This is a genomic window from Streptacidiphilus neutrinimicus (assembly GCF_000787815.1).
GTDB lineage: Bacteria > Actinomycetota > Actinomycetes > Streptomycetales > Streptomycetaceae > Streptacidiphilus > Streptacidiphilus neutrinimicus.
In genome coordinates this window covers 49050-104141 of record NZ_BBPO01000011.1, presented here as the reverse complement: position 1 = coordinate 104141, position 55092 = coordinate 49050, and the positions used below count along the sequence as shown (strand labels likewise).

The window sequence follows — 55092 nt, the reverse complement described above, 5'->3', positions numbered from 1 at the left end:
CCCCGCGAACCCGCACCGGCGCTCACCCCCCGCTCGCTGCACCGTCTGCGCCGCCCGCACGAGGCGGCGCCCGTGCCGGCCAGGGACCTGGTCGCGGCGGACAGCGCCGCATAGCGGTAGTCCCGCCGCGCACCGCCCCCTCACCGACTCGCCGGCGTGCAGCCGGCGCAGGGCTGCAAGGTCGCGGATCTGGGCGGCGGGCAGCCTCGGGGAGGCGGCGAAGTCGAACTCCTTCAAGGTGACAAGCTGCTCGGACTTCGCGCAATCAAGCGTCGCGGCCGCGACCGGGACATCCGCCGGCGACGCGGAACAGCTCCAGGCGCTTCCCATGCGGTGCGCCTGGCATGCCCCTCTCGCTGAAGCCGGGCTTCACGATTCGAAGCACTGCGCGCACTGCAGTGGAGCCACGAGGGCGGGGGTCCTCTGGCCGTCGCGGCGCTCGGGAGCCCCCACCCTCGGGCGAGCGTGGTGGGGTGTTGGTCAGGAGGCGGTCAGTGCGGTGTCGTCGAGGACGAAGCTGGTCTGCAGGCTTGAGTCCTCGCTGCCGGTGAACTTGAGGGCGACGGTCTGCCCGGCGTAGCTGGACAGGTCGAACGAGTGCTGGGTGTAGCCGCTGGCCGCGTTGAGGTTGGAGTAGGTCGCCAGCGTGCCCAGCACGGTGCCGCTGCTGCTCAGGACCTGGACCTTCAGGGTGTCGTAGGCCGTGGTCTTGGTGGTTTCGGCGGTGTCGATGTGCAGCCAGAAGGAGAGGCTCGCACTGCACCCGGCGGGGACGGCCACCGTCTGGGACAGGGTGTCGGTGTGGGTGGTGCCGTAGCCGTCCAGCCAGGCGTCCCAGGTGCCCGAGTGGGTGGGCTCACCGGACGAGCCGTACTGGCCGATGACCCCCGACGAGGCCGTCCACACCGTGTTGCCGGACTCGAAACCGGGGTTGCCCAGCTTCTGTCCGGGGCTGGTGCAGCCGCCACCACCGGAGTTGACGGTCCAGCTGAACGAGGCCGACCCGGATGCCGTGCCGGAACTCGCGGTGACCGTCACGCTGGAGGTGCCCGCCGCCGTCGGAGTGCCGGAGACCAGACCGGAGGAGGAGATCGACAGCCCCGCCGGAAGGCCGGTCGCCGAGTAGGTCAGCGACTTGCCCGCGGAGTCGGTACCGCTGATCTGCAGCGAGACCGCGGTGCCCGCCGTGCTGGTCTGGTTGCCCGGGTTGGCGACCGTGACGGTCTCCGTGCTCTGCGCGTTGACCGTCCAGGTGAACGACGCCGAGCCGGAGGCGCCGGTGCTGTCGGTCGCGGTGACGGTGACGTTCGACGTGCCCGCCGTGGTCGGGGTGCCGGAGATCAGGCCCGAGGAGGAGATGCTCAGGCCCGCCGGAAGGCCCGTCGCCGAGTAGGTCAGCGCCGCGCCGCCCGAGTCGGTGGCGCTCACCTGCAGCGAGGCGGCCGTGCCGACGGTACTCGTCTGGTTGCCGGGGTTGGTGACGGTGACGGTGTTGCCGCCCGTGGAGGTGCCGACGGGCAGGCCGCCGGTCGGGGCGTACATCGCCATGTCGAACGTGCTGCCGCTGGGAGCCTGGGCGACGGGGATGACGGTGACGGCGTTGCCGCCCGCCAGAACGGAGGTGGAGATGTAGTCGCCGAACATCCGGCCCTGGCTGGTGTTGGGCAGCCAGGCCAGCGTCATCGGACCGGCCAGCTGGACGGGCGACGTCCAGGTGGTGCCGCCGTCGGTGGAGGAGACGTAGCCCGCGTCCAACTGGCAAGTCGTGTCCGTGCAGTTGGCGGTCGGGTAGTAGTAGTACGTCAGGCCGATGCGCGCCGAACCGCCCGAGCTGCTCGGGTCCACGCCGATGCCCGGCGTGAAGTGGTCCGCGCTGCTGGTGGCCGCGTCGATCGGCACCCGCACCGGCGTGCTCCACGTGGTGCCGTTGGTGGATGTCGACATGATGATGTCGTTGCTCGGGCAGCCGCTGCGGAAGCGGCAGTCGGACCAGACCGTGTAGACCTTGCCCGAGGCGTCGATCTCCGCGGACGGCAGCGGGCTCTCACGCAGGGTGTCGCGCGGGCTCGCCTGCCTGGCGATGTCGGAGGCGGCGGCGTTGTCGTCCAGCCCGGCCACCGTGTGGTGGGAGACGGTGGCGATCTGCACGCTGGCGCCCCAACTGGTGCCGCCGTTGGTCGACACGAAGGAGCGCTCGGCGTTCGAGCTGGCCGAGGAGAACGGCACGACGACGGTGCCGTTCGGCTGCACCACCGGCTGGCCGCCGAGGCCGCTCGGGCTGTCGGAGGGACCCAGCTGAGCGCCCCACGTCTGCCCGCCGTCGGTCGAGGTGCGCATGTGCTCGATGTCGCCCGCGCCCGCGTCGTCGTACTCGGTGTAGCAGTGGCCGTAGTACGGGCTGGCTGAGTGGTCGTCGCAGACGGTCCAGTTCTTGTCGTACGAGGCTCCCGTGGCTACCGCGACAGGATTGCCCCAGGTGTGGCCGCCGTCGGTGGAGCGGCTCAGCTCCACGTCCACGTCGTTGCCGGAGGTGATGCCCAGCCAGGACACCATCCAGACGCCGTTCTTGGCGTCGTATGCCACCGAGGCGTCGCTCACCTGGCCGAAGGGGCCGCCGGTGTTGGCCGTGGTGGCGGGCATGTACCCGTGCGTCCAGGTCTGCCCGTTGTCGGTCGAGGTGGCCCAGCCGACGTTGGACGCGCCGCCGCCGGTGACCCGGCCGACCTGGAAGGCGGAGACGATGGTGCTGCCGTAGCTGAAGGTGTCGGGCTCGACCTCGGTGGCGTGCTGCGCCTGTGCGTCGGAGTAGGGGTCGCTGCTCACCTGGGTGAGCGCCGGGGCGGTGGCCGGGGTCGGGCCGTGGCCGTGGGAGGCCGCCGGGGTGGCGGCGAGTGCGGGTGTGGCCAGCGCCATCGCGGCGACCACGACGCCGGCGAGGGATAACGGTCCTTTTCGAGCCAGTCCGGACATGTCTTCTCCTGACATGCGAGGCGGAACCAATGGGTGTCGGCTGCCGCCGACACGGGACAGCCGGAATCGTGGTGCCACCCCGACCAGTGGGGTAAGAGGGGAGCTGTGGCGGGAACATGACATTGCATGGCGCGTCTCCGTCAGGGATCCCTGGCCGACAAGTCCTCAGCGAGCGGCGGAACCACCCGCCGGCTTGATTTGGATCGAGATACGGGGGGAGGAGCCCCAGGACCGTGAGGCCCGCGCGGACGGTGTGGCACCGTCCGCCGCATGCTTGGGAAGGAAGGACGTATGACCGAGGTGCCGGCCACGACCACCGATTCGGGCGCACCCGTCGAGAGCGATGAGCACTCGCTGACAGCAGGCCCGGGCGGCCCGATCCTGCTGCAGGACGCGTACCTGATCGAGCAGATGGCCCAGTTCAACCGGGAGCGAGTCCCGGAACGTCAGCCCCATGCCAAGGGCAGCGGCGCGTTCGGGCACTTCGAGGTGACCGGCGACGTGTCCGCGTACACCAAGGCCGCGGTGTTCCAGCCGGGTACCCGCACGGAGGTGCTGGCCCGGTTCTCGACCGTGGCCGGGGAGCGCGGCAGCCCGGACACCTGGCGGGACCCGCGCGGGTTCGCGTTGAAGTTCTACACCTCGCAGGGCAACTACGACATGGTCGGCAACGACACCCCGGTGTTCTTCGTGAAGGACCCGATGAAGTTCCAGCACTTCATCCGCTCCCAGAAGCGGCGAGCCGACAACAACCTGCGGGACCACGACATGCAGTGGGACTTCTGGACCCTCTCGCCCGAGACCGCCCACCAGGTGACGTGGCTGATGGGGGACCGCGGGATCCCTCGCACGTGGCGGCACATGAACGGCTACAGCTCGCACACCTACATGTGGATCAACGAGCAGGGCCGACGGTTCTGGGTGAAGTACCAGTTCAAGACCGACCAGGGCATTGAATGCTTCACCCAGGACGAGGCCGACCAGATGGCTGCGGTCGACACGGACTACCACACGCGTGACCTGTTCGAGCACATCCGCGACGGGCAGTACCCGAGCTGGACGATGTTCGTCCAGGTCATGCCGTACGAGGAGGCGGCGACCTACCGGTTCAACCCGTTCGACCTGACCAAGGTCTGGCCGCACGGGGACTATCCGCTGATCGAGGTCGGCCGGCTCACGCTGGACCGCAACCCCACCGACCACCACGCGGAGATCGAGCAGGCGGCGTTCCAGCCCAACAACTTCGTCCCCGGAATCGGCCCCAGCCCCGACCGCATGCTCCTGGCGCGACTGTTCGCCTACGCGGACGCGCACCGCTACCGCATCGGCGCCAACTACCAGCAGCTGCCGGTCAACGCGCCGACCGTGCCGGTGCACTCGTACTCCAAGGACGGGGCGATGGCGTACCGCAAGGCCGCCGACCCCGTGTACGCCCCCAACTCCAAGGGCGGCCCGGCCGCCGATCCTGCCGTCTCAGGCCCGCCGCCGAGCTGGGAGGTCAGCGGGGAGATCACCCGCGCGGCCTACGTCGACCACGCCGAGGACGACGACTGGGGCCAGGCGGGCACCCTGGTGCGCGAGGTCATGGACGACGACGCCCGCGCCCGGCTGATCGACAACGTCGTGGGGCACCTGTTGAACGGGGTCAGTGAGCCCGTCCTGCACCGCGCGTTCGAGTACTGGGCGAACATCGACCCGGACGTGGGCCGGCGGGTCCGCGAGGGCGTCTCCGCCAAGGCGGGGGAGAAGGACCCCAAGGCGGAACAGCAGGCCAACCCGGCCCGCACAGCCATGCAGCACAAGGCGTGACCGCCGCGCCCGGTGACCGGGCTGCGGGCGACGCACACGTCCACGTGAGCCAAGGCGAAAGGAGTCTTCGATGACCGTCCCCGATGACGACGCCCGAGTCCAGGACGAGGAGATCCGCGAGCGCTCCGCCGAGCGGCGCGCTGTCGTGACGCCGACACCGCGCGACGTGAGGCACCGGGCGGACACGGATCCCGAGGTCCCTGAGCGTGGCCGGCCGCCGTCCATCGAGGGCTAGAAGAGCGCCCGCCACTCGCGGCGCGTCCGGCGGGAGACCCAGAGGGGGGACGTTCTAACGCCTTTGGAAGGACTCATCATGTCCGCTGTGCTCAGTGACAAGCTCAAGGCAGTGCTCGACGGCCCCGTCTTCGTCAACATCGCCACCATCCAGCCCGACGGAAGCCCGCAGGTGTCCCCGGTATGGGTGAAGCGCGACGGCGACGACGTGCTGATCTCGACGACCGTGGACCGCCGCAAGGAGAAGAACCTTCGCCGCGACCCGCGCGTGGCGGTGCTGCTCCAACTCTTCGACTCGCCGTACGAGTACGCCGAGATCCGCGGCACCGCCCAGCTCAGCACCGAGGGCGGCCAGGAACTCATCGACGAACTCTCGATGAAGTACAGCGGCAAGAAGTACCGCGAGTTCAACCCGGACTCGGTCAACGACGCCCAGCGCGTGGTCGTCCGCATCACCCCCCGCAAGGTCGTCGGAAGCCTCTGACCGCGCCCCGGGGAACCTGCAGGGAGCTGAGCCTGGACGAGGTCCTCGATGCGGATGGTGACCCGGGCGCGGTCATGGGTGGGCCACCTGGTGAGCGCGGGCCAGGCGCAGCAGGGCGCGCAGCCGCAGCAGGACATGTTGGGCGTCCGCCAGGCGTTTCTGGGTGCTCGCGGTCGGCACCCCGGGGACGGGCTGGTGGTACAGGAGGGGTTCGAGTGCGCGGCCGACGCCGACCAGGAGCCAGGCCAGGCGTCCAGTGGCCTGGCCCGCATACAGGGTGGGATCCGCGGCGGCGTCCCGCACCAGTGGGCTGCGGTCCGAGGAGGGATGGTCGGCACGCTGGTGGGCCAGGGCGTCCAGCGAGGGCAGCAGGCGGGTGATGACGTCCCGGTCGGCGGCGTCGACGACCCATCGGCCGCGGTTCAGGTCCAGTTCAGTCACGCGGAACAACGGCCTTGTCCGGTCGCGCATCCCCGCTGCGGGCACGCCTCACCTCCTCGCGACCATGTCCTTCCACTGTCGGCGTGACAGTCGTCGGACGGCAATCACCCAGGCGAAGACTCGGCGGCGCCGTCCACCAAACGAAGGGGCAAAGGCGTATCCGAGCCGCATCCACCGTGCGCGCAGTGCGGTGGAGGCGTCGAAGCCGCGTAGCGGGCGGCGCTCGCTACGAGGCGGCCCCTGCCGGCCAGGTCATGGAGGAACGCTGCGGTTCTGAGGCGAGCGGTGGGAGGCGTAGGGCGAGGAGGGCGACGTCGTCGGTGTTGTTCTGGGGGCGGACGCGTTCCAGGAGACCGGCGCAGAAGCCTTCGAGCGTGTGGTGGACCAAAGCGGCGGCGTGGCGTCGCAGTTGGCTCATGCCCGGGTCGATGCCCCGGGTGGGGGACTCGATCAGGCCGTCGGTGTAGAACAGCAGAGTGGATGCGGGTGGCAGGAGTGCCTGGGCGGTGCTGCGGGTCGCGGTGACGCCGCTGCCGAGCAGGAGTGTGCTGGGGGCTTGGAGGTAGTCGGCGCGGCCGTCGCCGGTGACCAGCAGTGGTGGGGGGTGACCTGCGTTGGTCCAGGCCAGCGTCCAGACGCCGGTTGCCGCGTCCTGGCTCAGGCTGGCGTAGATCAAGGTCGCCATGGGCAGGTCGGTGACGCGGGTCATGGCGTTGTCGAGCTGTTCGACGGCCCGGTTGGGCTGCCCCGGGTGGGACCAAGCCAGTGCGCGGAGCATGCTGCGCAGTTGTGCCATGCCCGCGGCTGCCTCAAGGTCGTGGCCGACGACGTCGCCGATGACGAGGGCGGTGGCGTGGTCGGAGAGGGGGAAGACGTCGTACCAGTCCCCTCCCACCTGGGACGCGTCGGGCGCGGACAGGTAGGCGGCGTGCAACTGCACTCCGGGCAGCTGGGGGAGTTGGGGGAGGAGGTGGCGCTGCATGGTCTCCGAGACGCGGCGTTGGCGCTGGTACAGGCGGGAGTTGGAGATCGCCAGGCCGGCGCGGCGGGTGATGTCCTCCAGCAGGGTCAGGTCGCGGGAGGTGAACGCGGCGGGGTTCTCGCTGCGGCCCAGGGTGAGAGCGCCGAGGATTTCTCGCGCGCCGCGCACCGGGGCTATCGCGGCCGAGTGCATGCCGGTGGCAGCGAAGAGTTCGCGCTGCACCACGGCGATGCCCGAGTCCGGCTCCCCCAGGTAGACATCGGGGCCGGCCAGGGATGCAGCGCCGCCGCGAAGAGCACGCGACAGCGGCTTGGGCGACTGAGGCGTGACCGCCGGCATCGGCCCCTCCAGCTCGGGGCGTCGGTCCAGGCCACGGTGGTCGTGGTGGACGACGCGGGTGCGCCACACGTCGCCGGTGTCGTCGGTGAGGTCGACAACCATCCAGTCGGCCAGCCGCGGGAGCACCAGCGGCGCGAGCCGGGCCACGATCTCGTCCTCGTCCAAGGTCGACGTCAGCGAAGTGGTGGTCTCCGCGAGCAGGGCCAGGCGTTCCAGCTCCGACAGCGTCACAGCAGTCGCTGCTTCCGCGGCGACCTCGCCGGGATGGAAGAGCACCAGCACGGCCGTGCCCTCGTCCCCGGCGTGAGGGGTCGCGGTCCAGTGCACCGGCAACAAGCTCCCGTCACCGCGCAGGAAGCACAACCCGTCACCACTGCTGGCGCTCCGGGACACGACGGCGTCCATGACCGGGCACTGGGCCCGCGCGAGGGCACTGCCGTCCGGCCCCCGGTGCAGGAGCTCATGATGATCCTGACCGAGCAGCTCCTCGCTGCCCCTGCGCAGCAGGGCCAGGGCACGCTCGCTGACGGCGACGATCCGACCGTTGCCGTCGATCAGGTAGGCGCCCAGATCCCCGACCACGAGGTTCCCCTCGTCCGGCGTACGCGCCGGGAGAAGGGTTCTGGCGCCGCCTGCATGCCGGTCGACGAGGCACGCCTCGGGCTCAGCCGGGAGCCCGCTGTCGCTCCGCACGTACAGCTGCCTGGTTCCGGACACGTGGGCACGCTTGCGGGGCATTCCGCGCATGGACTGGTCCTCCGCCCCGCTGGCCACACCCCGGGTCTTGCGGGGGCGCGGCACCGCGGCGGGCAGGCGGGCGGTTCCCAGCTGCGCGAAACGGCGATCGGCAGGCCCGGGCCGGATCCAGGGTGGAGCCGGGACGGGTCATGAGCGCCTACCCCCGTGTCTTCGGGCAAACCCCTGTCGGCAGCACCCATCGGCACAGCGGGGCGCAGCAACGTGTACCACGTCGTGGAGGGAACGGTCCTTGGCTGGAGTCGACCTGCGACTGGGACACCGTCCTGTCCCAGAATCCCGGCCCTGGGGCGGGCAGGCATGGGAGCTCAGCCGCGGCCGACCCCTGCGTCACACCCGCCAGAAGCTCGTTCCCTCAGGCGGGGGGACGTGTCGGACCCGGTCAGGAGTTCTTCCACGGTGGGGCTGGCCACCCAGGCCAGCCGGCCCAGCTTCGGCCGCAGTCGGGCGTCCACACTCCATGCGGCTCCGGCCTGCGCGCAGAAGAGGGCCAGTGACGCGAAGGCGTACGCCACCGCAGGACCCAGGTCCGTGATGCCTGGAGCCGTCCATGGCAGTCCGAAGGCTTCGGCTGAGGACCAGATGCCGAGCGAGTAGAGCGCACTTCCGACGAAGACCGCGTTGCTCACGACACCGAAGACCAGACCTGCGGCGATGCAGGTCTCCGTCAGTGCCGTACCGAGCGCGAAGGCGCCTGGCGCTGCCGTTGCGACTATGTGCCACATCTGGATCCACTGGTGGACCCCCGGGGTCCGCACAGCGGCGCCTTGACCGAGTTCGTCGCCGAGGGTCTGTCCGTGGATGAACCCAGGGAGCCATTTGAAGGACGCGTCGATCGCCCAGACCAGACCGAAGCCGATCCGCACGACGGCCGCGCACCGAAGACGAGCCACACGCCGTTCGGAGGCGACTGCGCGGACCCTGTGGTCGGACGATGCCGTTGAAGTAGTCACGGTGAGCATCTCTTCCGAGGAGGGCTGTACGAGGCCCCCCGCGCGGCGAAATGCATCAGGATGGCCCAGCATGCCAACACCGATGACGGAACCGCACTCAGAGGCGTTTCAGAAACGGAGGGGCGCCGAACCGGTCAAGTTCCGCCACCCGCCCCCGCGTTCAGGGCGCGAGGCTCACTGGAGGCCGCGAAGCGGCGCTTGCCGGCCTCCGTGCCCGGCCGCTTCCGCGCTTCGCAGGTCGTCGGCTCAGCTGACGCTTCGGTGACCTTGGCCGGCCTGGCGGGCCCCCTGATCGAGAGGCTGCTCCAGCGCTTCGCATTGATCTTCGGCCCGGCGCAGGCCGGCCACGACCAGGGGCGTTCGGCAACGCAGCCCTGGGGAGCTGAAACCCGTCGGAACGGGCGTACCAGGTGGGCGGAGAAAGGCCAGGACCAGGGCCGCGGCCGCGTGCGCGACGAGGACCGCGCAACTCACCGCGGAAGCAGTGGGGTGCGCGATCCTCGTGGGGTGGGACGAGGGCCGAGTGGTGATGGGCCGTGTCAGACGGTGGCGCTCAGGGTCACCTCGATGTTGCCCCGGGTGGCGTTGGAGTAGGGGCACACCTGGTGGGTCGCCAGGACGAGCTGGTCGGCCGTGGCCTGGTCGAGGCCCGGCAGGTGGGCGGTGAGCGTGACGGCCAGAGTGAAGCGACCGTCGGCGATGGCGAGCAGGCTCACCTCGGCGGTCACGGTGGAATCGGTGACGAGGGCCTTCTGTCCGGCGGCGACCAGCCGCAGGCCGTTGTGGAAGCACGCGGCGTAGCCGGCTGCGAAGAGCTGCTCGGGGTTGGTCCTGTCGCCGCCGGGGCCGCCCATCTCCTTCGGGACGGCCAGGAGTTCGTCGAGGACGCCGTCGGCGGTGCGGACCTCGCCGTTGCGGCCGTCGCCGGTCGAGATCGCCTCGGTGGTGTAGAGCGTGGACGTGGACATGTTTGTGCCTTCCCTCGGGGTCGGTGCAGGACGCGCCGGATGATGCGCGGGCGCGCGGTTCTGGTGGGTGAAGGGTGGGGGTGTCGGCCGGACCAGGGCAGGGGCGAGCGAGCCATGGCCGACGCGGTGCCGTGCGGCAGCTGCAAGGTCCGGCGGCAGGTGCTGTCGGGGCGCGCAGCGCCCGGGTCAGTGGTGCCGGAGCATGCTCACCGGGGTGGAAGCGGGCGCCGGGGCGATCGTTGTGGCAGCGAGCAGCTGCAGCGCTGCCTGTGAGGAGGATCCGGGTTCGGCGGTTACCACCACCAGGCGGATACCCGGTGCTGCGGGCATGGCCAGCGACTGCTGCAGCACGTCCATGGTTCCCACGGTCGGGTGGTGCATCCGGTACTGGGCCAGATCCCAGGCGCGCACCCGGTGCTGCGCCCACAGCTCGGCGAACTCGGCGCTGCGCATGGTCAGTTCGCCAATCAGTGAGGCGAGCTGCGGGTCGTCGGGATAGTCCCCGACGGCGAGTCGCAGCTTGCCCACGGCGTCCCGGGCTTTCCTCGGCCAGTCGGTGTAGAGCTCCCGGGTGTGCGGATCGAGGAAGACGAGCCGGGCGGTGTTGGGGCGTGACGCTGGATGGTTGGGGCTGTCCGGGTCCAGGTGCCCGGCGAACAAGGCGTGGCCTGGGCGGTTCCAGGCCAGCACGTCCGAGCGTCGTCCGAGCAGGATGGCCGGGGCGTCGCCGAAACTGGCTGTCAACTGCCGCATCGCCGCGGTGACCTGCTCGGCGGGCAGCCGGCTGCGCTTCTTCCGCCGGGCGCTGCCGGACAGGTCGTGCAGATGACGCCTCTCGGCTTCGTCGAGCTTCAGCGCCGCCGCGAGCGCGTCGAGGACCTGCGGCGAGGCGTTCAGCGCGACGCCCTGCTCCAGCCTGACGTAGTAGGCCGCACTGACGCCGGCAAGCTGGGCCACCTCCTCACGACGCAGTCCGGGCACCCGCCTCCTGTCCCCGTAGTCGGGCAGACCCACGTCGGCCGGCGTCAGCCCGGCACGCCGGCTCGTCAGGAACTCCCCGAGCCGCGACCCCTCGCGCGCTATCGCGTTCATGCGGCAAGTATCGGGCGCTCGCCGCCGGTCCAGCCTGCCCCTGCCAAGGGCACCCATCCGCGCGTTCCGCGCGGGCGTGCCCGCCTCCAGCGGAGCCCGCCACAACGCGATCTGCCGCGACCCCCGCTGGGACTGCCTGCCGACACTCGACGTCGACCGCGAACTGGAGACCTGGAGTGGTCCCGCCGTCCCCGAGCGGCGGGGCAGCCGGCGGTCGGGCAGCCTGGTGGAAGGGCCGGACGCCTGCGCCATCAGCCGATGCCGTCGTGCCGTCTCTTCCAGGGCGACCGCCCCTGAGGGCGTATCTCACGGCTGCGGCGCGAACTCGGCAGTTCCCTGCTGTTTGAGTCTGAGGGGAGGGCTGCGGGGACGTGGGATAGGGCCGTTCGGCGGACCTGGTGGGGACCGGCTGGTCCTGTCGGGATCGGGTCGGCGTGGCGAGCCTTGTCGTAGCGGTGCAGTCAGCCGCGCGTAGGGCATCGCAGGCACCGAAGGAGGGCAGTCCGATGGCCGCGCCCGCAGCCGATCCTCGTCCGTCCGCCGGAGCTCCGAGTCGTTCGCTTCTGGCCATGGCGCGTGCGCGCCGTCACAGCGTGCTGCGGCGGCCCAGCGACCGGTGGCGCTCAGCGCTGCTGGAGGTTCAGGCGCTGGCGCTGGTCGCGGTGACGGTTCTGTGTGCGCTGCTCGGATTGTCGCTCTTTCAGCAGGGACGCACGCACGCCCAGCAGGTGGAGCGAGGTCTGCGTCCGGTGCAGGCCCGTGTCGTCGGCCAGCCGTACCCGGCCGGTGTGGGTGGTGACATGGCGCAGGTGAGTTGGACCGCCGCGGACGGCACGACGCATCAAGGCAGCGTCGAAGTGGCGGCCTCCGAGCGAGTCGGGGGCCACGTTCGGATCTGGCTCGACCCGGCGGGGAATCTGTCCACTGGGCCGGCCACGACGGCGAACCTCGTCAGCACCGCAGCCCTGTCGGCGCTGCTCGTGATGGTCGGAGCGGACGCGGTGCTGCTGGGCGCCGGCGCGATCGCGCGCTCCCGACTCGACCGCCGCGACCAGGAGGCATGGGAAAAGGAGTGGCGGGTCTATGAGCCCCGTTGGTCCCGCCCCTGAGCAGCGCTCCGACCAAGGGCCGGTAGCTCCTGCGCAAGGGACGGCCCGGGCCGAGCCGACCGGTGGCCGGCGAAGCAGGGTGGACGAGTTCTTGACGTGGCCCGCAAGGCCCGGGAAGCAGGTGGTCTCCGTGAGCAGGAGGTCCTCGCCTGGCTGCGCGGAGCGCCCGAACCGCCGCACACGGTCTATCTGGTCCACGGCGAGCCGGGGGGCGCGCAGCGGCTGCGCGACCGGATCCGGCACGAGCTCGGCTGGAACGCCGTGGTGCCGCGCTCCGGCGAGCGCGTCCTGGTGCGCTGAGCCCAGCCAATCGGCACAGGAAGGAGGCGGCAGGACATGACCAGGACCGCCAGGCGGAAACGCGGCGACGAAGCCCGACCCGGTCGGGTCCCGCTGTCCGGGCGTCGGCGTGTGGAGCAACTGATGACCCACCAGGTTGTCGCGGTCGAGCCTGACGCCGACTTCGCCACGGCCCTCGCGGCGCTGCGGGCCCAGGGCCACGACGACCTGCCCGTGGTGGACAAGCAGGGCCGCCCCATGGGCATGGTCTGCGCGGCCGACCTGCTCGCCAAGCTCGCCGCGACAGCCCTGCCGGACGTCTCGTCGTTCTTCGAGGCCCAGATCACCAGGGACATCCGCCGCCGAGCGGGCGCCGTCACCGTCGCCGAGCTGATGACCACCCCGGTCCGCACCGTCAGCCCGCAGGACAGCGCCGCCGACGCGGCCCTGGTCGCGCTGCGCCACCGGATCCATCAACTGCCTGTGGTGGACGAACACCGCCGCATGGTGGGCCTGGTGACGCTGAACGACCTCCTGGACGCCCTGCGCCGCACCGACGCCGACCTGGCCGAGGAGGTGCGCGCAGTCGCTCTGCGTCCGGAGTGCGGTGTCAGGGCCGCCACCCTGCACGTTACCTGCCTGCGCGGACGCGTCCTGCTCGACGCCCGGACCTCGCTGCGCAGCCAGGCCCAACGCCTGCTCACCGAGGTCCGCCGGGTCGAGGGCGTCGTCGACCTGGCCGAAACGGTGCGCTGGGAGATCGACGACCTGCGTCACCGCCCCTGACCCTTGAACGACCCTGCACCCGAGGAGCTGACCATGACGACCGCCGACACCCCCGCGCCCGAGCGGCGGATCCTCGTCGCCTATGCCAGCCGCAACGGAGCGACGGAGGAGATCGCCGCCTGGCTCGGCGAACGACTGCGCGCCCGGGCGGGCCGCGCCGAGGTCACCGTCGCCGAGGCGTCGGACCGGCTTGACCCCGTCGGCTACGACGCCGTGGTGCTCGGCTCCGCGCTCTACGAGGGCCGCTGGCTCCGCTCCGCGGCCCGCTTCGCCCGCCGCTACCGCCACGAGCTCGCCGAGCGCTGGGTGTGGACGTTCAGCAGCGGCCCGTTGGACGACTCCGCGAGCACGGGCGAGGTCCCCATGACGCACAGCGCCGACCGGATCTCACGGCGGCTCCTCGCGCGCGACCACGTCACCTTCGGCGGCCGCCTCTCAGCTGACGCGCGAGGCTGGCTCGGCCACGCCATGGTCCAGAGCGGGCTCGGCGGCGACTACCGCGACCGCGCCCAGATCGACGCCTTCGCCGACCGTATCGCTGATGAGTTGTCCGTGCTCCCCATGCGGCATACCGCTACGGCGTGACCTCGGAGCGGCGGCCGGTGCCCGGCTTCCGGATGTCAGGCCCCGCCGGACCGCGCAGAGCCGTGCGTGCCGGCGTCGCGCGCGGCGGCCTCGGAGGCGATCACGGCGGCCTGGACCCGGCGCTCCACTCCGAGCTTGGCGAGCATGCGGGAGATGTGGTTCTTGACCGTCTTCTCCGCCATGTAGAGGCGCTGGCCGATCTCACGGTTGGTCAGTCCCTCGCCGATGAGGCCCAGGATGTCCCGCTCGCGGTCCGTCAGCTCGGCCAGGGCATCCGGTGGTTGTGTCGGCTGGGTGGCCTGACCGCGCAGGCGGGCCATGAGCCGGGTGGCCGCTCCCGGGTCGAGCATGGACTGGCCTGCACCGACGGTACGCACCGCCGAGATCAGGTCTGTCCCGTTGATCTGTTTGAGGACGTAGCCCGAGGCCCCGGCCATGATGGCGTCCAGCAGGGCGTCCTCGTCGTCGAACAACGTCAGCATCAGGCAGGCGAGTTCGGGCAGTAGGGAACGGAGTTCGCGACAGACACTGATTCCGTCCCCGTCCGGCAGGCGCACGTCCAGGACCGCGACGTCGGGGCGCAGCGCCGGGACCCGGGCCAGCGCCTGCGCACAAGTCCCGGCCTCACCGACCACCTCCAGGCCTGGCTCGGCTTCGAGCAAGTCGTGCACGCCCCGGCGGACCACCTCGTGGTCGTCCAGCAGGAAGACCCGGATGGTGTCGGCAGCCGGAGCGCCGGAGAATTCGCCCGTCATCCCTCTACCTCATGTCTCGGATCCGCCCTGCCCGGGTCCCGTCTGCCACGAGTGCAGGGAGTCGAAAGGATCGTCGCCCCCGGGGCTGGACCACTGATAGGGCCGTTCGGTCCCATCATCGCGCGATCGGTACTGCTCGGCACGGGCCGACCGTCTGGCCGCTCTGCCCCGCCCGGCTCAGGCGGCCGAAGCCCCACCCGCGCCACCCTGGTCTCACAGCGACCTCGTCGCGAGTGCGAGCACAAGCGATAGCGCAGGAGGCAACCACCATGACCATGCAGAGTGTGTGGAGCGGCGGCACGGTCGCCGATGTGATGACCCACGCCGTCGCAGCGGTAGGCCGCGACGCCGGGATCGACGAGATCGTGGACATCTTGCACACCCGCCGCGTCAGCGCACTGCCGGTCGTGGCAGGTGACGGGCGGGTGATCGGAGTGGTGTCGGAGTCGGACGTCCTCGCGGCGGAGCTGCCTGACGGGAGCGCGCCTCGGGAGGGGAGCGCCCTGACTGCCGGCGGGCTGATGAGCACCCCGGCCGTGGCCGTCCACCCCTGGGCGCCGCTGGCCGAGGCCGCACGGGCGATGCTGCTGCGCAAGGTCAAGCGCCTCCCGGTGGTCGACGCCGACGGACACCTGCGCGGGATCGTCAGCCGCGCCGACGTCCTGAAGATCTTCCTTCGAGGCGACGACGACGTGGCCCGCCACGTGCGCTTCGAGCTCCTCGCCGCGATGGGCCCGCAGGCCGCGGCGGGGATCGACATCGGCGTGGCGGAGGGCGTGGTGCGCCTCTCCGGCCCCATCCCGGAGGAGCCCGGTCCGGCGGTGCTGACCCGGCTGCTGGAGGGTGTGCCAGGCGTCGTGGACGTCCGCGTCCAGACCGTGCAAGCGGCCTGAGCGGACGCGCGAACAGGGCCGGTGGTCGGTATCCGCCGACCACCGGCCCTGCTCCTCGGTATCCGCCGACCACCGGCCCTGCCTCGGGGCTTCAGGCATGGTCGGCCGGGGGCACGACCGCGACCGGGGCGTGGTCGAGGTGCAGGACAGGGTGCGGTACGTGACCGATGGGCAGGCTGAAGTGCCGCGTGTGCTTGCGGTGGGATCTCGGCGGCCCTGCGGCTTCGCCGAAGGAACACCTCCAGGCTCAGCACTGCTTCAGGTCGAACCCGAGGGCTGACCGGCCCAGGGCGGGCCTGACGGCCCGGCCCTGGGGCCGAGAGCGATCGCTGCCCGGGGGAGCTGGTGCGCTGATGGTGCCTTAAGGGCCGGTCGGCCCCCTCGGCAGGGCCGTACCGGCTCATGACCCGTGGTGGGTGACGCTGAACGCTGGGAGGCACAGGGACCGGGATACCAGGGGGAACGCCGGCCTCGGCCGCGATCCACAACGATCGTCGGCACGTGGCTGCATGCCCTCACCGGTGGCACCGCCTGTCCCGACCCTGTCCTGGCTAGTCCCGGCTTCGACGGACCATCACTGGAGGGTGATCGGACATGAAGGCACTCACCTACCACGGCCCTGGCCGCCGCGTCTGGGACGAGGTCCCGGACGCCGTGGTCCGCGACCCCGAGGACGCGGTGGTCCGCGTCGACGCCGTCACCATCTGCGGTACCGACCTGCACATCCTCAAGGGAGACGTGCCGGAGGTCGAGGTCGGCCGCATCCTGGGCCACGAGGCCGTCGGCACCGTCGTCTCCGTCGGGGACGGCGTGCGGACCGTCGCGGTCGGCGACCGCGTGCTGGTGTCCTGCATCTCGGCGTGCGGGCGCTGCGCGTACTGCCGCACCGGTGCGTTCGGCCAGTGCACCGGGGGCGGCGGCTGGATCCTCGGCCACCTGGTGGACGGCGCCCAGGCCGAGTACGTGCGCACGCCGTTCGCGGACAACTCGCTGCACAAGCTCCCGGAGCCGGTGACCAACGAGAGCGCGCTGCTGCTGGCGGACATCCTGCCGACCTCCTTCGAGGTCGGCGTGCTCAACGGGCAGGTGAAGCCCGGCGACACGGTCGTCATCGTGGGCGCCGGCCCGATCGGGCTCGCCGCAGTCATGACCGCGCAGCTCTACAGCCCCGGGCGGATCGTCGTCGTCGACCCGGCGGCGAGCCGCCGTGACGCGGCCAAGCGCCTCGGCGCGGACCTCGCGCTCAGCGCCGCGGAGGCGACCCCCGAAGCCCTCCGCGAGCTCACCCGCGACGGCCTCGGCGTCGACGTCGCCATCGAGGCGGTCGGTATCCCGGAGACCTTCGAACTGTGCGCCGCGGCGGTGCGCCCCGGCGGGCACGTCGCCAACGTCGGCGTGCACGGCCGCCCGGCGGTACTGCACCTGGAGGACCTGTGGATCCGTGACGTCACCCTCACCACCGGCCTGGTCGACACCCGCACCACCCCGATGCTGCTGGAGATGCTCGCCGCCGGACGCCTGAACACCGAGGGCCTGGTGACCCACCGCTTCGGCCTCGACGAGATGCAGGAGGCGTACGACGTCTTCGCGGACGCCGAGGGCAGCGGCGCGCTCAAGGTCGCCCTGTTCCGGACCTGAATCAGGCTGGCCGAAGACACCCGGCACTGAGCGGCCCGCCCGGGGAAATCCCGGAGGGCCGTTGTGCGCCCCGCCGACCAGCAGACGCGCGCCACCGGATGCGTCCAGCAAGGCCCGCTCGGGCAGGGCGAGCCTGGGCCAGACGCCGACCTCGATCTCCGGCTCGCCGGCGGCCCAGTGCGGCGCGGCTCGGGCGTGGTGGGAGGGCCGGTCGGACCCGCTGGGAGGGCCCGGGTGACCCCACCCGGGCCTGTGGCACGGGGGTGGGGAGCGACGCAGTAGGGGCCGGTTGGCCCTGTCCATCACCGTGGGTGGCGCGAACGCTGGGAGGTGAGCCATCCGCTGGTGACGCCCTGGGGGCGTCCACGTGGACGGGAGGAACCGGGCCCGCCTGACGGGCCCAACGGAAGGGACTCCGGGCCATGACCTCTCCGCTGATCGTCGGCGTGGACGGCTCCGACGCGAGCCTCACCGCAGCCGACTGGGCCGGGCGCGAGGCCGCCGCCAGCGGCCGCAACGTGCGGTTGATCCATGTGCGGCCGACCGGCTTCCGGGCCCGCCCCGGAGACGAACGGATCCGGGAAGACGAACGCGCTGCCCTGCAGGCGATGACGCGTCTCGCCGCGGATCTGCACCAGGCGCACCCCGCGCTGCGCGTCGACATCGAGACGGTCGACGGAGCGGTGGACCTCACGCTGCTGCGCAGCGCCGACCAGGCCGGGACGCTGGTGCTGGGCACCCGCGGCAACGGCGGCTTCCAGGCGTTGCTGCTTGGCTCGGTCGCCCAGTCGGTGGCGGCGAGGGCCGAACAGCCGGTCGTCCTCGTGCCCCAGCGCGCTGCCGAATCCGGACCCGGATATCGGATCGTCGCCGGCGTGGATCCCGACGGGGACTGCCGTCCAGTCCTGGACTTCGCGCTGCACCACGCGCACGAACACGGAGTCGTGCTGCGGGCGGTGCACGTCTGGCAGCCGCCCCCGCTCTGGGGCGCGCGTCCGGAGCAGCCAGGCGAGTCCGAGCGGCTCGAGGTCGAGCGGCATCATGCCCACCGCCTGCGTGAGGCGGTGACGTCGGCACACAACCACTTCCCCGCCGTCGAGGTGACGATCGCCGAGCTGTCGGGGGACCCTGCGGCGGTTCTCGTCGAGGAGGCCGAGAAGGCATCGCTGCTGGTCGTCGGTCGACGCAGACACCGCCCGGTGTCCGCGCTGGGACCGGTCGTCCATGCCGCTGTCCACCACGCGAGCTGTCCCGTCGCCGTCGTCCCCCACTGGTGACGGCAGAAGCAGAGGGAGAATCGATCATGTTCGCCACACGCGGCAGCGGGGCGCAGGGCACCCCGCCACATGCCACCCCCGGCGACCTGGGACGCCGCATCACTCGCCGTCGGCGGGAGCTTGGCCTCAGCGTTGCGCAGGTCGCACAGCGCGCCGGAATGACACCGGGCTTCGTGGACTGGATCGAGACGCGTCCCGCCGAGGTCGCCCCCGGAGAACTCGCCCGTCTCGCCGCAGCGCTGGGCACATCCCGTATGGAGCTGCTGGGCGGAGACCAGAACACGGCACCAGGCCGACCCGAGCCCGACCGACGCACCGTCATGGGGGATCTGACGGAGCGGGATTGCTGGGCGCGGCTGGGCGGCCACGGCGTCGGCCGCGTCGTCTTCCAGAGGGGCGGAGCCCTGATCGTCCGACCGGTCAACTACCGGGTGGTCGACGGCGTCGTGCTGTTCCGGACCGAGCCCGAGGGCGCCCTGTCCGGAGCGGTGGGGCGACGAGTCGTCCTGGAGGTCGACCGTCTCGACGACGACGTCGCGAACGGCTGGAGCGTGCTGGTGTCCGGCGTCGCCGAGGCGGACGGGCGCGACGTCGACCGCCCCCGCACCGCAGAGGAGCAGCCGCAGCCCTGGGCGCCCGGGCACCGCGACCTCCTGGTCCGGATCCACCCGAGCCAAGTCACCGGACGTGAGCTCCGGATCGGGACTCCGCCGGTCGAGAACGAGCGGTGAGGGGAGCATCCGATGCACGCGGCACTCGGAGACCAGGTCGTCGTGGACGGCACCCGGCCCGGCGTCGTCCGCAGGGACGGAGAGGTCGTCGGCCTGCATCACGGCGACGGCACCCCGCCGTTCGACGTCCGCTGGTCGGACAACGGCCGGACCACCCTCTTCTTCCCGGGCCCGGACGCCCACGTGGTCCATTTCGTCCACCCCGAAGGGAACGGAGGCGGCAGTCATGTACGGAAGCGGTAGCCCGCACATCGTCAGCGACGTGATGACCCAGACCGTCGTGTCGGTCGGCCAGGACGCTCTGTTCAAGGAGATCGTCGCGCTGATGGACCAGTGGCAGGTCAGCGCCCTCCCGGTGACCGCCGGGGAGGGCCGGGTGGTCGGGGTCGTGTCCGAGGCGGATCTCCTGCCCAAGGAGGAGTTCCGCGACGCCGAGCCCAGCCGACCCGAACAGCTGCGCCGTCTCGGCGACATGGCCAAGGCCGGCGCGGTGAGCGCGGCCGAGCTGATGACCTCGCCGGCGGTGACCGTGCACGCCGACGCGACCCTGGCCCAGGCGGCGCGGGAGATGGCGCGCCATCACGTCAAGCGCCTTCCGGTGGTGGACCGGTGGGGCGTGCTGGCGGGCATCGTCAGCCGGGCCGACCTGTTGAAGGTGTTCCTGCGCCCGGACGAGGAGATCGCCGAGGAGGTGCGCCGGGAGGTCGTGGCCTATCTCTTCGGAGGGGATGCGCCGAGCGTCGTCGTCCACGTCACGGGCGGAGTCGTGACCCTGACCGGCCAGCTCTCCGACCCCACCCTCGTCCCCGTCGCCACCCGGCTCGCACGCGCCGTCGAGGGCGTGGTCGACGTCGAGTGGGAGGTCACAGGTCAGACGCTCGCCCAGCACTGAAAGGCCAGTCGGCCGGCTCAACGGCCCTGGAGATGGCACGGCCGCCCGGGACACCCTCGAAGCAGGCCGACCAGGCCCCGCGAAGGGAGCGCACGATGGACGTTCCGCCCGCAGAAGGTCCCGTCCTCGTCGGTGTGTCCCGGTCTCCGGCCACGGTGTGGGCGGTCCGGTGGGCGGCCGACGAGGCGGCGCTGAACGGTGCCCGGCTGGTCGCGGTCGAGGTGAGGCGTCCTCACCAGGCGCGCGCCGGGGCCTACGAAGAGTCCCGGCCGGAGGTGGCGGAGGCGCTGGCCGACTGGCGGGAGAAGTACCCGCAGGTCGAGGCGGAGCTGCGGATCCTCACCGGTTACCCCGCCCATCTGCTCGCCGAGCAAGCGCGGCGTGCCCGCTGCCCGGTCGTCGGCAGCCATGAGCGAAGCGGCTGGCGCGACGCCCTGCTGGACTCGACGACCCGCTCGCTGGTCCACCACACGCACAGCCCGCTGGTCGTCGTGCCACCGCAGTACACCGGAGGTGCGTGATGAGGCTGCCGCTGACCGTCGCCATGGACGGATCCGAGACCGCAGCCGCCGCCGCACACTGGGCCGGCGCGATGGCGGAGGCATCCGGCGACGTGGTTCGCCTCCTCCACGTGCGGCCCCGGCTGGATCAGAGCCCCGGGCCGGTGCGATCACGCCAGCTGGACATTGAACTGCAAGCGATGAACGAGATGGCGCGCACCGCTGACCAGCTGCGCCGGACCCACCCCGGCCTGTCCGTCGACACCGCGGTCGAGGAGGGAGGGGTCGCCAACGTGCTGTGCCGCGCCGCCGACCGTGTCGGCACTCTCGTCCTCGGCACGCGCGGCGCAGGTCCCGCCGCGCTGGTCCTCGGCTCCGTGGCCCTCGCTGTCGCCTCGCGCTCGGACAGTCCCGTGGTGCTGGTCCCGCCCGGCGCGGCCGAGACGCCACTGGACCGCGAGGTGGTCGTCGGTGTCGACCTGAAGGGCGACGGGGGGCCGGTCCTGACCTACGGGTTCGAGCAGGCGAAGCGACTCGGTGTCGGTCTGCGGGCCGTTCACGTGTGGCGGCCGCCCACGCCGCTGTCCGCCGCCGTCCACGTGGGCGCCGAGCCGCATCGGCTCGAGGGGAAGGATCGCGTGCTCAGCACCGAACTCGCCGCCGTCCAGGCGTTCTTCTCCGATGTGGAGGCCGTGAGCCAGGAGATCCGCGGAGTTCCCACCCAGGAATTGCCGCCGATCACGGATAAAGCCTCCTTGCTCGTCCTCGGACGCAGGCGTGCACGTCCACGCCCGGCCGTGCTGGGACCGGTCGTCCCGGTGGTCGTCGGGCGCGCCGCGTGCCCGATCGCCGTGGTCCCGCACCAGTGAAGCCCTGATGACCGCGTCGGCACGGCTGGCCGAGGCGGCTGAAGGTGGCGGACGCGGTCATGCCCTCCCTGAGGTAGGACATCAGAACCGCCGACGGGCCGGATCCATGGGTCCAGACCGCCGCGCTGAGGGATCCGGCTCCGGCCGCGGCCGTCCGATGGCCGCTGCCGCGCGCAACAGCGCCAGCAGGTCCGGGTCTCCCTCGACGTCGCGTCTGCGTCGGCGGTGCGCGGCCCGGCGACTGGCTGCGAGACGGTACTTGGCATTCATCGCGTTCCACCCTCCGTCGGCCGGTCCGTCAGCCGGTACGTTCACCATGCCCTCTGGGCGGGGCCGCTGGGGAGGTCCCGTCGGCCCTGGGGCGCTGCCGGTCGGCCCGTTCGGTGCCCCAGGGGCAGGGGCAGGGGCAGGGGCAGGGGCAGGGGCAGGGGCGGGCCGGCGGAGCGCCGGCTTCGGCGGCCGTGGGCGCGGGGCCGTGGTCAGCCGGCATCGGTCCGGTCAGTCCAGGGTGGCGGCCCAGCTTCGGGCGCGGTCGAGTTCACCGGCACGCAGCGGGCCGTCGGCTGCCCCCTCGATGAAGAATCCGTGCGGCTTGGCGACCACGTCGTAGCCGTGGCCGCGCAGACGGCGCGCGATGCCGTGTGCCGCCCCACCGGAGGTGGGGGAGGTTGTGCGGGTGTCGAAGGCTGCGGCGTGCGTGTGCCTGTCGGTCTTCGGCAGGTTGCGAAGCCAGGTGCGGACTCCAGGGCCTTCGGCGCCCGGATCGGGCTCGTGCCCGGGGCCCGCGTTCATCCGTTCGGATCCCAGGCCCATCCGCCGGGAGAGGCTCCAGGTCATCCCGTACATGTGGGTAGGGCCGCCGACGATGAGCAGGTCGACCGTACGAAGGCGGTCGGAGGCTGCCTGGCCCACACCAAGGCAGTCGACCTCGGCCTCGGGGTGGGACGAGCGAATGCCCTCGCTGATCGCTTCGGCGATCTGGCGAGTGTTGCCGAAGAGGCTCTCGTAGACGATCGCGACATGCATCACGCCTCATCTCCTTGCTGTGTCGAACTTGCCGTGTCGAACGCGGTGTCGGTGAGCACGTCTACAGCCTCGGAGCGGAGTTGGACGTAGGCTTCGGACGGAGCCGTCGAAGCCGAAGATCGCGGCGGGAGCGCCATGTTGGCGGATCCTTCCGGTGGGGGCTCAGGCCGGCTCGCCGGGGGCGTCCGGGAGGCGGCGCAGGCGGCGCAGGTAGGGGTCGGGGACGGGTCGCGGGGCAAGCCGGACGCGGGCGTCGACGCAGACCACGCCGTCGGGGCCGCAGATGAGCGGGTTGAGGTCGGCCTCGGCCAGCTGTGGGACGTCGGCGGCCATGCGGCCGAGGCGGGCGAGCAGGTCCTCGATGCGGTTCAGGTCGAGGGGTGGGCTGCCGCGGTAGCCGAACAGCAGCGGCGTGGTGCGCAGCGAGGTGAGCATCGCGGCCAGGTCCGCGTCGGTGAGCGGGGCGAGGCGGGCGGTGCGGTCGTCGAGCAGGTCGGCGGTGGTGCCGCCGGCGCCGAAGACGACGAGCGGTCCGAAGACCGGGTCCTGGACGACCCCGGCGAGCAGTTCCGTCCCGGCCGCCTGGCGCGCTTGGACCAGCACGCCGTCCATCCGGTCGCCGAAGCGGGCGGTGAAGTCCCGGTAGGTGGCGCGGACCTGGTCCTCGGCGGCGGACGCGATCCGCACGGCACCGAGGTCGCTCTTGTGGACCTGGCCGGCCCAGTGGGCCTTGAGCACCACCTCGCCGCCGTGGCCTTCGGGGGCCAGCGCGGAGGCGGCCCGGACGACGGCCTCCTCGTCCGCGCACCAGAGCGCATCGGCCAGTGGCAGGCCGTAGCAGGCCAACAGCTCCGCCACGAGCGGGGGTTCGAGCCAGCCGCCGTCCGGGTGCCGTTCGAGGTAGCGCTGCACGAGGGCGGCGGCCTCCGCCGGGCGGCAGCCCGGCGTCTCGGGCGCCGAGGTGACCGGCTGCGCGAGCCAGCGGGCGCGGTCCAGGGCCCGCGCCAGGGCGCGGGCCGCCGATTGGGCGTCCGCGTAGGCGGGGATGCGGGTGCCGTCGGCGCACGGCAGGTAGCGGACCGGCTCGCGCTGGTCGAGCAGCACGGCCGCGACGGGGCGGTTGCGCCGCCCGGAAGCGGCGAGCAGCGGAGCCAAGGCCTCCTCGGAGCTCTGCGCCGGGCCGAGGGCGGTGGGAGCCAGGCAGAGCAGCACCGCGTCGACCGCGCCGGACTCGTCGAGCGCCTCGACGGCCGCGACCAGGGTCTCGGCAGGGGCTGCGGCGGTCGCATCGACGGGATTGGCTGGGGACGCCCCCTGCGGGAGCAGGTCGGCCAAGTGCAGTGCGAGCGGTGCGGGCAGTTCGGGGACGGTGAGCCCGTGGTCGGTGCAGGCGTCGGCGGCCAGGACGCCGATGCCGCCCGCGTTGGAGACGACGGCGACGGCGCCGGTGGTGCCGGGCAGCGGCTGGGCGTCCAACAGCGCTGCGGTCTCGATGAGTTCGGCGATCGAGTGGGTCGCGGTGATGCCCGCCTGGGTGAACAGCGCCTGGCGGGCGACGGTCGGGGTGGCCGCTGCGGCCGTGTGGGAGGCCGCGCCGCGACGCCCGGCTGTCGAGCGGCCTGCGTCCACGGTGAGGATCGGGATGTGCCGGGCGACCCGGCGCGCGGTGCGGGAGAAGGCGCGCGGGTTGCCGAACGACTCCAGGTGCAGCAGGGCGAGGCGGGTGTGGTCGTCCTGTTCCCACCACTGGAGCAGGTCGTTGCCGCTGACGTCGTACTTGTCGCCGAGGGAGACGAAGTCGGAGACGCCGATGCCGAGTGCGCCGAGCTGCTCCAGCAGCGCTATGCCCACGCCGCCGGACTGGACGGCCACGCCGGCGCCGCCGGGCTTGGGCGTCGCGCGGCCGAACTCGGCGTCCAGGCTGACGAGCGGGTCGGTGACGGCCAGGCCGAGGCAGTTGGGGCCGACCAGGCGCATGCTGTGGCGGCGGCAGGCGTCCAGCAGCGCGGCGGACTGAGCACGGGTCAGGCCCGCGGTGAGCACCACCAGTGCTCGCACGCCCCGTTGTCCGCAGGCCTCGGCGACGGCGGGGACCTGGGGCGCGGGGACGGCCAGGACAGCCAGGTCGGGCACGCCCGGGAGGGTGTCGACCGAGGGGAAGCACGGCAGGCCGTCGATCTGCTCGGCGTGCGGGTTGACCGGCCAGAGCGTGCCGGTGAAGCCGCCGTGTCGGATCTTCAGCAGCAGGCTGTGCCCCACCGTCCCGAGGCGGCGCGAGGCGCCGACGAGGGCGACGGAGCCGGGCCGCAGCAGCGGTCGCAGGCTGGCGATGTCGGCTCGACTGCCGCGCGCCTCCACGGCGTCCAGGTACGGGGTGGCGGTCTCGTCGAGGACGGCCTCGATCCGGAGCTCGCCGTCGGCCCAGCGGCGGTTCACGGCCAGGCCGAGGTCGGAGAAGACCCGCTGCATCGCGTGGTTGTCGCCGAGGATGTCGGCGACCAGGGCCTGGACGCCGTCGGCCCGCGCGGCGTGCACGAGGTGCTCGATCAGCAGCGTGGCCACGCCCCGGTGGTGCCAGTCGTCGGCGACGGCGGCTGCCATCTCGGCTCGGGCCGGGGTCTCGGCCTCCGCCTCGTACTCGGCGACGCCGACCAACTGCCCAGTGCACGGCTCGAACGCGCCGAGCGCGACGAAGCCGGAGCGGGGCGGCGCGCAGAGACGGTCGGCGGTCTGTTCCGGCGCACGGCGGCTGACACCGAAGAACCGCAGCCGCTGGTTCTCGGCCGACATTCGGCGCGCGTGCAGGTCCAGGACCGCGTCGTGGTCCTCCGGGCGGAGCGGGCGGATGGTGACGACGGTGCCGTCGGCGAGCAGGACTTCGGCGTTGCGAGGACGGTCGTGCGAGGTGACCATGGTGTCGCCTTTCGGGAGCGGAAGTCCGGCGTGCGGAGAAGAGAGAGGTTTCAGGCGAGAGCGCCGCTCGCAACCATGCGCGGGGTCGGGGCGCCTTCGGGGCCGTAGCCGAGACGGATCAGCATCTGCACGTGCTCGGGCCCGTTGCGCGGGTCGCGCAGCACCCAGCGCAGGTCCGGCCACTCGACGGCCTGGTGCAGCAGCGACGCCTGCACCTGGTCGCGGGTGGCCAGCAGCAGTACGTGCTGCAGCGCGAGCCCGGTGCGGAGCCAGTCGGCGGGGTGGTCGTGGTCGGTGGCGAGCACGGCCAGCTGCGGGTGCTGTTCGAAGGGCTTGGCCGGCTGGGGGGTGGGCGGGTGCAGCGCGGAGAAGTCCCGCATGGGGAGATGCCCGGCCGCGTCCTGCGGACCGAGCGCCTCCGGCGGGATGCCGAACTCCGTGCCCGCCTCGGAGCGGATCCAGCCTCGGCTCTCCTCGCGGCGTTCCTCGTCCGCGATCGTGCGGGTCTCGGCCTCGTAGGTCAGGTCCAGCAGCCGTCGCGTCTCGTCGGGGTCGGGCACGTGCAGGTGAGCGCCCTCGACGCGCGCGGCGTCGACGAGCTCCGCCCACAGCGGGCCCGGCAGCGGTCTGGCGGAGAAGGGGCTGCGGCTGGTGTGCCGGCGCCAGATCTGGTCGTACAGGTCCGGGGCCGTTGTCGCCCTGGCGTGCGGGCCCCCGGCCAGCCGGACGGAGGCGAGGAGCTGGGGTTCGTGTGGGTCGGGCAGCAGACGCAGCACCGGCTCCCAGCCGTGGTGAGTGACGGCGAGCCGCAGATTGAACGCGGCCGCGCCGGCGGAGACATGCAGGCCACGAACGTCCGGGTCCTCCGCGCGGAGCGCGCGGTCGAGCGCGGCGCGGATCTCGACGGTGTGCGTCTCCGGGCGAAGATGGAAGCGCCACGGCTGGGTGTTGTGCATCGACGGAGCCGCGACGGCGGCGGAGACGAGTTCCTCCAGGACGGTGGCGTCCAGGGTCGCGGGCGTCATGGTGACCTCCTCTGGCAAGGCACAGCAGTGGCACCGGTTGTTTCGAGCCTGCCTCGTGGCCTGTGTCCGGCGGAGGGCCGCTCGGGGCCCTGCGGCCCGCCGAAGGGCCCCTTTCGCACTCCGTCCCTGATGTCAGTCTCGGATGTCAGAAGGCACCGGGGCCGAGCCCCGGGCGGGTGAGCGCCAGGCGTCGCTGGAGGTGACGTGAGACGTCGTGGGCGGTGACGATGCCGGCGAGCTGCCCGCCGTCCATGACCAGGATCCGCAGCGGCATGCCCGGCGTCAGGCGTTGCAGCACGTCCGCCAGGTCCTCGTCGGGGCCTGCGACCGGCGTGCGCGCGATCGGCTGCGCCACCTGGGAGACCCGGGTGAGATGCCGGGCGTCGGACGGAACCTGCGCCAGTCGGCGCAGCGAGACGACACCGGTCGGGCGTCCCTCGAGGCCGGGTACGGTCCAGTGCGCGCCGCGGAGCAGACCCGCGGCGGCGCCCAGACTGAGCCCGCCGAGTACCAGGCTGGTCAACGGGCCCGCGACGGCGATCTTGAAGGCTGAGCGCGGCTGGTCGGCACGGCCCATGAGCGTCGCGCCGCCCAGTGCCCAGACCGTCATGTCCTGCACCTGGACTCCGGCGCGCCGGGCGACGACGGCGTGCGCTCCCTCGTGCAGCAGCAGGCTCGCCAACAGCAGCAACGCTCCTGCTGTGCCGGCCAGCGCGTAGGTGGCGTGGGAACGGCCCGGCGCCCAGGCCGGCAGCGTACCCGCACCGAGGCTGAACCCGAGCAGGACGACCAGCAGCGGCGCGCTCCAGTGAAGCCGCAAGGGGACTCCGAAGACACGCCCGAAGGGCACGGCCGAGCGGAACGGCCCGGGCTCTCCACCCCGCCCCTGGGCCGGGCTCCTGAACTCCGACATCGCGGCACCGTCCTTCGGGATCACCATGACCGACGTGGTCCAAGGCTCCGCCGCGCCGCTCGCGAGCGGCAGGGCCGACCCGCCCGCCGAGCCGCCCTTCCGGGCGGCGAGGCAGGGGCCGGTCGGCCCATTCCGCCGGGGCGGTCACCCGACCAGCATGGGAGCAGGGCTCACACAGTCCGATGCCGACTCGACCGGTTTCGCCGGGGAGCCGGCGAAGTGGCGCCCGATGGCCTGCTCGCCGTCTCCCCGGGCGGTCCTTCAAGGAGTTGATCGTCATGACTGCCGTGGTTGTCGGGGTGGACGGTTCGGTGCACAGCGTGGCGGCGGCGCACTGGGGCGCGGCGGAGGCCGCGCGTCGGGGCACGGGGCTGCTGTTGGTGGCGGGCTGTTACCACGTGGGCCGGATGCCGGAGTCCGGCGAGGAGTACGCCGAGAGCGAGGCGCGGGCAAGGGCGATGCTGGCGTCGGTGGCGGCGGAGGAGTCCGACCGCTTCCCGGAGGTGGAGGTTCGCTTCGAGACCGTTGCGGAGTGGCCCGTCGGGGCGCTGCTGGCCGCGCAGGACGACGCCGAGCTCCTGGTCGTGGGGTCGAGGGGCCTCGGAGGTTTCCGGGGCCTGATGCTCGGATCGACCAGTCGGGCGGTGGCGGGTGAGGCGATCCGGCCGGTGGTGGTGGTCCGGCCGGAGGGCTTGGCCTCCGGGCACCTGCACGCCGCTGCCGAGCCGGAGGAGCCGCCTCCCGTCGTGGTCGGCGTCGACACCCGGGATCCGGAACCGGCCGCCGTGCTGGAGTTCGCGCTCCGGGCCGCGGAGGACCGCGGCGCGGCGCTGCACGCAGTCGCGGTCGCCGCGTGGCCGCCTGCGTGGCTCCCGGTCCGGCACGGGCCCGGCGAGAAGCGGCGGATCGAGCTGGCGGACCGGGAGGAGGAGGCCCTGTTCCATGCGCTCGAGTCGGCGCGCCTGGGGGACAAGGGCGGCATTCTCAGGCTGGTGAGGGTGGGACATCCGGCGGCGCTCCTGGTCGAGGAGGCGCAGGACGCGGCCCTCCTCGTCCTCGGCCGCCGCTCGCTGACCGGCGGATCCGCGGGACCGGGGCCGGACGGTCTGGGATCCACCGCCCACGCGGTGCTGCACCACGCGCTGCGGCCCGTCGCGGTCGTCCCCCACGGCTGACCCGGCCCCGCCGCGGCTGCCCTGCCCCGTCGGCCAAGCCCGAGCGTCACGCGTCGGCCGTGGACGTCGCCTCCGCCTCACCCGTGCGGATCAGCTCCAGGATCACAGCGGCGACGTGGTCGGCACGGTCCGCGGGGCGGCGGGTCGCGGCGGGCAGGATCTGTCCGGCGCGCAGGTGCTGGTGGAACTCGGTGGCGGTCAAGGAGGGATGGACGGTCGAGACCGTGATGCCCTCAGGGGCCAGTTCGCGGCGGGCGACGGCCGAGAGCATGTCCACTGCGGCCTTGCTGGAGGCGTAGGCGCCGATTCCCGGCAGGACCATCCGGGCAGTGGCCGAGCTGACGTTGACGATCGCACCGGACCGCTGGGCGCGCATGACGGGCAGGACGGCTTGCATGACCACCAGCGGAGCGACCGTGTTGAGCTCCAGAACCGCGCGGAAATCGGCGGGATCGACCTGGTCGAGCGGCGGATGGGGCCCCAGGCCGGCGTTGTTGACGAGCGGTGGGCTCCTCAGCTGTCCGTCCGTGTGGCGTCCGAAGACCATGCTGAACCGGGAAGCGCCGCGTCACCCGTCGGAAGGCGGGCCCGCGAGGGACGAGCCGTGGGCCGAACGGCCCATGCGCGGCGGTCACCTGGAAGCCCACGGTGGGTGGGGAAGGGGATCAGCAGAAGGCGAACACCCCCCACCCTGCGCCGCTGACCGGGAGGCAGCCATGACAGACAACGCGTGCGTGATCTGGTTCGACGGGCTGGGCCGTCGCGACGTGGCCGTGGTCGGGGGCAAGAACTCCTCCCTCGGAGAGCTGATCCGCCATCTGGGGCCGGCCGGGGTTCGCGTGCCCGAGGGCTTCGCCACCACGGCCGCCGCCTACCGCGCATACCTGAAGGAGAGCGGGCTGGAGGGCGTGGTGGGCGAGCAGGTCGACCGCCTCCGGGCCGGAGCCGCGCTGCAGGACGTCGGCGCCGCGATCCGTGCCGCCGTCCTGAACGCGCCGCTGCCGGAGGGGCTGCGCGGCGAGTTGGTCGCGGCCTACCGCGAGCTCGGCCGCCGCACCGGACGGGCCGACCCGCAGGTCGCGGTACGCAGCAGCGCCACGGCCGAGGACCTGCCAGACGCGAGCTTCGCGGGACAGCAGGAGTCATTCCTCAACGTGCGCGGCGAGCAGGCGCTGCTGGACGCGTGCCGCCGCTGCTACGCGTCGCTCTTCACCGACCGGGCCATCGACTACCGCGAGCGGATGGGGTTCGACCAGTCCGCCGTCGCGCTGTCGATCGGGGTCCAACGCATGGTCCGCTCGGACCTCGGCGGGGCCGGGGTGGTGTTCACCCTCGACACCGAGAGCGGCTTCCCCGCCGTCGTGGTGGTCAACGCCGCCTGGGGGCTCGGCGAGACCGTGGTCAGCGGGCAGGTGGACCCGGACGAGTACCTGGTCTTCAAGCCGCTCCTGGAGGAGGCGGGGAGGGATCCGGTGATCCACGTCGGCATCGGCGCGAAGCGGTGCAAGGCCGTCTACACGGGCGACGAGGGGACCGGCACCGTGGACACCGCCGAGAAGGAACGGCGTGCCCGGGTGCTGGAGGATGCCGAGGTTCTGACGCTGGCCCGGTGGGCGGTCGCCATCGAGAAGCACTACGGCGTGCCCATGGACATCGAGTGGGCGAAGGACGGCCGCACCGGGGAGATCTTCGTGGTCCAAGCCCGCCCGGAGACGGTGCAGTCGCGCCGGCGCGGATCCGTGCTGCGCACCTACCGGCTCACCGGACGTGGCGCGCCCCTCGTCGACGGCCTCGCTGTCGGAGACGGGATCGGCGCCGGCGTGGTGTGCCCCATGGACAGCCCCGAGCACCTGGAACGGTTCCCGCAGGGCGGCGTGCTGGTCACCCGGATCACCGACCCGGACTGGGAACCGGTCATGAAGCGGGCCGCCGCCATCGTCACCGACCACGGCGGACGCACCTCACACGCCGCCATTGTCAGCCGTGAGCTCGGCGTCCCCGCCGTCGTCGGCACCGGCGACGCCACGACGCGGCTGGTGGGAGGCCGGGACGTCACCGTCTCCTGCGCCGAGGGCGACACCGGCCACGTCTATGACGGCCGACTCGACTTCGAGGAGAGCGAGGTCGACGTCGGAGTGCTCCCGCGCACCCGCACCAAGGTGATGCTCAACCTGGCGGCTCCTGCGGGAGCGTTCCGGTGGTGGCGGCTCCCGGCCGACGGGGTGGGGCTCGCCCGGATGGAGTTCATGGTCACCCACGACGTGCGGATCCACCCCATGGCCCTGCTGCATCCCGAGCGGCTCGATCCCGAGGACCGCCGCGTCGTCGACGAACTCACCGACGGCTACGCCGACCGCCGCGCCTACTTCACCGACCGGGTCGCGCACGGCGTCGCGCGCATCGCCGCCTCCCGCTGGCCGGACCCGGTCGTGGTGCGGGCCAGCGACTTCAAGACCAACGAGTACGCACGCCTGCTGGGCGGGCGCCCCTTCGAGCCTGAGGAGGCCAACCCGATGATCGGCTGGCGCGGAGCCAGCCGCTACTACAGCTCCGGCTACCGTGAGGCCTTCGCCCTGGAGTGCCAGGCCCTGCGGCAGGTGCGCGAGGAGATGGGCCTGACCAACGTCGTCATGATGATCCCCTTCTGCCGCACTCCCGAGGAGGCGGACCGCGTGCTCGCCGTGATGGCCGACAACGGCATGGGGCGTGGCACGAACGGGTTGAAGGTCTACGTCATGGCGGAGATCCCGGCCAACATCATCCTCGCCGAGCAGTTCGCCGAGCGCTTCGACGGCTTCTCCATCGGCAGCAACGACCTCACCCAGCTCACCCTCGGTGTCGACCGCGACTCCAGCGCGCTGGCCGAGCTGTTCGACGAGCGTAATCACGCGGTGACCCGCAGCATCGAGTCGCTGATCGCCACCGCCCACGCCGCCTCGGTGCCGGTCGGGCTGTGCGGACAACGACCGAGCGACGACCCGGGGTTCGCACGCTTCCTGGTCGACGCCGGAATCGACTCGATCTCCGTCGCTCCCGACAGCTTCGTCGCCGTCAAGCAGAACGTGGCAGCTGCGGAAGAGCAGACGGCTTGACGTCCCAGCGCGAGGTGGGCCGTCCGGCAGAGGGCGAGGACCACCAGGCCCAAGTGCCGAGTGAGGTCCAGGAGGAGGATCGTGAGCGCAGGGTTCCCCCCGGCCCTGCGTGGGCGTCGGGATCGGCCGGCGTCCGGGACCGGTGCCCGGCGAGCCGGACACCGGTTCCCCTGTGCGGGCCCGAACCGCGGGTCGGGGTGACGGTGTCCCTCAGTCACTGGGCGGCACTGCGAGCACGGGTGAGCCGGGATAGCGTCAACGTGTGGTGCACGTCTTCGACACGGGTCAGGGGGATTCCGTCGCACTGCCCCCGCCGGGGCGGCGCGCGCTGCGGCTTCGCGTGCGGCTGGAGTGCCCCGGCCGGGGCACGGGGTGGAACGAGGTGCGGGCACTGGTCGTCGCCGACGTGCTGCTGCGCGCTCTGGAAATGGAAGGCGTGCAGGTCTTCACGGCGATCGAGGAGCCGGACCTGTCGCCTGGGGAGACGACGCGGCTGGACCGGCTCCTGACCAGTTACAACCTCCGCGTGCCCGAGGCCGACGGCGACCCGCACGCCGACGTCCACGTGCTGACGGGCCGATCCCTTGCCCCCGGGTCGAGCGTCGTCGTGCAGGTCGGACCCGCGAGCGCCGCCGGGCCGGTACCGCCACTGCCTGCGGATCCCACGGATCACGACGCCTCGGCGCGACGGTGCGCGCTGCTCGCGACGCCCTATCGGGATCCGCTGGCCGTCAGCGCGGCCATGCTGACGGACGCCGCGAGCGCGTTGGCGGCCTGGCGCGCCTGTGCGGCGTACTGGTCGCGGGCCCCGTCCGCGCCCCTACCGCCCAAGGTTCGGGATCGCGCCCGCGCGCTGCTCGACGCGGACCTGGACACCCCCGGCCTGCTGGGGCTGCTGGGTGAGGTGGCGGACGATCCGGGCCTGCGCGACGGCGCCAGGTTCGAGGCGTTCGTGTGGCTGGACCGGATGCTCGGAATCGAGCTCGGCCGCGACGTCGGTAACGCCTGAAGCCCGGCGTGCTGGCGTGCTGGTCAGTTCGGCACCACAGCGACCGGTGCCTCGGCCCGGTGCAGCACGCGCTGGGGCACGGTTCCCAGCAGGAGCCCGGTGCGGTGGTGCAGGCGGTGGCGACCGAGGACGATCATGGTGGCGTCCGCGGCCGCCTCGAGCAGCACCTGGTCCGGCGCGCCGAAGGCGACCCGCGTGGTGACCGGCACGGCGGGACGCATGGTGCGGGCGTCGGCGAGCAGGGTGTCCAACTCGGCGCTCTCGTCCGCGTCCAGTGCCGCGGCGGCCTCCTCCGACGCGACGGTGTAGGGGCTTGGAAGCGTCCACGCGCGCACGGCGAGCAGCGGCGCGCCCTGGGCCTCGGCCTCCGCGAAGGCGAATCCGACCGGCGCCGGTGCCTCGCGGGCGACACCGACGACCACGGTGCCGCCTGCTGGGGCGGCCGTCCCTGTGGTGGTGTGCGGCACCACCACCACGGGGACCGGTGCGTGGGCCACGAGGCGGTGACTGACGGATCCGAGCAGCGGCGCCAGGAGATCGCCCCGTCCCCGCCGGCCGACCACCAGCACGGCGGCGTTCTCCGCCAGGCTGATGAGGCCGTCCGTGGGCGCCTCGGACAGCAGGACGGTGTCGATCTTCAGGCCCGGAGCCGTCGCGCGCACCCCTGCGGCGATGTCCTCGAGGAACGTCGCAGCGGCTCTGAAAGTCGAGTCGCCGATGGTCCGCGTGAGGGCTTCCGGGAGTTCGTAGTCCAGATGGTTCCAGGAGTGCGCGATCAGCAGGGGCGCATCGCGCAGCCGGGCTTCGCAAACGGCCCAGTCCAGTGCGGCCTTCGCTCCGGCGGACGGGTCCACGCCCACGAGCACGGCACCCGGACGCCTGGTTTCGGTCAGCAACGTGTACATAGGGCGTCTCCTGTCGCCGAGTGGTCCTCCGACCCCCGCCAACGCCGTTCCGCTTCGTCATGCCTTGCCGTCCGAGGAGACCTTGCCGTACGACACACTCGGGCCGTCACCGCACGCAGGGACGGCCCTGACTCCGTCGGACTCCAAGGTGTCCGGTATCCACACTGACCGAGCCGCAGCGGGTGCGCGTGGGCCGTTGGTCCCCGGAAGATGCCCGGTCGGCACCGCGCACGGGACTGGACTGGCTCCGGAGGACGCCCCGGGTGGCCGTACGTCCGCCCGGGCCGTTGCATGAAGGCATGAGCACTCTGAACGACCTCCTGGTCGAGATCGACAAGTGGCCCGATCCCATCCACCGCGACGACGTCCGCGAACTCGTGCGGCGAGCCTGGGGCATCGCCATCGGCCATGGTCAGTACAGCCCGAGGATGGTCGACGATGAGGACGACATCGAGCCGCACGGGCTGGAAAGCCGGCTGCTCCGCCTTGAGGAGGCGCTGCGACGCAAGGGGCTCTCCGACAGCGAGATCGCTCAGATCTAGATCGACCCCGTTGGGGCCGGGTGGCCGGCCTGTGGGCGGCCCACCTGGTCGCGGCTGCGGACGGTGGGGCGGTGTCAGGCTTGGCCGGGGTTGGACCCAGGGGTGGGGTTCCGGTCAGGTGATGCGGGGCGTGCGGACGGCTGACGTGCCTTCAGTCGCTCGCACCTCCCACGCCGTTCTCGGGCGTTCCGGTCCGGACGGTGGGAACCAGCCGGTCGGGGGCGGCCCGGTGGGAGTGCGGTTTCCCACGATTCGCCTCTGAGCCGTGGAAGCGCCGCGGCTGCCTCACCGCGCGGACTCCAGGGGCTCGTCCGTGCGGGTGTCGTCGAAGGCGAACGTGAGTCTGGCGTGGACGGCGACGACGCCGTCCACGGACCGGCACAGTCGCTCCACGATCGGGATCATGCTCTTGCGCTCCAGTTGGCCCCGCAACGTGACCACCCCGTCCGCGACGTCGACCCAGAGCGTTGCCGGGTCGATGACCATCGTGCGTCGCAGCACGTCGCGGACCACCTCCTCGCGGATGGCCCGGTCGGCGCGGAGGAAGACGCGCAGCAGGTCGCTGCGGCTGACGATGCCGACCAGGCGGTCGGTTTCGTCGACGACCGGGAGGCGCTTGACGTGGTGGCGGTCCATCATGCGGGCGGCCTCCACGACCGACCACTGCGGCCGGGCGGTGAACACGGTGCGGGACATGAGCCCCTGGGCGTCCTCGGCCTGCGCCCGCTTCCGGTTGCCGGGGCTCATCCACAGCGACGGCGTGTGTCCCGCAGGGTCGGGCTGACCGGACTCCTTGCGGAGCAGGTCCGCCTCGGAGACGACGCCGATGACCCGGTGGGCGTCGTCGACGACCGGTACGGCGCTCACGTCGCGCTCGGCCAGCAGCGCCGTGACGGCCTTGTAGGAGGCGTCACTGCGGACGCTGGCGACATCGTGGGTCATCACGTCGCTGACGGTGCGGTGCTGCATCGCGTCACTCCCAGGTTGCGGACCGCGTTTGACGGTGCGCGGGTGTTCGTTCTGGGCTGCGGCCCCACGTTCTAGTTCTGGGCTGCGGCCCCACGTTCCACGGTCCGTCGGTACCGGTTTCGTGTGATGGGCCGAACGGACCCCGTCGCGGGGCCGGCAGGCACATCCGAGGACGGGGGACGCTCGGCAGTCCCGCAGGGTCGTCCGGCCCTTCCCGAGCCTGGACCTCCGTGGCGCACTGGACTCAGGGCGGGAGCACGGGGGCGCTCTGATCAAGGAGGCCGTGATGGCGTACGCAGACGGTGGCTCGGGCCGCGTCGTGGTCGGCATGGACGGGACCCTCGAGAGCCGGCATGCCGCGGCCTGGGCGATGGACGAGGCGGCCCGCCGCAAGGTGGCGGTCGAGTTCGTGCACGCCTACGAGTACCCGCCGCCGCTGCTCCCGTTCTACGACTCCGCGACGGAACTCGGCGAGGACCACCTGCGTGAGGTGGCGCGTGCGGCGATGTCGCGTGCGGTAACCGATGCCTCCGCCGGGGAGCGGGGCGTGCACGTCAGCGGCGAGGTCCGCGACGGCGTACCCATCGAAGTGCTGCTGGACGCCGCCCGCGAGGCGTGCCTGCTGGTCGTGGCGACGCGGGGGACCGGGGCGCTGGGTGAGCTGGTGGTCGGCTCGACCGGCACCGCTCTGGCGGGCCAGGCCGCCTGCCCGGTGGTGATCGTCCCCGCGCCGAAGGAGACCGGGGCACCGAGCGCGCCGGGGCCGGTGGTCGTCGGCGTCGACGGTTCCCCGCACGGGGAGGCTGCGCTGCGCCGCGCCATGGAGGAGGCGTCCCTGCACGGCCGTTCCGTCGTGGCCGTGCACGCCTGGCATGCCATGCCCGGCGGCCTGTCGGCCACGGCCGCCGCGCAGCAGCGGCGCTTCCGAGCCGACGAGGTCTCCCACGAGCTCCTGGTGTCCGAGGCACTCGCGGGGGAGGGACAGCGGTTCCCGGAGGTCGCGGTGAAGACCCAGGTGGTCCAGGACCACCCGGTCCGCGCGTTGCTGGACGCGGCCCGCGAAGCGTCGCTGGTCGTCGTCGGCGCTCGGGGCACCGGCGGCTATCCCGGCCTGGCGCTCGGCTCGGTCGCCCTCGGGGTGCTGCACCACGCCACCTGCCCAGTCTGCGTCGTCCCGGACTGACATGGGATCAGACGGACGAACCCATGAGAGACCGAACCAGAAGGCCTGGCTAGCACGAAGGAGCGCGTCATGAAAACCGAACCACGCCCCATGTCGGGCGACTACCACACCAAGACGTGGAACGTCCGGATCGACATCTTCGAGGAAGGTGACATCACTCGGGTGCATGCCTCGCTCGACACCGGTGACAACCGCCTCCAGGCCACCTCGGCTTCGCGCCGTGACCCGGTCGACCGGCCCATTCCGGAGATCGGCGACGAGTTCGCCGCCGGCCGCGCGCTTGTCGACCTCGGCTACCAACTGCTGCGCGCGGGCAACGCCGACTCCGCGGCCAATCCTGTCGACGTCGCCAAGTGAGGCGCGCGTCCCCTAGGGCTGCCAGTGGTCACCCGTCGGCTTGGCCGCCGCGCAGCCGCGACGCCACGCGCGCCCTGGCCAGCAGCAGCGAGGTCTCCATCGCGGCCAGCCGGAGCCGAGCCGTCTTCGCCCGCTCCGCATCCGAGACCGCGCGCGTTCGTGCCCGCTCGGCCTCCGGGTCGGGCCCCGGTCCGGGCCACTCCGGTGAGTCGGGGATCAGCGCGTGGTACTTCGCGCCGAGCTGTTGGAGATGGGCCTCCAGGGCGGCCTGGGCTGAACGGAGTGCGGTCTCGAGCTCTTCCATCGTCAACACGGGCGCAGCATACGACCCGTCGACCGGGGCCGCGGGGCAGGCATGACCCGGCCGTGTCCCGCCGGGGTCCGCGAGCTCGTCGAGCGGGACCATCGGCCCATCGCTGTGGCCCGCCCGGCCGCTGCGTCGCATGCGCCGCGCGGCCGACGCTGGAATCGGGTGACAGCTTCCTGTTCCGAGGGCGACTCGTCCCGGAGCCAGGAGGCTTCCGTTCGGGAAGGAAGATCGAGATGAGACACCGCATCGTCGACGACCTGATGACGCGCGAAGTGACCAGCGTCCAGGCGGACACGCCGTTCAAGGAGATCGCCGAGATCCTCACCGGAGAGGAGATCAGCGCCGTGCCGGTGCTCGACGGCTCCGGACGACTGATCGGCCTGGTCTCCGAGGCGGACCTGCTGCGGAAGCAGGCTGCCCAGGCCGAGCCCGAGGGCCGCGGGCCGGCGCCGCGCTCCGCGTCCGAGTTCGAGCCCGGTGTGGCGGCGGCGACCGCCAGGGACGTGATGACCTCGCCCGTGTTCACCGCGCACTCCGGCTGGAGCGTGGTGGAGGCTGCCCGCGCCATGAAGCAGCACGGCGTCAAGCGGCTGCCCGTGGTGGACGACCTGGACCACGTGATCGGCATGGTCAGCCGCCGCGACCTGCTGCGCGTCTTCGTCCGAACCGACCGCGCCATCCGCGAGGAGATCGAGTACGACGTGCTGCGCGAGACGCTGGTGCTGGACCCCGGCGCCGTCCAGGTCCACGTCGTCGACGGCGTGGTGACCCTCGTCGGCCGGGTGCCGCGCCACAGCCTGGTGCCCGTTGTCGAGCGTCTGTGCCGCGGCACGGACGGCGTGGTCGGCCTGGATTCGCAGCTGGGCTTCGTCGAGGACGACCTCCGCGCCACCCACACAGTGGGGTGAACCGGTCATGCTCGTCCGCGACGTGATGAACTCACCGGCGGTCACCGTCGGCCCCGGCGACTCGATCCGACGGGCCGCCGAGTCCATGCGCGCGCATGACGTGGGTTGCGTCCTGGTGACTGTCGGCGGAGTGCCCCTCGGCGTCGTCACGGACCGCGACATCACGGTGCGGGCGGTCGCGCCCGGGCGGGATCTGGAGGCGCCGGTGACCACGGTCATGTCCGAGCCCGTCGTCACTGTGGACGCGGACACGGACCTCGCCGACGCCTACGGCGCCTTCCGGCGCACCGGGCGCCGACGGCTCCCGGCCGTCGTCCAGGGGCGCGTGGTCGGGCTCCTGGCCGTCGACGACCTGTTCCTCGACGTGTTCCAGCGTTTCGCGGACCTGCTCGGCCCCGTCTCCTGGAGCACGCTCACCGACGAGCCGCTCGACGAAGGGCCCCTCGGCGAGGCCGTGTGAGCCGGCGCGACAGGAACGCAACATCTGTCGGCGACAAGGACATGAAGGGAACGTGGTGGTGATGTCGAGCCTGGGAGTCGCGATCGTGCGGCAGTACCAACGCGGGGTCGTGTTCCGCTTCGGACGGCTGCGCAACGTCCGCAAGCCCGGGATCCGGCTCATGATCCCGCTGGCGGACCGGATGACCAAGGTCACGCTGCGGACGGTGACTATGCCGATTCCTTCGCAGCAGGTCATCACCCGGGACAATGTCTCCATCGGCGTGGCCGCGGTGACCTACTTCCGCCGGGTCGACCCGGTGAAGTCCATTGTCGAGATCGAGGACGTGGCCACGGCCGTGGGCCAGATCGCCCAGACGACCGTCCGCAACGTCGTGGGCCGGTCGCTGCTGGACCGGGTGCTGACCGACACCGAGACCCTCAACGAGCAGATCAAGGAGCTGCTCGACGGGCTCACTCAGCAGTGGGGCGTCTACGTCCTGCTGGTCGAGCTCAAGGACATCGAACTGCCGCAGACCATGCAGCGCGCGATGGCCCGCCAGGCCGAGGCCGAGCGGGAGAAGCGCGCCAAGATCATCGCCGCCGAGGGCGAGGCGCTGAGCGCCGGGCGTCTGGCGGAGGCCGCAGACGTCATCGCCGAGCACCCGATCGCCCTGCAACTGCGCAACCTCCAGATCCTCGGCGAGATCGCGGCGGAGAAGAACTCCACCATCGTCTTCCCGGCGCAGTTCCTCGAAAGCGTGCGGGCCCTCGGCCGCTTCGTCGAGACGGAGACGGCGGCCCGGTCGGCCGACAAGGTCGCTCCAGGAGTCCCGCCCGACGAGAACCGGGTCGCGGCACCTCGCACGGAGGCCGCCACGGCGGTGATCGCGGCCGTGAACGGCGGGAAACCGGAGTGACATCATGGCAACCGCTCACGTGCGAGACCTCGCCACCCGGGTGACGCGGACGTCCCGCGGATCCGAAGTCCGGCACGGCGGCAAGCCGCCCCAGCGGCCGGCGCCACGCACGGAAGCGTGGCCCGCGGTAGCGCGGTGCGTCGCCGTGAGCGCGGCTCTGCTCACCGGCGGACGGGTCAGGCTCACCCACGGACGGATCGGCAGCCGGATACGGTTCGCCGACGGCTCCTCCGCACTCGTGTACCGCGAGACCCGCCTCGGCGGCAGACGGCCGCGGACGCGTGCGCGCTCGTGGTCGCTTTCCGGCTCCGCGGGGTCCACGGGCGCGGCCACACCCTGTTCCGCTGGGAGAGCATCCTCAACACCCCGCTGTTCGTCGGCTTTCCGGGATTCCGGTCCAAGCTCTGGCTGGCCGCCGACGAGCACGGACGCTACCGGGGCGTCTACGAGTGGGACGGCGCGGAGCGCGCCGAGCACTATGCGCGGTGCCTGTGGCGGGTCCTCGCGCTGGTGAGCGCGCGCGGCTCGATCCGCTACGCCCTCCAGCCCGGAGTCCACCGGGACGAACTCATCCGCAGCTCCCCACACCGGGGCCGGACACGCCCCGGTGGCGAGGACGCGTGGTGGCTGCCCGTGGGCCCGCCGTGAGCCGCACCACCGGGACGCCGGACGTGCTGGTGGTCGGCGCCGGGCCGACCGGCCTCGCGCTGGCGCTGTCGGCGCACCACCACGGAGCCGGCGTGCGGGTGGTCGAGCGACGGCCGCAGGCCTTCCGCCCCTCCCGGGCGCTGATCACGCACGCGCGGACCCTCGAGGTGCTGCGCCCGCTCGGCGTCACCGACGCCCTGCTCGCCCGGGCGGACACCGCCCCGGCCGCCGCCTTGCACCTCGGGAACCACGTCGTCGAGGAGCGCCTCGCCGAGCTGGCCCTGCCCGACACCTCCTTCCCCCATCTGACGCTGGTGCGCCAGGCGGACGTCGAGGCGGTGTTCGGCACGGCCCTTGAGGAACGCGGGATCCGAATCGAGCGCGGCACCGAGCTGCTCGGCGTCACCGACGGCGCAGACCGGGCCGTCGCCGAACTGCGCACCCCACTCGGCCTCGAACAACTCGGCTGCCGTTTCGTCGCGGGGTGCGACGGACCCGCGAGCACCGTACGCGCCTTCACCGGGATCGGCTGGCGCGGCGGTCCCTACCCGGAGGAGGTCGTCCTGGCGGACCTGGAGTTCGACGACGACCGCGCCACCGGCACGCATGTGGTGGCCGGACGGCAGGGCCTCGTGTTCCTCTTCCCCCTCGGCGAGTCGGCCACCTGGCGAATGCTCGCCACCCGACCGGCACCGGACGTGCCGGCCCCCGCATTCGGGCAGCCCGGCCCACCCGTGGAGCGAGCCGAACTCGAGCGGCTCCTCCGGGACGCCGGATTCGACGATCCGATCGGCGAGGTCGCGTGGTCGGAGCGGGTGCCCCTGCAGCACCGACTGGCTCCGATGTTCCGGTCCGGACGGCTGTTCCTGGCCGGAGACGCCGCACACGCGTACTCACCCGCCACCGGCCAGGGCATGAACGCCGGCATCCAGGACGCGGCCAACCTGGGCTGGAAACTCGCCTTCGCAGCCACCTCCGGGACACCGCCGGCGGGCCTGCGGCCCCTGCTCGACAGCTACAGCGCGGAGCGCCGCCCCGTCGCCCTCGGCCGACTGCTGCTGACCCACGCGGCCTTCTGGGGCGAGGCCTCCACCGCCCCGCTGCCCTCCTGGCTGCGCGGCACCGTCGCGCCATTGGCAGCGCCCGCCGCTCCGCTGCTGCTGCACCGGCGGCGCCTGGTCGCGCAGGGGATCCGCACCATCTCGCAGCTGCGGGTGCACTATCGCGGCAGCGCGCTGTCCGTCGAGGCCTCGCCCCGACCGGCCGGCTGGCGTGCGGGCGACCGGCTCCCGGATCTTCCCGTCGCTGTCTTCGGCCGGGTGAGCCGACTCCACACCCAGCTCGCCACGCCGGGCGTCCACATGCTGCTGCGTCCGCAGGCGGCGCCCCCGGTCCTGCCCCCGCTGGGGCCGCATGTCACCGTCCACCGTCTTGAAGGGCTGCCCGGCGAGGGGCTCACCCTCGTCCGACCGGACGGATACATCGGGCTCCGCTGTGCCGAGGCAGACATGACCGCGCTGCGCGACTGGCTGAGACGTACCGCCACTCTGCCGGAGCAGGGGCGGGCACAGGCCGTGTGGGACAGTGAGCCCGGACCGAACGGCCCTTCCGGCGCGGCGTCCGACGCGTAGCGTGGGATCAGGGTGTCCTGCCTGCGTCGGCACCGAGGAGGCGCGCCGTGGATCTCTCCTTCCTCCGTCCGCTCTATGCCCGCCCGGGCCCTTCGCGTGCGTCTACCTGGAGGCTCCCGGTGACGGTGACGGTGACGGGCGTCCGGCCCGGGGAGCCGGGTGGACGCACCTGCGCGACGAACTCGTGGCTGCGGGTGCCGACGTCGCCACCCTCGGAGCGCTCGGGCACGGCATGCCCTCCGACGACCCGGCCCTGACCGGCCGTGGCATGGCGTTGTTCGCCGCGCACGGCAGGCTGGCGCTGGCCGAGCCGCTGCCCGAACGTCCCGCACGTGATCGGGCGAAGGTCACGTTCGTGCCGGACGCCATGCCGCTGGCCCTCCAGCGCGCCCCGGATCTCCCCTACACGGCCGTCCAGGTGAGGCGGATCCACGAACCGGACGGCACGTCACGGCTGGTGGCCGAGACTCAGACCGGCCGCTGGCCGCTGGCGCGCGCCGCGCCGCCGGAGCCGGCCCTGCGACATGCGGCCGCAGGAGAGTGGCGCCAGGAAGCCCAAGCCCTGGCTCTCGAACTGACGGTCGAGGCCGATCGCGCCGGCAGCGAGGTCGTCATCATGTCCGGCGACCGCTGGGCCTGCTCTGTGCTTGACGAGATGCTGCCCCCGCGGCTCCGCGAAAGCGTCATGCGCATCGACGTCGCGGCGGAGCCCGCCGAGCCCGGCCGACTGCTCTTCGCCACCGAACTCGGCGACCTGCTCGACGGCCGTCTGAGCAGCCGTGACCGTCACCATCTGGACCGGTTCCTGGAAGAACGCGCCCGGCACGGGGAGGCCGTGGAGGGCCTCGCCGCGACCACACAGGCGCTCCGCGCGGGCGAGGTCGCGGTACTGCTCGTCGACACCCCGAGCGAACTGGACCGGGAACAGCTGTGGGTGGGTGCCGCCACCAGCCGTGTGGGCATGACGAGAGAGGAACTCCGACCGCTGGACGCCTCGGCCTGCTGGCCCGCGCCCGCCGACGCCGCCGTACTCCGGGCCCTGGTCGGCGAGGGCGGCGAACTCGTCGCCATGCCACGAGGAGAACTCCCGTTGACGGACGGGATCGGCGCACTTCTGCACGACCGGTCACCGCATCGGGCCGCTTGACCGTATCGGCCGCGTGCCGGACGCCCGAGCACCGCGCGCGCCTGTCCAGTCGGTGCGGACAGGAGCCTGGGTGGCGCGTCATGCGTCCGGCGTAAGGCCGCGCGGGTCGCCTTCAACGCCAAGACGCGAATCGTCGAGCCTTGGCACGAGCGCCAGCTCGCGGGTCACCACGACGGCGGCGGTTGAACGCCGGCGCCGCTCGCCCAGATCGTGGTCCGGCTGCCGACTGTTGGCCGGACCATTGGCCGGAGCCCGGGTGGCGCTGCGATCCTGTCCGCCTGGATCACCTCGGGCCGTGCAGGCGTACCGCGGTGACCTTGTACTCCGGACAGGAGGTGGTCACGTCGGCATGGGCGGAGGTCACGCTGTTCACCTGGTCGTCGGGGAAGTGGAAGTCGCAGAAGAGCTGTCCGGGGGCCACTTCGGTGGTGACGTGGGTGGTCAGCGATGCGTGTCCGTGGCGGCTGGTGACGGTCACCGGGACGCCGTCGCGCAGGCCGTGCCGGGCGGCGTCGTCGGGGTGGACGTCGAGGGGGTCCTGCGGCGCGAGCAGGAGGTTGTCGGTGCGCCGGGTCATGCTGCCGGAGTTGTAGTGCACCAGGCGGCGTCCGGTGACGAGGATCAGCGGATAGCGCTCATCCGGCTCCTCTCCCGGTGGCAGGTAGGGGACGGCGGCCAGGTGGGCGAGTCCGTCGGGTGTGGCGAAGCGGTCGGCATGGAGCTTGGCCTCGCCGGGGCGGTCGGGGGCCGGACAGGGCCAGGGGACGGCTCCTTCCCGGTCGAGCCGTTCGTGGGAGAGGCCGGCGAAGTGGGGGGCGAGCGCGGCGCACTCCGCGAGGGCGGCGGCGGGCGTCGGGCAGCGCAGGTCGGCGCCGTAGGCGGCGGCGACGGCGGTCACGATGTCGAAGTCGCTGCGGGCCTCCCCGGGCGGTTCCAGGGCCGGGCGGACGCGTTGGAAGCGGCGGTCGAAGTTGACGAAGCTGCCGTCCTTCTCGAGCCAGGAGGCCGCGGGCAAGACGATGTCGGCGTGGCGTGCGGTCGAGGTGAGGAACAGTTCCTGACAGATCACCAGGGGACAGGCGTCCAGGGCCTCGGCTACGCGCGTCGTGTCCGGGTCGGTGGCGCACACGTCCTCCCCGACGATCCACAGCGCCCGCAGCTCGCCGCCTCGCGCGGCCGCGAACATCTCCGGGATCCGCAGCCCGGGCCGTGCCGGGACGGGGGCGCCCCACACCTCGAGGGCGCGGGCGCGCGCCGCCGGGTCGGCGACCTTCCCGTAGCCGGGCAGCGCGTCGGGGAGCGCGCCCATGTCGGAGGCGCCCTGGACATTGTTCTGCCCGCGCAGCGGGATGACGCCGCAGCCGCGGTCGGTGCCCACGGCGCCGCGCAGGATCGCCAGGTTGGCGAGCGCGCGCACCCCGTCCGTGCCGTGGAGGTGCTCGGTGACGCCCAGGCCGTACAGGATGCCGGGCCGCCGGGCGCGGCCGAACAGCCTCGCGGCCGTGACGATGTCGTCGGCGGGTACTCCGGTCAGCGCGGCGGCGCGCTCGGGTGGGTACTCGGCCAGCAGCGTGGTGAGTTCGTCCATTCCGGTGGCCCGACCGCGCAGGAAGTCCTCGTCGGCCAGCCGCTCGGCCAGCAGCACGTGGGCGATGCCGTGGCACAGGGCCACGTTGCTGCCGGGCCTGAGCCGCAGGTGCACGTCGGCGTGGCGGGCGAGCCCCACTGCGCGCGGATCGGCGACGATCAACGCGGCACCGCGCAGGGCGACTTCGAGGAGGCGTGCGCCGACCACAGGGTGGGCCTCGACGGGGTTGGCCCCGACGACGAGCAGGCAGTCGGCGTGCTCGATGTCGTCGAAGGAGTCCGTGCCCCCCGCCAGGCCGAAGGAGGCGGTCAGTCCGGCCGCGGAGGGGGAGTGGCACAGCCGGGAACAGTTGTCGATGTTGTTGGTGCCGATGACGGTGCGCAGGAACTTCTGGAGCAGGTAGTTCTCCTCGTTGGTGGCACGCGCGGAGGAGATCGCGGCGACCGCGTCGGGGCCGCCCGCGGCGACGGCGGCGTGCAGGCCGCCGGCGATGCGGTCGAGCGCCTCGTCCCAGGTGGCGGGCTCCAGGCGGCCCTCGCGCCGCACCATGGGCTGGGTGAGGCGCTCGGGGGAGTGCACGAAGCCGTGCGCGAACCTGCCCTTCACGCAGGCGTGACCGCGGTGGGGGAGTGCACGAAGCCGTGCGCGAACCTGCCCTTCACGCAGGCGTGACCGCGGTTCACCGGGCCGTCGCGGTCCGGCAGCACGGCGGTGACCTCGCCGTCCCGGGTGACGACCTCCAGTGAGCAGCCCACGCCGCAGTATCCGCACGTGGTGCGGGTGACATCGGCGGAACGCCGGACGGCCGAGCGGTGCGCGGCGGCGCCAGGGGCCAGCCCGGGCTGGGAGAGCGCCCCGGTGGGGCAGGTGTCCACGCAACCGCCACAGCCGACGCAGTCGGAGTCGACCCAGCGGCCCCCGGTACCGGGAGCGACCACCGTGTCCGCACCCCGGCCCACCAGGGTGAGCGCGAAGGCCCCCTGTACCTCGGCGCACATCCGCACGCAGCGCCCGCAGGCGATGCACAGGTCGCGGTCGAGGTGGACGTAGGGGTGGGAGTCGTCGCGGCCGCGTTCGGAGGCTCCTTGCGCGGTCGCCGGTGGGATGTCCAACCGTGCGCACAGCGAGGACAGTTCGCTTTCGACGCCGTCCAGGGCGCGCTGCGGCAGCGCCGAGGCGATCAGTTCCACGGCGTCGTGGCGCAGGCGCAGCAGTTCCGTGTCGGCCGTCTCCACGGCGTCGTCCTCGGTGGCAGGTGTCACGCAGGCGGCGGTGACGCCGCCGTTCACGCGCACGAGGCAGGTCCGGCAGGAGCCCGCCGGAGTGAGCCGGTCGTCGTGGCACAGCGTCGGCAGGTCGACGCCCACGGCGCGCACCGCGTCGAGCAAGGTCGCGTCGTCACGGACGGCGACAGGCTGCCCGTCCACCCGCAGCTCCGTCATCGGTCCCACCCCGCGAGGCGGTTGCCGTAGGCGCGGGCGAGGCTGCGTACCGAGGCCGGTACCCGGCGTCCGAAGGCGCACAGGCTGGTCTCGGCCATCAGGTCCAGCAGGCGGCTGTACTGCGCGTCCGGAGTGTCCCCGGCGGACACCAGGGCGAGCCCGCGCCGGGAGCCGATCCGGCACGGGGAGCAGGCCCCGCAGCTCTCGGCCTCGGCGAACTGCCACACGTGCCGCAGCACCTCCGAAGGCTCCAGCCGCTCGTCCAGGGCCACCAGACCGGCATGGCCGAGCGCGGCCCCGTGCTCCGCCAACCCGTCGTCGGTCAACGGCACGTCCAGAGCATCGGGCGCGAGGAAGCCGCCGAGCGGGCCGCCGACCTGGAGAACGGCCAGCGCGGAGCCCTCGCGCAAGCCGCCGCCCAGCTCGGTGACGACCCAGCGCAGTGGCACCCCGAACTCCACCTCGTACACACCCGGACGGGCGAAGCGCTCGGACAGGCTCACCAGCTTGGTACCGGACTGCTCGGGGACCCCACGGCGGGCGTACGCGGCGCCGCCGTGCAACGCGATCCACGGAAGGGCCGCCAGCGTCTCCACATTGTTGACCACCGTCGGCGCCTGCCACAGGCCGTGATCGGTCGGGAAGGGAGGGCGCGCCCTGGCGCAGCCCCGGCCGCCTTCGAGACCGGCGATCAGGGCGGTCTCCTCTCCGGCGACGTACGAGCCCGCGCCCGCGACGACCCGCACGTCGAGGCCGACGGGACCGCCGTGCACAGCCTCCCCCAGATGCCCCTCCGCGTAAGCGCGCGCCACCGCCTCGCGCATCCGCTCCAGCGCCCTCGGGTACTCCGAACGCACCAGCACCAGGCCCTCATCAGCCCCGCACGCGAAGCAGGCCAGCGCGAGCCCCTCCAGGACCCGGTCGGGATCCCGCTCCATCAGCAGGCGGTCGGCGAAGGATCCCGGATCGCCCTCGTCGCCGTTGGCGACGACCACCGTGCCGCGGCGACGTCCCGCCGCCGACCACTTCGCCGCCACCGGAAACCCGGCGCCCCCGCGCCCGCGCAACCCGGAGACCGCCACCTGCGCCTGAAATGCGTCCGGGGTCATGTCGGCGACCACGCGCGGCCATGCCTGCCACCCCGTCCCACCCCTCGTGATCCCTGCGAGCAGGACGGGGTCACCCGTGGCGTCGGAGACCGGGATCGGCGGGTCACGCCTGGACTCCCGTCCGGCAAGCTGCGCGGCCACGGCACTTCCCGTGCACGGCATGTCGCCGTCCAGTGCTGCCGGACTCGCGTAGCAGTACCCCAGGCACCGCACAGCCTGAAGGGACACCGAGCCGTCGGCTGCCACCCGGTCGACCGCCACGCCGAGCTCGCGCTCCACCTCGTCCACGTGACAACCACCCCGGGCGGCGAAGCAGGCCGTGGCGGTGCACACCCGAACGTGGCGACGGCCATGAGGGGAGGCCAGATCGGCGTAGTAGCTCGCCGGCCCCAGCCCTGCCGCCGCGGGAAGGCCCGCATCGGCCGCCACCCCGGGAGCCCATTCCTGCGGGCCGTCGGCGGTGGCGGAACGAGCTCGGGCGAGGGATTCCAGCAGCTCACGCCCGGTCCGCCCGCGACGGCGGGCGAGGGCCCGAAAAGCGTCGTAACGCGGCGGCACACCCATACCTCCATCCTCCGAACGCCTCCCGGGCTTCGCATCCGCAAACTGGTCGCCCGGCCGCCAGCGGCCGGACGGCGCGCTGGGAGGCGCAGCCGACGGAGCCAGGCAGGTGAGCCCGTCGCCTTCGGCCGCGGCGCGAGCCACCGCGACTCGCCGTGTCGACAGGGGCCCGTGAGGCTCCGTCCGTCCCGGCGGGTGGCCCCTTCACCAGGGACCACCGGCCCTAGCCGTGCTGTGGAGGCGGGTCGAGTCTGACCGTATGAGCGTGATCACGGTTGACCATCTTCGGAAGACCTACCGTCGGCTCGTGGCTGTCGACGACGTGTCGTTCGATGTCGAACCGGGAGAGATCTTCGGGATTCTCGGTCCGAACGGCGCCGGCAAGACGACCACCGTCGAATGCGTTCAGGGCCTTCGCCGCCCGGACGGCGGGACGATCCGGGTCCTGGGGCTCGACCCGACGACGCAGGCCGCCCAACTGCGGCAGCGGATCGGCTCACAGCTGCAGGACTCCGCCCTGCCCGGCCGTTTGAGGGTCGCGGAGGCCGTCGAGCTGTTCGCCGCCTTCGCCCGTCGTCCCGTCGACCGCGACGAACTGCTGGCGCGCTGGCACCTGGAGGAGCAGCGCAGCAAGGCGTTTGACTCCCTCTCCGGCGGTCAGCGCCAGCGGTTGTTCATCGCGCTCGCGTTCGTGAACTCGCCCGAGTTGGTGTTCCTCGACGAGTTGACGCAGGGCCTCGACCCCCAGGCGCGGCGGGAGACCTGGGACCTGATCCGGGAGATCCGGCACGGCGGTACCACGGTCGTCCTGGTCACGCACTTCATGGACGAGGCGGAACACCTCTGTGACCGGGTCGCCGTCGTCGACGGCGGGCGACTGGTCGCGCTCGACTCCCCGCAGGGGCTGATCGACGGGCTGGAGCTGCCCTCGGTCGTCCGGTTCAGCACCGCTGAACCGGATCTGGCCTGGCTGGAGAAGCTGGAGGAAGTGGAGTCCATGACACGGCGCCGGGACGCGGTCGAGATCCGTGGAGCCGGACCGGTGCTGGCGCTGGTCGCGTCCGAACTCGTCGCGCACGGGATCGTCCCGCGGGACCTGCGCGTGGACCGCCCGACCGTCGAGGACGCGTTCCTCGCTCTGACCGGCCGAGCCATCCGGCGGTGACAACGATGAGCGGCTACCTCGCCATGACCCGCACCGAGTTCCGACTCTTCCGGCGTGAACCCTTCTCGGTCGTCTTCGTCCTCGCCTTCCCGCTCATGATGATGATGCTGCTCGCGGCGGTGTTCGGGAACAACCAGGCCGACGCTCACAAGATCCAGAACGGCCTGCTCGTGTGGCGCGGTGTCACCCCTGCCGACTACTACGCGGCGGCGTCGGCGGCCGTGATCGTCGCCGCCATCGGGCTGATGACCCTCCCCATCACCCTGGCCGGCTACCGCGAGCGCGGCATCCTGCGACGGTTCAAGGCCTCCTCGGTCCCACCCCGGGCCCTCATCGCCGGGCAGCTGACCCTCGCGCTCGCCACAAGCCTGGCCGGCACGCTCGTGATGGCGGTCGTCGCGCGGCTCGCGTATCACACCACGCTCCCCAAGGACGCGCTCGGCGTCGCCGTCGCTCTCCTCGTCGGAGCTGTCGCGTTCGGAGCGATCGGACTGCTGCTCGCGACCGTGATACGCACCAGCCGGTCGGCCCAGGGCATCGGGCTGTTGTTGTTCTTCAGCCTGTGGCTCGTCTCCGGTACCGCACCTCCGCGCGCGGTGCTGCCCACAGGCCTGCGCGATGTCGGCGGTGCGCTGCCTCTCGCCCACCTCGTCACCGCCGTCCAGAACCCGTGGCTCGGCTTCGGCTGGAGCGGCGCCGACCTCGCAGCCCTGGCCGCCTACGCGGTGGTCGCCGGCGTCCCCGCGCTCTGGCTGTTCCACGGGGAATGAACGGAACCGCGTTGCCGCGCGCTCTTCGGGTGAAGTCGCCGGGCGCGGGACCGGCGGTGAGGATGGGCCCAGGCTGTGCGACGCGAGGCTCGGAGGCGGGAGGTGTCGTTCACTCAGGTGATGGACCGCGTCGCCCAGGGCTTCGAGGGCCTGGGCGCGGCGATCCTGGTGTTCGGCTTTGTGCTTGCCGTCGTCCTCGCCTGGAGGTCCTGGAGGCGGACGGGGCGAGCGGGTGAGGGCTACCAGGTGTTGCGAGAGTGCTTCGGGGGCACCCTGCTGCTGGCCCTGGAGGTCCTCGTCGCGGCGGACCTGATCCGTACGGTGGCCGTCGCGCCCAGCCTGGACAACGTCGCCGTGCTCGGTGTGATCGTACTGATCCGGACGTTCCTCAGTTTCTCCCTGGAGATCGAGATCGAGGGCGTCGCCCCGTGGCGACGTGCTCTCACCAGCGGCACGACCGCAACCCGGCAGGCCGTGCGCCGTGCCGGGACACGTCCGGAGCCGCCCTCGGCCTGATCGGTGAGGGGTTGTGGCCAGGCGCGGTCCGATGGAGCCGTTCGGGTGAGCCCTCGAGGCGGAAGGCCACAGTGCGCGCCACCGAACGGATGACCGCGCTGACCCGGCCCGGGAACCGCCAGTCAGTGGCGGTCCCCGGGCCGGGGTCGAAGCCGACGCACGCTGGTGCCTCGCGTCAGCGCGGCTTTTACGCTCTCACCGCTTCTTTTACGCTCTCACCGCTTCTCTGTGGGTGCCGGCTGTCAGGGCCCAGATCACGAAGATGTTGACGGCGATCAGGACGATGGCCCAGAAGGGGTAGTAGGGCAGCCACAGGAAGTTGGCCAGCATGCCGAAGCCCGCGGCGACGACACCGACCACCCGGGCCCAGACAGCCCCGGTGAACAGCGCGCAGCCGGCGAGGAAGATCAGGATGCCCAGGCTCAGATGCAGCCAGCCCCAGCCGGTGACGTTGAAGCTGTAGACGTAGCTGCCGGTGACCACGTAGCGGGTGTTGTTGATGACCGCGCCGATCCCTTCGAGGATCGCCATGGCACCGCCGAAGATCATGAGGCAGGCGGCGAAGAGAGTCCAGCCGGCGGCGAAGGGCTTGTGGTAGGTCTGAGCCCGAGTCGTCGGCGTTTCACTGACATGGGTGGCCATTGTCGGCCTCCTTCGGAGAAGGTTCTTCGGACGCGGTGGACAGTCTGGGTGTGGGGGTCGTGGGCTCCACCGGATGGTGTCGGCGCGTGTCCCGCCAGGGGTTGGCCTTTCTTGGGGCAATGGACCCCGGTTCGTCCACCGCGTGCTCAGCTCGCGGATTGCTCGGGGGGTTCTCCGTCGTCCGCATGGCGCGTCCTCCGGCGATGATCACCTGAATCGCCGACCGGTCGGGCCCCTCGCGCGGCAGCGGTACCCACGTTCGGGGTCGAGGTCTCCCACCAACCCTTGCAGGACGCGCGTGATCTGGTCAGGGCCATCAGGCCCACATGCCGAGGCCGCTCGGCCGCCGAGGCGCGGCGTTCGTCCCTGCTGCCTGCTGCTCGAAGCCACCGAACGCTTGCCACGTCCGCTGCCGACGACAGCGGACCGCACATCAAGCTGTCGTGGGCTTTGCGGTGCGGTCGGCGTCCGGCTGCGCCGTCGCAGCCGGTGCCAGCCTCGCGACGGTCACGTAGGCGACCACGACCGCCACGATGACCAGAGGCATGAGCGCGAGTGCGTCGCTCGCCAGAAGCAGACTGGCCAGCAGCACGGAGGTCAACGGGAGCCTCAGCATCGCCACGGCCATGGCGCCGATCCCCATGCCGACGCCCGCGATCATCGGAAGACCCGGCAGGTGGGAGAGGGCGATGCCGCCTGCCGCGCCGATGAACAGGCTCGGGAACACCGGCCCGCCCCGGAAGCAGCTGAGCGAGATGCCGTAGGCAAGTCCCTTGAACAGCACCACCAGTACCAGTGCGCCCACGGTCCAACCGGCGGCGTTCTGCACCAGGGCGGGCAACGCGCTCTGGCCGGAGAACAGGACCTCGGAGGAGCTGTGGCCGGTCGCCTCGCCGAAGGCGACGGCGCACCCGGCCACCGCCAGGCCGGCGGCCGGTGTCAGCAGGAGGATGCGTCGTTCGACACGTGGCTGGAGCAGCAGGGCCAGCCGGCGGATGCCGCTGCCGAGGAAGGCCGCCACGAGACCGATGACGACGGCCCAGAGGAACTCGGCCGCGTCGGGCGTGGTGAAGGAGGGGATGTGGGGGATCGCCAGGCTGAAGGTGCCGTAGCCGGTCCATCTGTCGAGGCCGACGAAGATCAGCGCACCGATTCCCGAGGCGAGCAGGCCCGGCACCAGGATGACGCCGAGCATCGGACCGCTGAGGCCCGCGGCCTCCATGATCAGGAATGCTCCGGTGAGGGGCGAGCCCAGAAGCGTGGCGACGGCCGCGAAGCTTCCGGCCGCACCGATGACCGCAGTCGCCGTGGCTGGTGCGTCGCGCTTGAGTAGGTGTACGGCGAGCGTGCCGAGTCCGCCACCAAGGGCGATCAACGGCGCCTCAGGGCCGAGGACCGCACCGAGGCAGAGCGTGGCGAGCGAGGCGAGGAGGATCCCGTAGAGGTCAGCGGGTTCGACACGGCTGCCCGTCTTGAACCCCTCAGCGGGCTTGTGCCCAGAGGTTCCCGGTAGGTGACGGATGCTCAGGGCGACCACGAAGCCGCTCAATGCCAGCGGCAGCAGAGGCCACCAAGCGGGTTCGCCGGCAAAGCCGAGATCCTTGGGCAGGGTCGTGAAGACGAACTTCTGCGCCTCGCCTACCGCCTTGAGGTAGAAATACGCCGCCGCCGCGACGGGCACACCGATGACGGCGCCCAGGAGCAGGAGTGCGACGTAGTTCCGGGACCTGAGGAGTGCTGCCGCATCCGGGCCTGCGGTGCCAGTGCCAGCACCTGTCTCGGTCACCCTCCGTATGCTAGCCGATCACTCTGGGATTCCCTTCCAGGCGCGGCGTACTGTCCGGCTTCCGTCGCCGACCGGGCCTGAGCGTCGGGCCCGATCGGCGACGAGGCAAGGGCCGGTCAGCCCACGCGCCGCAGCCTGACGTGGGTGGAGTGTCGAAGGGAGCCGGCGCACAGGTCGTTGTGAGGCAGGTGGCTGCCATGGTCGCGTTGAAGGCTGAGTACGGAGTCAGGTCCGCTGTGCGCTGGCACGTCGTCCCCGACCTCGACGGGGCGGCCCTGTGCCGCAGGCTGCTCTCGCCCATCGCAGAGATGCGCCCCATCGCCGACATGACTCAGGACGGCATCGAGCCCGGGCAGCTGTGCCAGCCCTGCCTGGCCGCCTACGAGGATGGGGTGACCACCGTGGACGCCTGGAGCGAAACCGTGGCTGAGACCGACTGACCCGCTCGCCCGCGAACCGGGTCTCGCGCGCGCCCTGACCACGGTGCTTGTCACGGCGGAACTATGTCGCATGGCTCGGCGGCTCGGCATCCGGCTTGTTCGGCGCGTGTGCCGGCGGGCGCCTGTCGCCCGTGCTGCGGTAGTGGTCGCGGTAGATGATCTTGTAGAGGGGGATCCACCGGGGGATGCGGTTGACGCCCGGAATCCATGGCGCGAACATGGGCAGCAGGAAGCCGAAAAGGATCATGAGCAGGCCGACGTCGAGGTCGAGGTTGGCGTTGCCGGAGGGGTTCAAGGCGGGGATCTGGTACATCCCGGCATACAGCCAGAGCCACACCTGGCCCGGGTAGTCCCACAGTTCGTTCATGACGCCCCACTGGTCGCCGGCGACGCCCTGCGCCGTCGCGACGGTGCCCCAGAGAGTGCCGTCCCCGAAGAACATGGTCCCCATGGTGGTGTCGGTGGTCAGCTGCTGATCGCTGCCCTGGAAGTACCCGTCGAGGCTCCCGTTGGAGGCGATGCGCTGTTCCGCCTGGATGATCACCGGGACGGGCCCGTAGTCGCCCGGCGGCACCGTGGCCGTGATGGGGGTGAACCTCGCCCCCGACGCCCCGAGCGCCTTGGCGTAGTTGTTCAGCCAGGTCGCCTGCCGGGCCGAGGCGAGCTGGTCGGCCGATGCGCCGGGGGACAGGTCGCCGCCGGCTTGCTTGTACTGACGGACCGCCAGCGCGACGGCGGAGTCGAAGGGTGCGACGAGTCGGGAGACCGGGGCCAGGACGAAGTCGTCGGCGGTGTTGATCGGGAGGGTGAGGCCGAAGATCGATTTCGCGATGTCCGCGGGGTGGATCCCGATGAACTCCTGCGATGCCCCGGAGGTGGTGTTGAACGGGGGGCCGTAACCGGCTGTCTTGCTCCCGCCGAGCAGTTCCTGGACGGCGGTCTGGGCCAGGTCGGAAGGGTCGTTCGTGTCCCAGTACCGGGCGCTGAACGCCTGCCCCGGCGGGGAGGCGGGTGCGCCCGGGTAGGTGAGCCCGCCGTCGGGGGACCCCCACAGGCTGGCGGCGAGGATGCACAGCAGGGCCACCGCCGCGACCGCGACGGTTCCCTCGGTGATGAGGTCGAAGCGTCGTTCGGGGCCTTGCCAGGTGGCCACCGGGTGGCGCTTGGCGCGCGCCTTGGTCGGCTCATGGGTTGGCGTTGCCATTTCCCCTCCTCACCCCCGGTTCGACGCGGAGACCGAGGGCTGGGCCGGCGCATCCGGGACCTCCAGCGCCTCCGCGCCGGGCGGCGGCGCCACGCCCCGGCGCCGGATGAGACCGATGTGGGCGGAGACGATGAACAGCAGCACCGCGACGGTGACGACCACATGCAAGGTGAACTGCTGGCCCGCGTTCATGACGTTCCAGACGGCGCCGATGCCGATCGCGTTGAACGCGTCCTTGGCCTGCTGGCCGATCCACTGGCTGTCCCAGTTCGTCATCATCAGGAAGCCGGTGAACGCCGTCAGAATGCTGACGATGAACGCGAGGACACCGGTGATCCACGTCCACCCGCGTCCGCCGCGCCAGCTCATGGTGAAGAAGGTCGTGATGAAGTGGACGGCCATGAACAGGAACATGGCCTGCACGCCCCAGAAGTGAATGCTGTTCATGAACGCGCCGAAGGTGTTCGTGTGCCAGAACGACACACCGCCGAGCGCGATGACCGTGCCGCTGAGAATGGTGACGATGAGCGCCGCCAGGGTCAGCACGCCCATGGTGTACAGCACCGAGGAGACGTAGGCCGGCTCCCGGTCGGGAAGCAGTTTCCGTAGCGGGAAATTGCGCACCAGGTAGCCCCGCAGCCACGGGCTGGGCCGCACCCACGAGAACGGCTCGGTGCCTGTGGTGGCGGTGACCGGATCCCGGCCCGGGCTCGGCGGCGGAATACTCATGCGTCCTCCGACGGTTCGGTCTTTCCGCCGGGCAGCTTGACGAACATCCCCGCGACGAAGATCAGCACCACCAGGATCATCTCGACGAGATTGCCGACCTTGAGGGTGAACCAACTGAATGTGGCGGCGTGGAATCCGCCGTCACCCACGAGGTCGAACACCGCGCCCCAGAGCTGATTGATCATCCTTCACCTCCTCCTGCTGAGCCGGAACGGCTGCCTGCGGCCGTTCGGCCTCGGCAGTGAAGGCTGGCTGTGGGAAAGCGAGGACGAGCTTATGTGCCGAGAGTGCGGGGTTCTGTGTGCCACTCGTGGGCTTCCCTCGATCGTATGACCACCGCCTCCGCGACAACGGGGCCACGACAGCGTCGATGCCGATGTCGTGGCTCTGTTCAGCGGTATGTGCGGCCCTCGGCAAGCGGTGCGCCGGTCGGAGCAAAGCCGGGCGGCGAGGAGGGAACGACCTCCGGCCGATTGAAGGCAGTGCCTGTGCCTGCCGGGATCAGGCCCGCCTGGCGCGCCTTGTCGGAGCGGTGAAGTCAGCCGCACGCCCATCGCACGCACCGACGGAGGACAGACCGAAGGCCGCGCCCGCAGCCGATCCTCGTCCGTCCGCCGTAAGCCCGCGACTGTCCAGCCGCAGGCGGGTCCGGCTCCGGCCGTACGGCCTGGAGGATACGGACCCGCC

The 55092-nt window shown here is 72.1% G+C and carries 54 protein-coding genes and 2 pseudogenes (1 of these 56 cut by a window edge); 32 read left to right on the top strand and 24 right to left on the bottom strand.

Annotated features, from left to right (window positions below; genetic code table 11):
* Window positions 1-114: the 3' end of an STAS domain-containing protein gene (locus TR48_RS38735; RefSeq protein WP_052442549.1), read on the top strand. Its footprint begins 303 nt before the window's first position; the window shows 114 of its 417 coding nt (coding positions 304-417); its start codon lies off the left edge, out of view; it ends in the stop codon at window positions 112-114.
* Window positions 115-141: 27 nt separating this feature from the next.
* On the opposite strand, the pseudogene TR48_RS46785 reads toward TR48_RS38735, so the two are convergent.
* Window positions 142-261: pseudogene (locus TR48_RS46785) on the bottom strand (ATP-binding protein); the annotation flags it as partial.
* A gap of 219 nt (window positions 262-480) precedes the next feature.
* Entirely contained in the window at window positions 481-2970 is a 2490-nt protein-coding gene (locus TR48_RS10320; RefSeq protein ID WP_084729150.1) for a sialidase family protein, read from the bottom strand.
* A gap of 291 nt (window positions 2971-3261) precedes the next feature.
* Here TR48_RS10320 and TR48_RS10315 point away from each other — a divergent pair, with 291 nt between their 5' ends.
* The 3 genes from TR48_RS10315 to TR48_RS10310 all read left to right on the top strand — a co-directional run bounded on the left by TR48_RS10315 (window position 3262) and on the right by TR48_RS10310 (window position 5497).
* Entirely contained in the window at window positions 3262-4779 is a 1518-nt protein-coding gene (locus TR48_RS10315; RefSeq protein WP_042365692.1) for a catalase, read from the top strand.
* Between the two features lie 70 nt (window positions 4780-4849).
* Window positions 4850-5014 carry a hypothetical protein gene (locus TR48_RS43065; protein WP_161789803.1) on the top strand — a complete coding sequence of 55 codons (165 nt, stop codon included), beginning with the start codon at window positions 4850-4852 and terminating at the stop codon, window positions 5012-5014.
* A 78-nt stretch (window positions 5015-5092) separates the two neighbouring features.
* Entirely contained in the window at window positions 5093-5497 is a 405-nt protein-coding gene (locus TR48_RS10310) for a PPOX class F420-dependent oxidoreductase (RefSeq protein WP_042365691.1), read from the top strand.
* A gap of 72 nt (window positions 5498-5569) precedes the next feature.
* Here the strand turns inward: TR48_RS10310 and TR48_RS10305 are convergent, their stop codons facing one another.
* The 5 genes from TR48_RS10305 to TR48_RS10285 form a co-directional block, all read right to left on the bottom strand.
* A complete protein-coding gene (locus TR48_RS10305) occupies window positions 5570-5938 on the bottom strand; it encodes a hypothetical protein (protein ID WP_152627891.1) in 369 nt (122 codons plus the stop codon).
* A gap of 226 nt (window positions 5939-6164) precedes the next feature.
* A complete protein-coding gene (locus TR48_RS10300) occupies window positions 6165-7841 on the bottom strand; it encodes a SpoIIE family protein phosphatase (RefSeq protein ID WP_042365689.1) in 1677 nt (558 codons plus the stop codon).
* Between the two features lie 482 nt (window positions 7842-8323).
* A complete protein-coding gene (locus TR48_RS10295; protein ID WP_161789802.1) occupies window positions 8324-9040 on the bottom strand; it encodes a hypothetical protein in 717 nt (238 codons plus the stop codon).
* A gap of 467 nt (window positions 9041-9507) precedes the next feature.
* Complete coding sequence (locus TR48_RS10290) at window positions 9508-9936, bottom strand: organic hydroperoxide resistance protein (protein ID WP_042365687.1); 429 nt, start codon at window positions 9934-9936, stop codon at window positions 9508-9510.
* 186 nt (window positions 9937-10122) lie between these two features.
* On the bottom strand, window positions 10123-11028 hold the full coding sequence (locus TR48_RS10285) for a helix-turn-helix transcriptional regulator (RefSeq protein ID WP_042365686.1): 906 nt from the start codon (window positions 11026-11028) through the stop codon (window positions 10123-10125).
* Window positions 11029-11534: 506 nt separating this feature from the next.
* Here TR48_RS10285 and TR48_RS38730 point away from each other — a divergent pair.
* From TR48_RS38730 to TR48_RS10265, 4 genes are all read left to right on the top strand, one after another.
* Window positions 11535-12137, top strand: a complete 603-nt coding sequence (locus TR48_RS38730) for an Rv1733c family protein (protein WP_161789801.1) — start codon at window positions 11535-11537, stop codon at window positions 12135-12137.
* 96 nt (window positions 12138-12233) lie between these two features.
* Entirely contained in the window at window positions 12234-12437 is a 204-nt protein-coding gene (locus TR48_RS10275) for an MBL fold metallo-hydrolase RNA specificity domain-containing protein (RefSeq protein WP_042365685.1), read from the top strand.
* Window positions 12438-12560: 123 nt separating this feature from the next.
* Window positions 12561-13202, top strand: coding sequence for a CBS domain-containing protein (locus TR48_RS10270; protein WP_052442547.1), 642 nt, complete (start codon window positions 12561-12563; stop codon window positions 13200-13202).
* A gap of 33 nt (window positions 13203-13235) precedes the next feature.
* Window positions 13236-13787 carry a flavodoxin domain-containing protein gene (locus tag TR48_RS10265; protein ID WP_042365684.1) on the top strand — a complete coding sequence of 184 codons (552 nt, stop codon included), beginning with the start codon at window positions 13236-13238 and terminating at the stop codon, window positions 13785-13787.
* Window positions 13788-13822: 35 nt separating this feature from the next.
* On the opposite strand, the gene TR48_RS10260 is transcribed toward TR48_RS10265, so the two are convergent.
* Window positions 13823-14542 (bottom strand): response regulator, encoded by a 720-nt coding sequence (locus TR48_RS10260; protein ID WP_042365683.1) that lies wholly within the window; start codon window positions 14540-14542, stop codon window positions 13823-13825.
* 269 nt (window positions 14543-14811) lie between these two features.
* Between TR48_RS10260 and TR48_RS10255 the strand changes: the two genes are divergently transcribed.
* The 8 genes and pseudogenes from TR48_RS10255 (at window position 14812) to TR48_RS10220 (ending at window position 21342) form a co-directional block, all read left to right on the top strand.
* Window positions 14812-15435, top strand: coding sequence for a CBS domain-containing protein (locus tag TR48_RS10255; RefSeq protein WP_369405569.1), 624 nt, complete (start codon window positions 14812-14814; stop codon window positions 15433-15435).
* A gap of 594 nt (window positions 15436-16029) precedes the next feature.
* Window positions 16030-17073: a zinc-dependent alcohol dehydrogenase family protein gene (locus tag TR48_RS10250; protein WP_042365682.1), complete on the top strand. Its 1044-nt coding sequence runs from the start codon at window positions 16030-16032 to the stop codon at window positions 17071-17073.
* 422 nt (window positions 17074-17495) lie between these two features.
* Window positions 17496-18350 (top strand): universal stress protein, encoded by an 855-nt coding sequence (locus TR48_RS10245; protein ID WP_042365681.1) that lies wholly within the window; start codon window positions 17496-17498, stop codon window positions 18348-18350.
* Window positions 18351-18376: 26 nt separating this feature from the next.
* Window positions 18377-19081, top strand: a complete 705-nt coding sequence (locus TR48_RS10240; protein WP_042365680.1) for a helix-turn-helix domain-containing protein — start codon at window positions 18377-18379, stop codon at window positions 19079-19081.
* Between the two features lie 12 nt (window positions 19082-19093).
* A pseudogene (locus tag TR48_RS10235) lies at window positions 19094-19282 on the top strand (DUF1918 domain-containing protein); the annotation flags it as partial.
* Between the two features lie 25 nt (window positions 19283-19307).
* Entirely contained in the window at window positions 19308-19973 is a 666-nt protein-coding gene (locus TR48_RS10230; RefSeq protein ID WP_042365677.1) for a CBS domain-containing protein, read from the top strand.
* Between the two features lie 95 nt (window positions 19974-20068).
* A complete protein-coding gene (locus TR48_RS10225; protein ID WP_052442545.1) occupies window positions 20069-20494 on the top strand; it encodes a universal stress protein in 426 nt (141 codons plus the stop codon).
* The gene (locus TR48_RS10220; protein ID WP_042365676.1) at window positions 20494-21342 is read left to right on the top strand and encodes a universal stress protein; all 849 of its coding nucleotides are present in this window, start codon (window positions 20494-20496) and stop codon (window positions 21340-21342) included. Before TR48_RS10225 ends, TR48_RS10220 begins: the two co-directional genes overlap by 1 nt.
* A gap of 498 nt (window positions 21343-21840) precedes the next feature.
* On the opposite strand, the gene TR48_RS10215 is transcribed toward TR48_RS10220, so the two are convergent.
* The 4 genes from TR48_RS10215 to TR48_RS10200 form a co-directional block, all read right to left on the bottom strand.
* On the bottom strand, window positions 21841-22371 hold the full coding sequence (locus TR48_RS10215; protein ID WP_152627889.1) for a flavodoxin family protein: 531 nt from the start codon (window positions 22369-22371) through the stop codon (window positions 21841-21843).
* Between the two features lie 159 nt (window positions 22372-22530).
* Entirely contained in the window at window positions 22531-25281 is a 2751-nt protein-coding gene (locus tag TR48_RS10210) for a bifunctional acetate--CoA ligase family protein/GNAT family N-acetyltransferase (protein ID WP_042365673.1), read from the bottom strand.
* 50 nt (window positions 25282-25331) lie between these two features.
* Complete coding sequence (locus TR48_RS10205; RefSeq protein WP_042365672.1) at window positions 25332-26306, bottom strand: Acg family FMN-binding oxidoreductase; 975 nt, start codon at window positions 26304-26306, stop codon at window positions 25332-25334.
* Between the two features lie 145 nt (window positions 26307-26451).
* Window positions 26452-27126 (bottom strand): site-2 protease family protein, encoded by a 675-nt coding sequence (locus tag TR48_RS10200; RefSeq protein WP_439654460.1) that lies wholly within the window; start codon window positions 27124-27126, stop codon window positions 26452-26454.
* A gap of 371 nt (window positions 27127-27497) precedes the next feature.
* Here TR48_RS10200 and TR48_RS10195 point away from each other — a divergent pair, with 371 nt between their 5' ends.
* On the top strand, window positions 27498-28394 hold the full coding sequence (locus TR48_RS10195) for a universal stress protein (protein ID WP_042365670.1): 897 nt from the start codon (window positions 27498-27500) through the stop codon (window positions 28392-28394).
* 46 nt (window positions 28395-28440) lie between these two features.
* Here TR48_RS10195 and TR48_RS10190 read toward each other — a convergent pair whose 3' ends face one another.
* A complete protein-coding gene (locus TR48_RS10190) occupies window positions 28441-28941 on the bottom strand; it encodes an SDR family NAD(P)-dependent oxidoreductase (protein ID WP_052442543.1) in 501 nt (166 codons plus the stop codon).
* Between the two features lie 169 nt (window positions 28942-29110).
* On the opposite strand from TR48_RS10190, the gene ppsA reads away from it, so the two are divergent.
* Window positions 29111-31486, top strand: coding sequence for a phosphoenolpyruvate synthase (gene ppsA / locus TR48_RS10185; protein WP_042365669.1), 2376 nt, complete (start codon window positions 29111-29113; stop codon window positions 31484-31486).
* A gap of 262 nt (window positions 31487-31748) precedes the next feature.
* Window positions 31749-32495: a hypothetical protein gene (locus TR48_RS10180; protein WP_052442542.1), complete on the top strand. Its 747-nt coding sequence runs from the start codon at window positions 31749-31751 to the stop codon at window positions 32493-32495.
* A gap of 23 nt (window positions 32496-32518) precedes the next feature.
* On the opposite strand, the gene TR48_RS10175 is transcribed toward TR48_RS10180, so the two are convergent.
* Window positions 32519-33400 (bottom strand): universal stress protein, encoded by an 882-nt coding sequence (locus TR48_RS10175; RefSeq protein WP_042365668.1) that lies wholly within the window; start codon window positions 33398-33400, stop codon window positions 32519-32521.
* A 299-nt stretch (window positions 33401-33699) separates the two neighbouring features.
* Between TR48_RS10175 and TR48_RS10170 the strand changes: the two genes are divergently transcribed.
* The gene (locus TR48_RS10170) at window positions 33700-33942 is read left to right on the top strand and encodes a hypothetical protein (RefSeq protein ID WP_042365667.1); all 243 of its coding nucleotides are present in this window, start codon (window positions 33700-33702) and stop codon (window positions 33940-33942) included.
* 285 nt (window positions 33943-34227) lie between these two features.
* Here the strand turns inward: TR48_RS10170 and TR48_RS10165 are convergent, their stop codons facing one another.
* Window positions 34228-34911 carry a CBS domain-containing protein gene (locus tag TR48_RS10165; RefSeq protein WP_042365666.1) on the bottom strand — a complete coding sequence of 228 codons (684 nt, stop codon included), beginning with the start codon at window positions 34909-34911 and terminating at the stop codon, window positions 34228-34230.
* A gap of 286 nt (window positions 34912-35197) precedes the next feature.
* Between TR48_RS10165 and TR48_RS10160 the strand changes: the two genes are divergently transcribed.
* Entirely contained in the window at window positions 35198-36094 is an 897-nt protein-coding gene (locus TR48_RS10160; protein ID WP_042365665.1) for a universal stress protein, read from the top strand.
* 69 nt (window positions 36095-36163) lie between these two features.
* On the top strand, window positions 36164-36451 hold the full coding sequence (locus TR48_RS10155; protein ID WP_236652089.1) for a dsRBD fold-containing protein: 288 nt from the start codon (window positions 36164-36166) through the stop codon (window positions 36449-36451).
* Window positions 36452-36479: 28 nt separating this feature from the next.
* Here the strand turns inward: TR48_RS10155 and TR48_RS10150 are convergent, their stop codons facing one another.
* Window positions 36480-36764 (bottom strand): hypothetical protein, encoded by a 285-nt coding sequence (locus TR48_RS10150; protein ID WP_152627888.1) that lies wholly within the window; start codon window positions 36762-36764, stop codon window positions 36480-36482.
* 230 nt (window positions 36765-36994) lie between these two features.
* Here TR48_RS10150 and TR48_RS10145 point away from each other — a divergent pair, with 230 nt between their 5' ends.
* The 6 genes from TR48_RS10145 to TR48_RS10120 all read left to right on the top strand — a co-directional run bounded on the left by TR48_RS10145 (window position 36995) and on the right by TR48_RS10120 (window position 42453).
* Window positions 36995-37669, top strand: coding sequence for a CBS domain-containing protein (locus TR48_RS10145; protein WP_042365662.1), 675 nt, complete (start codon window positions 36995-36997; stop codon window positions 37667-37669).
* 7 nt (window positions 37670-37676) lie between these two features.
* On the top strand, window positions 37677-38129 hold the full coding sequence (locus TR48_RS10140; RefSeq protein WP_042365661.1) for a CBS domain-containing protein: 453 nt from the start codon (window positions 37677-37679) through the stop codon (window positions 38127-38129).
* Window positions 38130-38190: 61 nt separating this feature from the next.
* Complete coding sequence (locus TR48_RS10135) at window positions 38191-39027, top strand: slipin family protein (protein WP_042365743.1); 837 nt, start codon at window positions 38191-38193, stop codon at window positions 39025-39027.
* Window positions 39028-39318: 291 nt separating this feature from the next.
* Window positions 39319-39675 carry a hypothetical protein gene (locus TR48_RS44930; RefSeq protein ID WP_063770956.1) on the top strand — a complete coding sequence of 119 codons (357 nt, stop codon included), beginning with the start codon at window positions 39319-39321 and terminating at the stop codon, window positions 39673-39675.
* Window positions 39672-41306: an FAD-dependent monooxygenase gene (locus tag TR48_RS10125; RefSeq protein WP_201777106.1), complete on the top strand. Its 1635-nt coding sequence runs from the start codon at window positions 39672-39674 to the stop codon at window positions 41304-41306. The genes TR48_RS44930 and TR48_RS10125 overlap by 4 nt, the downstream gene beginning before the upstream one ends.
* A gap of 184 nt (window positions 41307-41490) precedes the next feature.
* Window positions 41491-42453 (top strand): baeRF2 domain-containing protein, encoded by a 963-nt coding sequence (locus TR48_RS10120; protein WP_042365660.1) that lies wholly within the window; start codon window positions 41491-41493, stop codon window positions 42451-42453.
* Between the two features lie 283 nt (window positions 42454-42736).
* Here TR48_RS10120 and fdhF read toward each other — a convergent pair whose 3' ends face one another.
* The 3 genes from fdhF to TR48_RS10110 are packed head-to-tail and all read right to left on the bottom strand — an operon-like array spanning window position 42737 to window position 47156.
* Window positions 42737-44647: a formate dehydrogenase subunit alpha gene (fdhF, locus tag TR48_RS10115; protein ID WP_236652088.1), complete on the bottom strand. Its 1911-nt coding sequence runs from the start codon at window positions 44645-44647 to the stop codon at window positions 42737-42739.
* Window positions 44644-45483 (bottom strand): 2Fe-2S iron-sulfur cluster-binding protein, encoded by an 840-nt coding sequence (locus TR48_RS45355; RefSeq protein WP_236652087.1) that lies wholly within the window; start codon window positions 45481-45483, stop codon window positions 44644-44646. Before TR48_RS45355 ends, fdhF begins: the two co-directional genes overlap by 4 nt.
* A complete protein-coding gene (locus TR48_RS10110; RefSeq protein WP_042365659.1) occupies window positions 45480-47156 on the bottom strand; it encodes an NAD(P)H-dependent oxidoreductase subunit E in 1677 nt (558 codons plus the stop codon). Before TR48_RS10110 ends, TR48_RS45355 begins: the two co-directional genes overlap by 4 nt.
* Window positions 47157-47460: 304 nt before the next feature.
* On the opposite strand from TR48_RS10110, the gene TR48_RS10105 reads away from it, so the two are divergent.
* The 3 genes from TR48_RS10105 (at window position 47461) to TR48_RS10095 (ending at window position 49604) form a co-directional block, all read left to right on the top strand.
* Entirely contained in the window at window positions 47461-48318 is an 858-nt protein-coding gene (locus tag TR48_RS10105; RefSeq protein ID WP_369405568.1) for an ABC transporter ATP-binding protein, read from the top strand.
* A gap of 5 nt (window positions 48319-48323) precedes the next feature.
* On the top strand, window positions 48324-49088 hold the full coding sequence (locus tag TR48_RS10100) for an ABC transporter permease (RefSeq protein ID WP_042365657.1): 765 nt from the start codon (window positions 48324-48326) through the stop codon (window positions 49086-49088).
* Window positions 49089-49190: 102 nt separating this feature from the next.
* Window positions 49191-49604, top strand: a complete 414-nt coding sequence (locus TR48_RS10095; protein WP_084729160.1) for a DUF1622 domain-containing protein — start codon at window positions 49191-49193, stop codon at window positions 49602-49604.
* A gap of 207 nt (window positions 49605-49811) precedes the next feature.
* On the opposite strand, the gene TR48_RS10090 is transcribed toward TR48_RS10095, so the two are convergent.
* Window positions 49812-50246, bottom strand: a complete 435-nt coding sequence (locus tag TR48_RS10090; protein WP_042365656.1) for a DUF7144 family membrane protein — start codon at window positions 50244-50246, stop codon at window positions 49812-49814.
* A gap of 433 nt (window positions 50247-50679) precedes the next feature.
* Complete coding sequence (locus tag TR48_RS10085; protein ID WP_042365655.1) at window positions 50680-52032, bottom strand: chloride channel protein; 1353 nt, start codon at window positions 52030-52032, stop codon at window positions 50680-50682.
* Window positions 52033-52229: 197 nt separating this feature from the next.
* On the opposite strand from TR48_RS10085, the gene TR48_RS10080 reads away from it, so the two are divergent.
* The gene (locus TR48_RS10080) at window positions 52230-52472 is read left to right on the top strand and encodes a hypothetical protein (protein ID WP_152627887.1); all 243 of its coding nucleotides are present in this window, start codon (window positions 52230-52232) and stop codon (window positions 52470-52472) included.
* A gap of 61 nt (window positions 52473-52533) precedes the next feature.
* Here the strand turns inward: TR48_RS10080 and TR48_RS10075 are convergent, their stop codons facing one another.
* Genes TR48_RS10075 through TR48_RS10065 form a run of 3 tightly spaced genes read right to left on the bottom strand, consistent with a single transcriptional unit; the run spans window position 52534 to window position 54590 of the window.
* A complete protein-coding gene (locus TR48_RS10075) occupies window positions 52534-53676 on the bottom strand; it encodes a hypothetical protein (RefSeq protein WP_042365653.1) in 1143 nt (380 codons plus the stop codon).
* A 9-nt stretch (window positions 53677-53685) separates the two neighbouring features.
* Complete coding sequence (locus TR48_RS10070) at window positions 53686-54405, bottom strand: cytochrome b N-terminal domain-containing protein (protein ID WP_084729139.1); 720 nt, start codon at window positions 54403-54405, stop codon at window positions 53686-53688.
* Window positions 54402-54590, bottom strand: coding sequence for a hypothetical protein (locus tag TR48_RS10065; RefSeq protein WP_042365652.1), 189 nt, complete (start codon window positions 54588-54590; stop codon window positions 54402-54404). The genes TR48_RS10070 and TR48_RS10065 overlap by 4 nt, the downstream gene beginning before the upstream one ends.
* Window positions 54591-55092 lie beyond the last annotated feature (502 nt).

Coding starts and splice junctions, on each gene's coding strand:
- TR48_RS10320 (WP_084729150.1), bottom strand. CDS start 2,970: ATGTCCGGACTGGCTCGAAAAGGACCGTTATCCCTCGCCGGCGTCGTG.
- TR48_RS10315 (WP_042365692.1), top strand. CDS start 3,262: ATGACCGAGGTGCCGGCCACGACCACCGATTCGGGCGCACCCGTCGAG.
- TR48_RS43065 (WP_161789803.1), top strand. CDS start 4,850: ATGACCGTCCCCGATGACGACGCCCGAGTCCAGGACGAGGAGATCCGC.
- TR48_RS10310 (WP_042365691.1), top strand. CDS start 5,093: ATGTCCGCTGTGCTCAGTGACAAGCTCAAGGCAGTGCTCGACGGCCCC.
- TR48_RS10295 (WP_161789802.1), bottom strand. CDS start 9,040: ATGCTGGGCCATCCTGATGCATTTCGCCGCGCGGGGGGCCTCGTACAG.
- TR48_RS10290 (WP_042365687.1), bottom strand. CDS start 9,936: ATGTCCACGTCCACGCTCTACACCACCGAGGCGATCTCGACCGGCGAC.
- TR48_RS10285 (WP_042365686.1), bottom strand. CDS start 11,028: ATGAACGCGATAGCGCGCGAGGGGTCGCGGCTCGGGGAGTTCCTGACG.
- TR48_RS38730 (WP_161789801.1), top strand. CDS start 11,535: ATGGCCGCGCCCGCAGCCGATCCTCGTCCGTCCGCCGGAGCTCCGAGT.
- TR48_RS10270 (WP_052442547.1), top strand. CDS start 12,561: ATGACCCACCAGGTTGTCGCGGTCGAGCCTGACGCCGACTTCGCCACG.
- TR48_RS10265 (WP_042365684.1), top strand. CDS start 13,236: ATGACGACCGCCGACACCCCCGCGCCCGAGCGGCGGATCCTCGTCGCC.
- TR48_RS10260 (WP_042365683.1), bottom strand. CDS start 14,542: ATGACGGGCGAATTCTCCGGCGCTCCGGCTGCCGACACCATCCGGGTC.
- TR48_RS10255 (WP_369405569.1), top strand. CDS start 14,812: ATGACCATGCAGAGTGTGTGGAGCGGCGGCACGGTCGCCGATGTGATG.
- TR48_RS10250 (WP_042365682.1), top strand. CDS start 16,030: ATGAAGGCACTCACCTACCACGGCCCTGGCCGCCGCGTCTGGGACGAG.
- TR48_RS10245 (WP_042365681.1), top strand. CDS start 17,496: ATGACCTCTCCGCTGATCGTCGGCGTGGACGGCTCCGACGCGAGCCTC.
- TR48_RS10240 (WP_042365680.1), top strand. CDS start 18,377: ATGTTCGCCACACGCGGCAGCGGGGCGCAGGGCACCCCGCCACATGCC.
- TR48_RS10230 (WP_042365677.1), top strand. CDS start 19,308: ATGTACGGAAGCGGTAGCCCGCACATCGTCAGCGACGTGATGACCCAG.
- TR48_RS10225 (WP_052442545.1), top strand. CDS start 20,069: ATGGACGTTCCGCCCGCAGAAGGTCCCGTCCTCGTCGGTGTGTCCCGG.
- TR48_RS10220 (WP_042365676.1), top strand. CDS start 20,494: ATGAGGCTGCCGCTGACCGTCGCCATGGACGGATCCGAGACCGCAGCC.
- TR48_RS10210 (WP_042365673.1), bottom strand. CDS start 25,281: ATGGTCACCTCGCACGACCGTCCTCGCAACGCCGAAGTCCTGCTCGCC.
- TR48_RS10205 (WP_042365672.1), bottom strand. CDS start 26,306: ATGACGCCCGCGACCCTGGACGCCACCGTCCTGGAGGAACTCGTCTCC.
- TR48_RS10195 (WP_042365670.1), top strand. CDS start 27,498: ATGACTGCCGTGGTTGTCGGGGTGGACGGTTCGGTGCACAGCGTGGCG.
- TR48_RS10190 (WP_052442543.1), bottom strand. CDS start 28,941: ATGGTCTTCGGACGCCACACGGACGGACAGCTGAGGAGCCCACCGCTC.
- ppsA (WP_042365669.1), top strand. CDS start 29,111: ATGACAGACAACGCGTGCGTGATCTGGTTCGACGGGCTGGGCCGTCGC.
- TR48_RS10175 (WP_042365668.1), bottom strand. CDS start 33,400: ATGTACACGTTGCTGACCGAAACCAGGCGTCCGGGTGCCGTGCTCGTG.
- TR48_RS10170 (WP_042365667.1), top strand. CDS start 33,700: ATGAGCACTCTGAACGACCTCCTGGTCGAGATCGACAAGTGGCCCGAT.
- TR48_RS10165 (WP_042365666.1), bottom strand. CDS start 34,911: ATGCAGCACCGCACCGTCAGCGACGTGATGACCCACGATGTCGCCAGC.
- TR48_RS10160 (WP_042365665.1), top strand. CDS start 35,198: ATGGCGTACGCAGACGGTGGCTCGGGCCGCGTCGTGGTCGGCATGGAC.
- TR48_RS10155 (WP_236652089.1), top strand. CDS start 36,164: ATGAAAACCGAACCACGCCCCATGTCGGGCGACTACCACACCAAGACG.
- TR48_RS10145 (WP_042365662.1), top strand. CDS start 36,995: ATGAGACACCGCATCGTCGACGACCTGATGACGCGCGAAGTGACCAGC.
- TR48_RS10140 (WP_042365661.1), top strand. CDS start 37,677: ATGCTCGTCCGCGACGTGATGAACTCACCGGCGGTCACCGTCGGCCCC.
- TR48_RS10135 (WP_042365743.1), top strand. CDS start 38,191: ATGTCGAGCCTGGGAGTCGCGATCGTGCGGCAGTACCAACGCGGGGTC.
- TR48_RS45355 (WP_236652087.1), bottom strand. CDS start 45,483: ATGACGGAGCTGCGGGTGGACGGGCAGCCTGTCGCCGTCCGTGACGAC.
- TR48_RS10110 (WP_042365659.1), bottom strand. CDS start 47,156: ATGGGTGTGCCGCCGCGTTACGACGCTTTTCGGGCCCTCGCCCGCCGT.
- TR48_RS10100 (WP_042365657.1), top strand. CDS start 48,324: ATGAGCGGCTACCTCGCCATGACCCGCACCGAGTTCCGACTCTTCCGG.
- TR48_RS10090 (WP_042365656.1), bottom strand. CDS start 50,246: ATGGCCACCCATGTCAGTGAAACGCCGACGACTCGGGCTCAGACCTAC.
- TR48_RS10080 (WP_152627887.1), top strand. CDS start 52,230: ATGGTCGCGTTGAAGGCTGAGTACGGAGTCAGGTCCGCTGTGCGCTGG.
- TR48_RS10075 (WP_042365653.1), bottom strand. CDS start 53,676: ATGGCAACGCCAACCCATGAGCCGACCAAGGCGCGCGCCAAGCGCCAC.
- TR48_RS10070 (WP_084729139.1), bottom strand. CDS start 54,405: ATGAGTATTCCGCCGCCGAGCCCGGGCCGGGATCCGGTCACCGCCACC.
- TR48_RS10065 (WP_042365652.1), bottom strand. CDS start 54,590: ATGATCAATCAGCTCTGGGGCGCGGTGTTCGACCTCGTGGGTGACGGC.